Origin of the sequence: Streptococcus mitis ATCC 6249 (assembly GCF_000146585.1) — a bacterium.
GTDB lineage: Bacteria > Bacillota > Bacilli > Lactobacillales > Streptococcaceae > Streptococcus > Streptococcus mitis_AZ.
This window is the reverse complement of record NZ_GL397179.1, coordinates 120155-177825: the sequence shown is the minus strand read 5'-3', so window position 1 is coordinate 177825 and position 57671 is coordinate 120155. Positions and strand designations below refer to the sequence as shown.

55 protein-coding genes, 3 tRNA genes and 1 pseudogene (1 of these 59 cut by a window edge) are annotated in these 57671 nt (G+C 37.3%); 24 read left to right on the top strand and 35 right to left on the bottom strand.

Annotation, left to right across the window (positions count from 1 at the left end; all coding sequences use genetic code 11):
* The 13 genes from HMPREF8571_RS02915 to HMPREF8571_RS02855 all read right to left on the bottom strand — a co-directional run.
* Window positions 1-173, bottom strand: partial view of a nitronate monooxygenase gene (locus HMPREF8571_RS02915; RefSeq protein ID WP_255261433.1) — the 5' portion only. Its footprint begins 808 nt before the window's first position; 173 of the gene's 981 nt are visible here — the first part of the coding sequence; it begins with the start codon at window positions 171-173; its stop codon lies beyond the left edge, outside the window.
* Between the two features lie 64 nt (window positions 174-237).
* Window positions 238-1155 (bottom strand): MBL fold metallo-hydrolase, encoded by a 918-nt coding sequence (locus HMPREF8571_RS02910; protein ID WP_000829421.1) that lies wholly within the window; start codon window positions 1153-1155, stop codon window positions 238-240.
* Window positions 1156-1158: 3 nt separating this feature from the next.
* On the bottom strand, window positions 1159-2271 hold the full coding sequence (locus tag HMPREF8571_RS02905; protein WP_000221884.1) for an acyl-CoA dehydrogenase family protein: 1113 nt from the start codon (window positions 2269-2271) through the stop codon (window positions 1159-1161).
* A gap of 15 nt (window positions 2272-2286) precedes the next feature.
* Entirely contained in the window at window positions 2287-3195 is a 909-nt protein-coding gene (locus HMPREF8571_RS02900) for a LysR family transcriptional regulator (protein WP_000351429.1), read from the bottom strand.
* Between the two features lie 194 nt (window positions 3196-3389).
* Window positions 3390-4040, bottom strand: coding sequence for a 3-oxoacid CoA-transferase subunit B (locus HMPREF8571_RS02895; RefSeq protein WP_000644729.1), 651 nt, complete (start codon window positions 4038-4040; stop codon window positions 3390-3392).
* A gap of 1 nt (window position 4041) precedes the next feature.
* Window positions 4042-4764 carry a CoA transferase subunit A gene (locus HMPREF8571_RS02890; protein ID WP_000869892.1) on the bottom strand — a complete coding sequence of 241 codons (723 nt, stop codon included), beginning with the start codon at window positions 4762-4764 and terminating at the stop codon, window positions 4042-4044.
* A 15-nt stretch (window positions 4765-4779) separates the two neighbouring features.
* Window positions 4780-5559, bottom strand: coding sequence for an enoyl-CoA hydratase-related protein (locus tag HMPREF8571_RS02885; protein ID WP_000048041.1), 780 nt, complete (start codon window positions 5557-5559; stop codon window positions 4780-4782).
* 320 nt (window positions 5560-5879) lie between these two features.
* Window positions 5880-7058 carry an acetyl-CoA C-acetyltransferase gene (locus HMPREF8571_RS02880; protein ID WP_000656064.1) on the bottom strand — a complete coding sequence of 393 codons (1179 nt, stop codon included), beginning with the start codon at window positions 7056-7058 and terminating at the stop codon, window positions 5880-5882.
* Between the two features lie 18 nt (window positions 7059-7076).
* A complete protein-coding gene (locus HMPREF8571_RS02875) occupies window positions 7077-7925 on the bottom strand; it encodes a 3-hydroxybutyryl-CoA dehydrogenase (protein WP_025168421.1) in 849 nt (282 codons plus the stop codon).
* Between the two features lie 80 nt (window positions 7926-8005).
* A complete protein-coding gene (locus HMPREF8571_RS02870) occupies window positions 8006-9214 on the bottom strand; it encodes an acyl-CoA dehydrogenase family protein (protein WP_000201480.1) in 1209 nt (402 codons plus the stop codon).
* A 247-nt stretch (window positions 9215-9461) separates the two neighbouring features.
* Window positions 9462-10010, bottom strand: a complete 549-nt coding sequence (gene hpf, locus HMPREF8571_RS02865) for a ribosome hibernation-promoting factor, HPF/YfiA family (protein ID WP_000599113.1) — start codon at window positions 10008-10010, stop codon at window positions 9462-9464.
* Window positions 10011-10089: 79 nt separating this feature from the next.
* Window positions 10090-10752: a ComF family protein gene (locus HMPREF8571_RS02860; protein WP_000995713.1), complete on the bottom strand. Its 663-nt coding sequence runs from the start codon at window positions 10750-10752 to the stop codon at window positions 10090-10092.
* Window positions 10749-12047: a DEAD/DEAH box helicase gene (locus HMPREF8571_RS02855; protein WP_000867714.1), complete on the bottom strand. Its 1299-nt coding sequence runs from the start codon at window positions 12045-12047 to the stop codon at window positions 10749-10751. The genes HMPREF8571_RS02860 and HMPREF8571_RS02855 overlap by 4 nt, the downstream gene beginning before the upstream one ends.
* Before the next feature lie 56 nt (window positions 12048-12103).
* Between HMPREF8571_RS02855 and HMPREF8571_RS02850 the strand changes: the two genes are divergently transcribed.
* The 3 genes from HMPREF8571_RS02850 to cysK all read left to right on the top strand — a co-directional run bounded on the left by HMPREF8571_RS02850 (window position 12104) and on the right by cysK (window position 14221).
* Entirely contained in the window at window positions 12104-12739 is a 636-nt protein-coding gene (locus HMPREF8571_RS02850; RefSeq protein WP_000395733.1) for a YigZ family protein, read from the top strand.
* Window positions 12740-12754: 15 nt separating this feature from the next.
* On the top strand, window positions 12755-13198 hold the full coding sequence (locus HMPREF8571_RS02845) for a PH domain-containing protein (RefSeq protein ID WP_000863911.1): 444 nt from the start codon (window positions 12755-12757) through the stop codon (window positions 13196-13198).
* Window positions 13199-13294: 96 nt separating this feature from the next.
* Window positions 13295-14221: a cysteine synthase A gene (cysK, locus tag HMPREF8571_RS02840; RefSeq protein WP_001029449.1), complete on the top strand. Its 927-nt coding sequence runs from the start codon at window positions 13295-13297 to the stop codon at window positions 14219-14221.
* Between the two features lie 103 nt (window positions 14222-14324).
* Here cysK and tsf read toward each other — a convergent pair whose 3' ends face one another.
* The 12 genes from tsf to yfmF all read right to left on the bottom strand — a co-directional run bounded on the left by tsf (window position 14325) and on the right by yfmF (window position 25494).
* The gene (gene tsf, locus HMPREF8571_RS02835) at window positions 14325-15365 is read right to left on the bottom strand and encodes a translation elongation factor Ts (protein ID WP_000808057.1); all 1041 of its coding nucleotides are present in this window, start codon (window positions 15363-15365) and stop codon (window positions 14325-14327) included.
* A 78-nt stretch (window positions 15366-15443) separates the two neighbouring features.
* Window positions 15444-16223, bottom strand: coding sequence for a 30S ribosomal protein S2 (rpsB, locus tag HMPREF8571_RS02830; RefSeq protein WP_000268475.1), 780 nt, complete (start codon window positions 16221-16223; stop codon window positions 15444-15446).
* Between the two features lie 220 nt (window positions 16224-16443).
* Window positions 16444-17649 (bottom strand): peptidoglycan hydrolase PcsB, encoded by a 1206-nt coding sequence (pcsB, locus tag HMPREF8571_RS02825; protein WP_000726994.1) that lies wholly within the window; start codon window positions 17647-17649, stop codon window positions 16444-16446.
* 93 nt (window positions 17650-17742) lie between these two features.
* A complete protein-coding gene (gene mreD, locus HMPREF8571_RS02820) occupies window positions 17743-18237 on the bottom strand; it encodes a rod shape-determining protein MreD (RefSeq protein ID WP_001235988.1) in 495 nt (164 codons plus the stop codon).
* The gene (gene mreC, locus HMPREF8571_RS02815) at window positions 18237-19055 is read right to left on the bottom strand and encodes a rod shape-determining protein MreC (protein ID WP_001078973.1); all 819 of its coding nucleotides are present in this window, start codon (window positions 19053-19055) and stop codon (window positions 18237-18239) included. Before mreC ends, mreD begins: the two co-directional genes overlap by 1 nt.
* A 59-nt stretch (window positions 19056-19114) precedes the next feature.
* Window positions 19115-19909, bottom strand: coding sequence for an energy-coupling factor transporter transmembrane component T family protein (locus HMPREF8571_RS02810; protein ID WP_000377874.1), 795 nt, complete (start codon window positions 19907-19909; stop codon window positions 19115-19117).
* Window positions 19902-20741: an energy-coupling factor transporter ATPase gene (locus HMPREF8571_RS0101820; protein WP_000513199.1), complete on the bottom strand. Its 840-nt coding sequence runs from the start codon at window positions 20739-20741 to the stop codon at window positions 19902-19904. Before HMPREF8571_RS0101820 ends, HMPREF8571_RS02810 begins: the two co-directional genes overlap by 8 nt.
* Entirely contained in the window at window positions 20726-21553 is an 828-nt protein-coding gene (locus HMPREF8571_RS02805; protein ID WP_000835735.1) for an energy-coupling factor ABC transporter ATP-binding protein, read from the bottom strand. Before HMPREF8571_RS02805 ends, HMPREF8571_RS0101820 begins: the two co-directional genes overlap by 16 nt.
* Entirely contained in the window at window positions 21550-22095 is a 546-nt protein-coding gene (gene pgsA / locus HMPREF8571_RS02800; RefSeq protein ID WP_000712145.1) for a CDP-diacylglycerol--glycerol-3-phosphate 3-phosphatidyltransferase, read from the bottom strand. Before pgsA ends, HMPREF8571_RS02805 begins: the two co-directional genes overlap by 4 nt.
* A 10-nt stretch (window positions 22096-22105) precedes the next feature.
* A complete protein-coding gene (gene rodZ / locus HMPREF8571_RS02795; RefSeq protein ID WP_001227952.1) occupies window positions 22106-22927 on the bottom strand; it encodes a cytoskeleton protein RodZ in 822 nt (273 codons plus the stop codon).
* A gap of 36 nt (window positions 22928-22963) precedes the next feature.
* Complete coding sequence (gene yfmH, locus HMPREF8571_RS02790) at window positions 22964-24247, bottom strand: EF-P 5-aminopentanol modification-associated protein YfmH (RefSeq protein ID WP_000170127.1); 1284 nt, start codon at window positions 24245-24247, stop codon at window positions 22964-22966.
* Window positions 24244-25494, bottom strand: coding sequence for an EF-P 5-aminopentanol modification-associated protein YfmF (gene yfmF / locus HMPREF8571_RS02785; RefSeq protein WP_000424580.1), 1251 nt, complete (start codon window positions 25492-25494; stop codon window positions 24244-24246). Before yfmF ends, yfmH begins: the two co-directional genes overlap by 4 nt.
* A gap of 158 nt (window positions 25495-25652) precedes the next feature.
* On the opposite strand from yfmF, the gene yaaA reads away from it, so the two are divergent.
* Complete coding sequence (yaaA, locus tag HMPREF8571_RS02780) at window positions 25653-26021, top strand: S4 domain-containing protein YaaA (RefSeq protein ID WP_000455886.1); 369 nt, start codon at window positions 25653-25655, stop codon at window positions 26019-26021.
* 2 nt (window positions 26022-26023) lie between these two features.
* On the top strand, window positions 26024-27115 hold the full coding sequence (recF, locus tag HMPREF8571_RS02775; protein ID WP_000266698.1) for a DNA replication/repair protein RecF: 1092 nt from the start codon (window positions 26024-26026) through the stop codon (window positions 27113-27115).
* 59 nt (window positions 27116-27174) lie between these two features.
* Here the strand turns inward: recF and guaB are convergent, their stop codons facing one another.
* On the bottom strand, window positions 27175-28653 hold the full coding sequence (gene guaB / locus HMPREF8571_RS02770) for an IMP dehydrogenase (RefSeq protein WP_000073403.1): 1479 nt from the start codon (window positions 28651-28653) through the stop codon (window positions 27175-27177).
* A 153-nt stretch (window positions 28654-28806) separates the two neighbouring features.
* On the bottom strand, window positions 28807-29832 hold the full coding sequence (gene trpS / locus HMPREF8571_RS02765) for a tryptophan--tRNA ligase (RefSeq protein ID WP_000165461.1): 1026 nt from the start codon (window positions 29830-29832) through the stop codon (window positions 28807-28809).
* A gap of 195 nt (window positions 29833-30027) precedes the next feature.
* On the opposite strand from trpS, the gene HMPREF8571_RS02760 reads away from it, so the two are divergent.
* Window positions 30028-31650 (top strand): ATP-binding cassette domain-containing protein, encoded by a 1623-nt coding sequence (locus HMPREF8571_RS02760; protein WP_000958775.1) that lies wholly within the window; start codon window positions 30028-30030, stop codon window positions 31648-31650.
* 61 nt (window positions 31651-31711) lie between these two features.
* Entirely contained in the window at window positions 31712-34264 is a 2553-nt protein-coding gene (locus HMPREF8571_RS02755) for a YfhO family protein (RefSeq protein WP_000834687.1), read from the top strand.
* Window positions 34265-34285: 21 nt separating this feature from the next.
* On the opposite strand, the gene HMPREF8571_RS02750 is transcribed toward HMPREF8571_RS02755, so the two are convergent.
* Window positions 34286-36940, bottom strand: coding sequence for a YhgE/Pip domain-containing protein (locus tag HMPREF8571_RS02750; protein ID WP_000472083.1), 2655 nt, complete (start codon window positions 36938-36940; stop codon window positions 34286-34288).
* A gap of 126 nt (window positions 36941-37066) precedes the next feature.
* Between HMPREF8571_RS02750 and HMPREF8571_RS02745 the strand changes: the two genes are divergently transcribed.
* Window positions 37067-37609 carry a TetR/AcrR family transcriptional regulator gene (locus HMPREF8571_RS02745; protein ID WP_000665082.1) on the top strand — a complete coding sequence of 181 codons (543 nt, stop codon included), beginning with the start codon at window positions 37067-37069 and terminating at the stop codon, window positions 37607-37609.
* Between the two features lie 38 nt (window positions 37610-37647).
* On the opposite strand, the gene HMPREF8571_RS02740 is transcribed toward HMPREF8571_RS02745, so the two are convergent.
* The 7 genes from HMPREF8571_RS02740 to rlmH all read right to left on the bottom strand — a co-directional run bounded on the left by HMPREF8571_RS02740 (window position 37648) and on the right by rlmH (window position 40824).
* Window positions 37648-37721 (bottom strand) — tRNA-Asn (locus HMPREF8571_RS02740).
* A 5-nt stretch (window positions 37722-37726) separates the two neighbouring features.
* Window positions 37727-37798, bottom strand: a tRNA-Glu gene (locus HMPREF8571_RS02735).
* 51 nt (window positions 37799-37849) lie between these two features.
* Window positions 37850-38602 carry a competence system response regulator transcription factor ComE gene (gene comE / locus HMPREF8571_RS02730; RefSeq protein ID WP_000866077.1) on the bottom strand — a complete coding sequence of 251 codons (753 nt, stop codon included), beginning with the start codon at window positions 38600-38602 and terminating at the stop codon, window positions 37850-37852.
* The gene (gene comD / locus HMPREF8571_RS02725) at window positions 38599-39918 is read right to left on the bottom strand and encodes a competence system sensor histidine kinase ComD (protein WP_000362891.1); all 1320 of its coding nucleotides are present in this window, start codon (window positions 39916-39918) and stop codon (window positions 38599-38601) included. Before comD ends, comE begins: the two co-directional genes overlap by 4 nt.
* Before the next feature lie 17 nt (window positions 39919-39935).
* Entirely contained in the window at window positions 39936-40064 is a 129-nt protein-coding gene (gene comC, locus HMPREF8571_RS02720; RefSeq protein ID WP_001066643.1) for a competence-stimulating peptide ComC, read from the bottom strand.
* Between the two features lie 163 nt (window positions 40065-40227).
* A tRNA-Arg gene (locus tag HMPREF8571_RS02715) sits at window positions 40228-40301 on the bottom strand.
* A 43-nt stretch (window positions 40302-40344) separates the two neighbouring features.
* Window positions 40345-40824 carry a 23S rRNA (pseudouridine(1915)-N(3))-methyltransferase RlmH gene (rlmH, locus tag HMPREF8571_RS02710; protein WP_000694217.1) on the bottom strand — a complete coding sequence of 160 codons (480 nt, stop codon included), beginning with the start codon at window positions 40822-40824 and terminating at the stop codon, window positions 40345-40347.
* A gap of 186 nt (window positions 40825-41010) precedes the next feature.
* On the opposite strand from rlmH, the gene HMPREF8571_RS02705 reads away from it, so the two are divergent.
* From HMPREF8571_RS02705 to HMPREF8571_RS11025, 16 genes and pseudogenes are all read left to right on the top strand, one after another.
* Complete coding sequence (locus HMPREF8571_RS02705; protein WP_000681806.1) at window positions 41011-42201, top strand: S1C family serine protease; 1191 nt, start codon at window positions 41011-41013, stop codon at window positions 42199-42201.
* A 57-nt stretch (window positions 42202-42258) separates the two neighbouring features.
* Complete coding sequence (locus tag HMPREF8571_RS02700; RefSeq protein ID WP_004239627.1) at window positions 42259-43017, top strand: ParB/RepB/Spo0J family partition protein; 759 nt, start codon at window positions 42259-42261, stop codon at window positions 43015-43017.
* 216 nt (window positions 43018-43233) lie between these two features.
* On the top strand, window positions 43234-44595 hold the full coding sequence (gene dnaA, locus HMPREF8571_RS02695; protein WP_000660631.1) for a chromosomal replication initiator protein DnaA: 1362 nt from the start codon (window positions 43234-43236) through the stop codon (window positions 44593-44595).
* 158 nt (window positions 44596-44753) lie between these two features.
* A complete protein-coding gene (gene dnaN / locus HMPREF8571_RS02690; RefSeq protein WP_000581142.1) occupies window positions 44754-45890 on the top strand; it encodes a DNA polymerase III subunit beta in 1137 nt (378 codons plus the stop codon).
* A 64-nt stretch (window positions 45891-45954) separates the two neighbouring features.
* Complete coding sequence (locus HMPREF8571_RS0101815) at window positions 45955-46149, top strand: DUF951 domain-containing protein (RefSeq protein ID WP_000285177.1); 195 nt, start codon at window positions 45955-45957, stop codon at window positions 46147-46149.
* 84 nt (window positions 46150-46233) lie between these two features.
* Window positions 46234-47349 (top strand): redox-regulated ATPase YchF, encoded by a 1116-nt coding sequence (ychF, locus tag HMPREF8571_RS02685; protein WP_001218699.1) that lies wholly within the window; start codon window positions 46234-46236, stop codon window positions 47347-47349.
* 72 nt (window positions 47350-47421) lie between these two features.
* Window positions 47422-47991 carry an aminoacyl-tRNA hydrolase gene (gene pth / locus HMPREF8571_RS02680; protein WP_000163927.1) on the top strand — a complete coding sequence of 190 codons (570 nt, stop codon included), beginning with the start codon at window positions 47422-47424 and terminating at the stop codon, window positions 47989-47991.
* Complete coding sequence (gene mfd, locus HMPREF8571_RS02675) at window positions 47992-51495, top strand: transcription-repair coupling factor (protein ID WP_000258072.1); 3504 nt, start codon at window positions 47992-47994, stop codon at window positions 51493-51495.
* A 57-nt stretch (window positions 51496-51552) separates the two neighbouring features.
* Complete coding sequence (locus HMPREF8571_RS02670) at window positions 51553-51819, top strand: RNA-binding S4 domain-containing protein (protein WP_001234973.1); 267 nt, start codon at window positions 51553-51555, stop codon at window positions 51817-51819.
* Entirely contained in the window at window positions 51812-52180 is a 369-nt protein-coding gene (locus HMPREF8571_RS02665; protein WP_000041919.1) for a septum formation initiator family protein, read from the top strand. Before HMPREF8571_RS02670 ends, HMPREF8571_RS02665 begins: the two co-directional genes overlap by 8 nt.
* 4 nt (window positions 52181-52184) lie before the next feature.
* Entirely contained in the window at window positions 52185-52307 is a 123-nt protein-coding gene (locus HMPREF8571_RS11460) for an SP_0009 family protein (RefSeq protein WP_000429343.1), read from the top strand.
* Complete coding sequence (locus HMPREF8571_RS02655; RefSeq protein WP_001224820.1) at window positions 52300-53568, top strand: serine hydrolase; 1269 nt, start codon at window positions 52300-52302, stop codon at window positions 53566-53568. Before HMPREF8571_RS11460 ends, HMPREF8571_RS02655 begins: the two co-directional genes overlap by 8 nt.
* Complete coding sequence (gene tilS, locus HMPREF8571_RS02650; RefSeq protein WP_001205563.1) at window positions 53565-54842, top strand: tRNA lysidine(34) synthetase TilS; 1278 nt, start codon at window positions 53565-53567, stop codon at window positions 54840-54842. The genes HMPREF8571_RS02655 and tilS overlap by 4 nt, the downstream gene beginning before the upstream one ends.
* Before the next feature lie 4 nt (window positions 54843-54846).
* Window positions 54847-55389: a hypoxanthine phosphoribosyltransferase gene (hpt, locus tag HMPREF8571_RS02645; RefSeq protein WP_000889411.1), complete on the top strand. Its 543-nt coding sequence runs from the start codon at window positions 54847-54849 to the stop codon at window positions 55387-55389.
* A 15-nt stretch (window positions 55390-55404) separates the two neighbouring features.
* Entirely contained in the window at window positions 55405-57363 is a 1959-nt protein-coding gene (ftsH, locus tag HMPREF8571_RS02640; RefSeq protein WP_000744576.1) for an ATP-dependent zinc metalloprotease FtsH, read from the top strand.
* 51 nt (window positions 57364-57414) lie between these two features.
* Window positions 57415-57671 (top strand): annotated as a pseudogene (locus tag HMPREF8571_RS11025) (23S rRNA (uracil-5-)-methyltransferase RumA); the annotation flags it as partial.

Here is a 57671-nt window from a genome sequence, read left to right as displayed (position 1 = left end):
ATACCACCCGAAGCGATAATTCCCAGACCTCCAGCCTCAGAAACAGCTGCTGCTAGTTGATAGTGCGAGATTTGAGCCATAGCCCCTTGGAAAATTGGATATTGAATCTGTAAAAGTTTTGTAATTGACATATGAGTCCTCCTTTTATTTTCTGTTGATTCTTGTTGGCAAATGGATGCATGATTCACCAATATCCCCGTCAACAAGAAAATGTTATATTTGTCTCCTCATATTCTGCTATCCTAAAAAATCTGGCTTACGATCCTGCTGATCTGTAAAAGGAATAAGTGGGGGGCGAGAACGTAGAACATAATCTACAAATTCCTTCCCATCCTTGTCAAACTCTACCACCGCGAAAAATTGATCATGGTAAAAGAAAAACTTATAATGATTCTCAAAAGCCTGACGCAACCACTTCTCTTTGGCTAAAATTGATTTCATAGGATAATCATCAACTGCTGGAACCCAGAGAGGATTTCGATGAACATGTGATAACATCAAGTCCCCCATATGGATCATCGTATCTTTCCCCTGTTTGAGCAAGATAATACTGTGGCCATTGCTGTGACCACTTGTATGAATCATTTGGATTTCTGGAATGACATTGATATACTCTGAGAAAGTCGTCACCTGATCTTGAATCGGTTCCCAATTTTCTCTTAAATAAGTTCCCCGCGTTCGATTATTAGGGTTTCTCATCTCATACCATTCGACATCATTCACAATAATCTTGGCGTTTGGATACTTGGAAACCAGCTTCCCTTGATCATTCACATACGTCAAGCCACCAGAATGGTCATGGTGCATATGTGTCATCAGAACGACGTCAATGTCTTCAGGCGATAGTCCTAAAAGAGCTAAACTTTCTTCTACCCGACTTTCAGACAAGATTCCTAAGTTGCGCCTTTGTTTATCGGATAATTTTGCTGTATCAAAACTTGCATCTATCAGGTAATTTTTACCCTTGTACTGGATCAAAATAGGATCCGTCAACTCCGCCATCATATTAGCATCATTTGTTGGGTAGTAACGAGACCACACAACTTTCGGAACCGGACCAAAAAGAGTCCCTGCATCCGTCAATTTATCGGCTCCACGTAGCCATGTCAGTTTCATATCATGAAATTGATATTCCTGTAAGGTGAGTTCTGCCATGCTTTACTCCTTTATCCATTGGGCTGCTATTCTTTTACGAATCGAATCCCCAGATTTTCCATAGATTTCAATCGTTTTGGCATCCTTTAGATAACGGTCTATGGGGATGTCATCCAAGGTTTGAAGAGGTCCAATTAATCTAATAATTTCCTCAGAAATCTCAATTGCTACTTTTGTCGTATAAAGTTTTATCTGAGATACAAAGAGAGAATCCGCATTCATCCTGTCCTTGTAGGAAGCAAAGTAAGATTCAGCCGCACACAGCTTAGTATACAAGTCTACAAATTGATTCTGATAGACTGTCGCATCGATTAATCGTTTCCCAAATCCTCTTTTGACCTTTACAAAAGCCAGACCTTTTTCAAAAGCTCCCTCAGAGATACCAATAGAGATTGCGCTTAATCCTAGCTGTAATTTTTTGATAATATCATTTAACTGAGTTTCCCCATTTAAGGTCAATCCAAGCAGACTATCTTCTGGCAATATGACCCGATCAAAAGTTACCGAATTCACAGGTAAACCCTGTAAACCAGGTTTTGCTATATCATCTCCAAAAGCAACCCCCGGTCGAGTCGTATCAACAATGAAAAATCCATATCCATCTTCTCCGTTAGTTTCCTCAACCTTGGCTAAGATTAACAAAATATCTGTATAGCGGCAATTTGATACAATTGACTTCTTCCCAGTTAAAGACCAACCTGCCTCTGTTTTCCTTGCGGTTGTTGCAATAACCTCCAAGCTTTCCATCAATTTCCCTTCAGAAAATCCCAAGCCAGCTAAGATTTCTCCCCTCACTAATGGTTCTACATAACGCGATTTTTGTTCCTGACTCCCATATTGTAAAATAGGATAGATACCATAACATGCCTGAGTTAGTAGAACAGCAGAAAAAGCAGGAAAATCTTTTGAAATCAAGCGAATAAAGGTCAAAAACTCGGTTCTCAAAACAGAATCTTGACTATCTAAAAGCAAGGAAAAGATATCAAATTGCTCAATAAACTGATAAAGCAATTCTCTAGGGAACTGTTGTTCATCCTCACGAGACTTAAAATAGTTCCGAATCAACACTTTCACGTCTGCCTTCAATTCTCGCGCCAGCACGTCATTATAGGTCATCGCATTCACCTCATCTTAGTTTTCAGAAAACGGTTGGTAATAATCTTTCAACAATTCTTCATACACATAAGACTCTACTTCATTGTAGGAGTTTTTATAGGGTCTACAAAACCAAATATTAAATGGAATCGGATCCTTGAATCTAACCGCCTTAAAACGACTCTTATCCACAAAATATTCAACCGGCCTTGGCAAAAGGGCAATCAAATCTGTCTGATGAGTTGATTCAACTAGGAAGTCCCAAGTAGAGGAAAGATAAGCAAATTTAGCCTCAATTCGTTGTGAACGAAGTTTTTCTGTCACTAAATCATAAGTCGTAAATGTTTTGTTGAAGGTTGCCAATTCATAACTAGCAATATCAGACCATTCCAACAAGCTTTTCTGAGCCAGCGGATGATCCTTATCCATATAAGCAACGTATTCATCCAATTGAATGATATGTTGTTCATATTTTTTAGCATCCAGGCTCGTAGGCTCTATCAGAATAGAGAGATTCAAATCTCCATCAACCATTTTTTGACGAATTTCCTTCCCTCCACCTTCCGTAACCTGGATATGGATATGAGGATTATTTTTCAGAAAATGAGGCAAAGCACTAGCAAAGTAAACTCGTAAAATCAAGGACGGAATACCAAGATTAATGGTGCCTTTTTGCTTTTGAGCTTCTATATGGATCATGGAAAGCATTTCTTCATGTCGATTCACAATCTCGGTCGCATAACGATAAATTTTGCGTCCCGCCTCTGTTAAACTTTCTAATCTTCCATTCTTGCGATTGAATAATTGAACCCCTTCAGCTGCTTCAAAATTTGTCACGAATTGACTCAAGGCTGATTGACTAATGTGAATTTTCTTTGCAGCAATGGAAAGGTTGCATCCGCATTCTATGATATTGATGAAATAGTTCATTTGGATAATATCCACTTACCCATCACCTAGCTTTCCTTCACTATTTTAGTAGGTCAATTAGACAACTATTCTAGTGTTTGATAGTTGTCTACTGACTTTTTATCGAAATAACATTTCGAATACTTCATTTTAATGTTGTATATAAAGCGCTTACAATATTATCTAGTTTATATCATAACACACTAAGTAGAAAATAGCTCTTTTTTTGCTTAAATCGGCATTGTTTTTAGGTCTTCTGAGACAATGACTTCCCCAGCTGTTTTTTCAAGAACTTCTTCTAACGTCACACCAGGAGCCAGCTCTTTCAACAGGAATTTACCATCTTTGAATCCAAAAACAGCTAATTCTGTGATGACAAGATCCAATACTCCTTTAGCTGATAGAGGTAATGTGCACTCTTTCAAGAGTTTAGATTCACCACCTGTAGTATGTTGGATCGCTGCAATTACACGCTTAGCACCTACCAATAAGTCCATTGCACCACCCATACCAGGAGCAAATTTCCCTGGGATAATCCAGTTGGCAATGCTTCCATCTTGACTTACTTCAAGAGCTCCAAGAACAGTTGCATCCACGTGTCCACCACGAATAATGGCAAAGGATGTTTGTAGATCAAACAAGGCTGCTCCGGGCAACAATGTGATAGGAGCTCCACCTGAGTTCGCTAAATTGGCATTATAGTTGTCCTTGGTTGGTGTTTCTCCAAATCGAAGGGCGCCATTTTCTGCCTGCAAAATAACATTTACACCTTCAGGGATATAATCAGCAGAGGCGTTTGGAATCCCAAATCCAAGATTGACCACATCTCCATCTTTAAATTCAAGCGCTACACGTCTTGCGATAATTTCTTTTGCTTTCATCTTATTTCACCCCCGCCAGTTTGTTTGTCTCTGTCCACAAGTCTCCCATCATCTGATGATGTTCTTGTGGTGTCAATCCTTGAACGACATAGTCAACTAGGATACCAGGGATATAAATATCATTTGGATCAATTTCTCCGGCTTCAACCAACTCGTTTGTCTCAACAATGACTGTGTCAGCCGCTAGAGCGAGTTGAAGAGAGATGTTTTTAGTAGTCCCATCTAAATAAAGGTTGCCATACTTATCCGCCTTAGTAGCTTTAATCAAGGCAACATCGATTTTCAATGGATCATAAATCAAATATTCTTTTCCATTTCGAGTCACTTTTTCGTGCTCATCTTCAAGAATTGTTCCTACACCTGTTGGCGTTAAGACTGCTCCAAGACCCGCACCCGCAGCATGCAATCGTTCTACGACAGTTCCCATTGGAGTGAACTCCACTTTCATGGCTCCTGAGAAATAATCATGCTGAGCAGCAGCAGATGTCCCTACATGGGCTGCAATGTATTTTGTAACCTGATGGTTTTCACAAAGACGACCAACTCCAACTTCCTTACCGGGTTGAGAGGTTACAACAGACACCAAGGTTAAATCTTGCTGGTTTTGACGAACCAGTTCCTCAATTAACTCAAGTGGTTCTCCTACTCCGAGAAATCCAGAAATACCAACTTTATCTCCTGAATGAATCAAGGAAATAGCTTCAGACAATGTTACAACTTTCATAACCTATCTCCTCTCTTATTTACGTTGAAAGACAGCTTTGCGTTTTTCAACAAAAGCGCGCATTCCTTCTACCTTATCTTCTGTTGAGAAGAGTAGAGCTTCCGCTTCTGTTTCCAAACGAATAGCATTTTTCAGAGGGAGTTCTGAGCCAACTTGGATAATATGTTTAGCTTTTTCAACTGCTAGCGGTGCATTTTTCATAATCGCTGCTGCTAGCTCTTCTGCCGCAGGCAATAGTTCTTCTGCTGCTACCAACTTGTTAAGAATTCCAAGATCGTATGCTTCTTGTCCTTTAACCATTCTAGCAGTGAAGATTAATTCCTTTGTTTTACTAGTACCAATCAAACGAGACATTCTTTGAGTACCTGCAAAACCAGGAATGATTCCCAAGCCGACTTCAGGGAAGCCAACCATTGTCTTGTCATAGCCGATTCGGATATCAGTTGAAAGAGCTAATTCTAAACCGCCTCCCAAAGCATAACCATTCAATACCGAAATAGTTGGCTGAGTCAATTCAGATAAGCGGGTAAAGGTGTCGTTCGCATAGGTCATGTATTCATGAGCCTGAATTGGAGACATTTGGTCCATCTCTTTAATGTCTGCTCCCGCGACAAATGCTTTCTCTCCTTGACCGGTCACAATGACAACACGAATGTCCTCGCTTGCTTCAATTTGGTCTAAAGCGAGATTCAAATCCTTTAAGACTTCTGAACTTAAAGCGTTCAAAGCCGATGGACGGTTAATTGTTAGATAGCCAAGACCATTCTTAACCTCTAATAAAACAGTTTTACTCATTGTTCTGCTCCTACTTGATTTATTTTGAGTACAGAGTACAGCGTCAACAAATACCAACACAAAATGTAAGAGCTTACATTTTCATCATAAACCTTTTTTTCCCATCCGTCTACTTAATCTTTATTTATAGACCTATAAGTCCAGCTTATAGGATATGGTCATCCAATCCATCCTTAAAGTATTAGAAAAAATAAAAATACCTTATCAAGCCCTTTTAGAGAAAGACACTTGATAAGGTATGTAACGATGAGATCGGATCAAAATCTCATTTTGTAATCGTAATATTGAAAAAGAGGAAATGACGTTCAGTTTTCTAATAACTAACGTTCAACGATGAGGGCTGTTCCCATCCCTCCTCCGATACAGAGAGTAGCTAAACCAGTTTTAGCATCACGTTTCATCATCTCATGTACCAGAGTCACTAGGATACGGCAACCTGAAGCTCCAATTGGGTGACCAAGAGCAATCGCACCACCATTGACATTGACAATATCGGTATTGAAGCCAAGTGTTTTCCCGACCGCACAAGCCTGAGCAGCAAAGGCTTCATTTGACTCGATCAAGTCAAGATCATCAACTGTCAAATTACCTTTTTCAAGAGCTTTACGGGTCGCATAAATCGGTCCACATCCCATAATCTTAGGATCCAAACCTGCACTTGCATACGAACGAATGCGTGCAATGACTGGAAGTCCTAATTCTTCAGCTTTTTCAGCACTCATGACCAAGACAGCCGCCGCCCCGTCATTGATACCTGAGGCATTTCCCGCTGTAACAGAACCGTCTTTTTTGAAAACAGGACGTAGCTTAGACAAACTCTCCAAGCTAGCATCTTTTCTAGGAAATTCATCTGTATCAAAGACGATAGGATCGCCTTTACGTTGAGGAATGACCACCGGAACAATCTCTTCCTTAAAGCGTCCAGATTCTATAGCCGCCACTGCTCGTTTTTGTGATTCCAAAGCAAGCGCATCTTGATCAGCCCGGCTAACACCATATTCTTCTGCCACATTCTCGGCTGTAATCCCCATATGGTATTCGTTAAAGGCATCAGACAAACCGTCCTTAATCATGGTATCTACCACTTTCGAATCTCCCATACGGCCACCCCAACGGAAGCTTGGTAAAACATATGGAGCCTGGCTCATGTTTTCTGCACCACCAGCCACGACAATATCTGCATCTCCGCACTGAATCGCTTGAGCAGCTAACTGCACTGCCTTCAAACCGGAACCACAAACCTTATTAATGGTAAAGGCTGGTGTATATTCAGGAAGCCCAGCATGAATACTCATTTGGCGAGCCACGTTTTGGCCTAAACCTGCACCTAGGACATTCCCCATAATCACTTCATCTACCTGCTCTGGTTTAATATTCGCTTTTTCCAAAGCACTCTTAATTACCAAAGATCCCAAATCAACAGCAGAAACATTCTTCAAGCTCCCACCAAAGGAACCTAAAGGTGTTCGCACTGCCGAAACAATAACTACGTCTTTCATGACTACCTCCATCAGTGTCTAGTAAGTAAAGAAGCCTTCTTTTGTCTTCCGTCCCAATTTTCCTGCTTCGACCATTTTCTTAAGAAGAGGAGCAGGACGGTATTTTTGATCACCAAACCCTTGGTTTAGGACGCCCATAATAGCCAAACAAACATCCAATCCAATCAAGTCTGCAAGAGCCAAAGGTCCAATAGGATGATTTGCACCAAGTTTCATCGCTTCATCGATTTCCCCGGCACTAGCCACTCCTTCACCTAGAATGTAAATGGCTTCATTGATCATAGGAATCAAAATTCTGTTCACAACAAAACCATAAGAATCTTTAACATCAACTGGTGTTTTACCAATTTTCACTGTCAGTTCACGAACCGCCTGAACCACTTCTTCTGAAGTCTGCAAGGCCTTAATAACCTCTACAAGTTTCATGATTGGGGCAGGATTAAAGAAGTGCATTCCAATCACGCGCTCCTGATGTTTAGTAGCAGCAGCTATATCCGTGATTGACAAAGAGGATGTGTTTGATGCTAAGATAGTTTTAGGATCTGTCAATTCATCCAATTGTTTGAAAATATTTAACTTAATCTCACGATTCTCAGTTGCAGCTTCAATCACCAATTGGACTTGTTTCGCATCTTCATATGAAACAGATGGAAGCAAATTGGCCAATACCTGATCCTTCTCATCCGCAGACATCCGTCCTTTTTCAACTGAACGTTCCAATTGTTTTGTGATATTATTCAAGCCTCTTTGAACAAATTCTTCTTTAATATCGTTTAAGTAAACTGTAAAACCAGCCTGAGCAAATACTTGAGCAATTCCGCTTCCCATTTGACCAGAACCAATAATCATCACCTTAGATATCATTATTTTCTCCTTCTTATTTTACAAAAATCCAGTGCATGAAGCAAGGACGATTGAACAAAAATCCTTCAATCGCCCTTCTGACATTAAACAAAGGCACCTAGTCCAGTAATCTCACGACCAACAATCAAGGCATTCACTTCGTGTGAACCTTCATAGGTATAGATTGATTCAGCATCTGCAAAGAAACGAGCAACATCTGTCTCAAGTGTAATACCATTACCTCCGCAAGTTTCACGAGCAAGGGCAACTGTTTCGCGCATCACCAAGGAATTGTGCATCTTAGCAAGAGCAGAGTTAAGCATCAATTCATTCCCTTTCTCTTGCATTTCAGCAATACGAGTTGAATAAGCAATAACTGCTACAGCATTTGCTTGCATACGAGCCAATTTTTCTTGAACAATTTGGAATTTGGCAATTGGACGTTTGAACTGTTCACGATCTTTAGCATATTTAAGAGCTGCTACATAAGATCCACAAGTCACTCCCATAGCAATGTGAGCAACGTCCGCACGAGTGAAGGTCAAGATGCGAGCTACATCACCAAAACCATTGATATTTACCAAACGGTCTGAATCTGGAACCTCTACATTCTTCATAGTAATATGGCCATTGCGGACACAACGAAGAGCAATCTTATGTGGGATTGGTTCTGCATGATATCCAGGAGCTCCCTTACGAACGATAAAGCATTTCACCTTGCCATCCGCAACATCACGAGCAAATACAGGAACGACATCCGCAGTATCTGAACCACCAATCCAGCGTTTTTCACCATTTAGAATCCACTTGTCTCCAACACGTTCTGCAGTAGTTGCAAGTCCTCCAGCAATATCAGAACCTGAAAGAGGTTCAGTTAAAGCGAAGCAACCTTGCCAATCAAATGCAGCGAGTTTTGGAAGAAATTCTTTTTGTTGACGCTCATCACCACCCAAGAGAATTGTGTTGTAGCAAAGTCCGCCATGAACGGTATAGAATGTTGCCATAGAAGCATCGAAGCGAGCAAGTTCAAGATACAAGAAAGCAATATAAAGTTCAGATGGTTTCCAGCTACCTTCACGTCCCTCAAACAATTTTGGATTGTTCATAATTTGAGCGCCCTTAGCCACAGCATAGAATTCTTCAAAAGGAAAATCAGGTTTTTCCCAGTATTCATTAATAACCGGACGGAGATGTTTCTCAATCAAACGGCGAGTTTCTTGTAAAACCTCTGCTTCTCCTAAAGTTAGACCATCCGCATAGTGAAAAAGGTCCTCAGGATATAGTTCGCGTAAAATTTCTTCTTTTGTTGCCATAGTCATGACTCCTTTATTTGTTATAAGAGCGCTTACATTTTTGTATTCGCTATTTGTTGACAACCCCATTCTATCCCTTAGGGTATTATTTTGTCTACTTAATAAATATAAACACCCCTATAAGTTCAGATTATAGGGTCCGATTCTGACTGTTTAATCAAGGATTTCCTCGTTATTCTACTTACTTATAGGCACAAGAAAAAGTGGTTTACAAATCAGTAAACCACTCTTATTAGTTATTTCAATTTTATGATTCTTTTACTTCGAGCAAACCAACTTCACCATCTTCACGACGATACAAAACATTTGTTGTTTGATCTTCTACGTCTACATAGATAAAGAAATCATGTCCCAACAAATCCATTTGAAGAAGCGCTTCTTCTAAATCCATTGGTTTTAAATCAATTTGTTTTGAACGAACTACTTTTGGTTGCACAACATTTGCCTCTTCAACTAGGGCATCTGTAAAGAGTTGGCTTGTCGCAACTTTATTTTTATTCTTCCGTTCGATTTTTGTTTTATTTTTACGAATCTGACGTTCAATTTTATCAGTTACAAGATCGATAGAGCCATACATATCTTGAGAAATATCTTCTGCACGGAGAGTAATAGATCCAAGTGGAATCGTTACTTCAACTTTTGCTGTTTTTTCACGGTAAACTTTCAAATTTACACGTGCATCCAACTCTTGCTCAGGTTGAAAATACTTTTCGATCTTTTCGAGTTTAGAAACTACATAATCACGAATCGCTTCTGTTACTTCTAGGTTTTCACCACGGATACTATATTTAATCATATAAGTACCTTCTTTCTAAACATTTTTGTTTTTCTAACTATATTATAGCGCTTTCATTTTCATTTTGCAAATTTTTTCCTCATCTTACAAGGGAAAAAGTTTTAACATCCAAAGCTCCTGCTTCTTCAAAAAGACGCTTCACACGATTGACAGTCGCACCTGTTGTATAGATGTCATCAACAACCAAAATTTTCTTAGGAAGAGGGTCTTCAGTTTTTATAAAAAATGGAATTTCGGTAGCTAATCGTTCCGAGCGATTTTTAGAAGAACTAGCCGTCTCTTCTCTTTTCCCTAGTAAATCTTGAAAAGAAAACCCTGCTGCCTCAACCAAACCTTCAACCTGGTTAAATCCCCTCTCAAGCAATCTTTCAGGACTTAGGGGAATGACAACAAATTGATAGTCTCCATACTTTTTCAATTCATTAACTAAAACAGGAGCAAAAACCTTTCTAAGTAGAAAATCCCCATCAAACTTATATCGACTAAAGAAGTCTTTCATAGCTTGATTATAGGTGAAGATTGCATTATGATCAACTTGAATCCCTTCTTTACACCAAAATTTACAATCTTGACACATAGTTGACAGGCCTGTTTTCATACAGTTCGGGCAATAGTCCTCACTAATTTTCTCAAAAGTAGACTCACAATCTGAACAAAGATAGTTGTTCTCATTCTTAAACAGCAAAAGGTGACAAAATATCAAGTCACTCTTTATTGTCTGTCCACATAATAAACAGTTCATAAGCCTGCCTCCTTGTTCATCTGCTTTATTTCCTTGATTGCTTTTTTAATGGAAACATTTGATCCATCATGAAAGAAGAGCAGTTCACCAGTCGGTCTATCCATACTGCGCCCAACTCGCCCTCCAATCTGAATCAAGCTAGACTTGGTAAAGAGACGATGATTAGCTTCTACAACAAAAACATCCACACAAGGAAAGGTGACCCCACGCTCCAAAATTGTTGTACTAATAAGGATTGTCAACTCTCCATCTCGAAAAGCTTGTACCTGCTCTAATCGATTTTCTGTGATAGAGGACACAAAGCCGATGTTTTCATTTGGAAACTGTTCCTGCAAGAGTTCTTTTAGTTTCTCGCCTTTCTTAATCTCAGATGCAAAGATTAACAACGGATAACTTGTTCTTCTCTGCTTCTTAATGTAGGACTTTAACTTTGGAGACAACTGACTCTTTTCTATATAGCGATTAAAGTCTGATAACCAAACTAGCTTTGGAATAATCAATGGATTTCCATGAAATCGTCTTGGCAAGCTCAGTCGTTTTAATTCTCCAGTGCGAACCTTCTTATCTAACTCATCTGTAGAGGTCGCTGTAAGAAATATCTTTAGCCCCTCCTCCTTTACACATTGGTTTACAGCATAGTAAAGAACAGAGTTGTCAACATAAGGAAAGGCATCTACTTCATCCACTATCAGCAAGTCAAAAGCATGATAAAATTTTAACAGCTGATGAGTCGTTGCAACAACTAGTGGTGTTCGAAAATAGGGTTCTGACTCACCATGAAGTAGTGCTATCTCACAAGCAAAGTCATTCTGCAGCCGTTTATACAGCTCCAAACACACATCAATTCGAGGACTTGCTAAACACACTGCACCACCTTCATCAATCACTTTAGCCACAACTTGATAAATCATCTCTGTCTTTCCTGCTCCTGTTACAGCGTGAACCAAGGTTGGCTCTTGCTTGTCTACCGCTTGAAGAAGTCCCTCTGAAACTTTTTCTTGAAAAGGTGTTAACTGACCACGCCATTTGAGGACGTCTTGCTTAGGAAAATCCTCCTGAGGAAAATAGTATAAAGCTTGATCGCTCCTGACTCTCTTCATCAACAAACATTCCCTACAATAGTAAGCACCGATCGGCAAATACCATTCTTCTAGAATACTACTATTACAACGTTGACAAAACAGTTTCCCTTTCTCTTTTCTCATTGCTGGCAGTTTCTCAGCCATCTGACATTCTTCTTTTGTTAATTCTTTCTCAGTAAACAAGCGACCGAGATAGTTTGGATTTACTTTCATACTTCTTTATTCGTAAAAATCTAGCGCTTTAGGTAATTTTTTAGTACAATTAAATCATGGAATTTAGAACAATTAAAGAGGACGGGCAAGTCCAAGAAGAAATCAAAAAATCGCGCTTTATATGTCATGCCAAGCGTGTCTATAGTGAAGATGAGGCTCGTGATTTTATCACTGCCATCAAAAAAGAACACTACAAAGCCACCCATAACTGCTCTGCCTTTATTATTGGGGAACGCAGTGAAATCAAGCGTACGAATGATGATGGTGAGCCTAGTGGTACTGCTGGAGTCCCTATGCTTGGCGTCTTAGAAAATCATAATCTTACCAATGTCTGCGTAGTAGTTACTCGTTACTTTGGTGGAATTAAGTTAGGCGCTGGCGGTTTGATTCGCGCTTACGCAGGAAGTGTAGCCTTGGCTGTCAAAGAAATAGGCATTATTGAAATCAAAGAGCAAGCTGGCATAGCCATTCAGATGTCTTACGCTCAGTATCAAGAATATAGCAATTTTCTTAGAAAACATAAACTCACGGAAATCGAGACAAACTTTACAGATCAAATCGATACCATAATTTATGTTGATAAGGAAGAGAAAGAAAATATCAAGTCTGCTCTTGTAGAGTTTTTTAATGGAAAGGTTACTTTAACGGATCAAGGTTTACGAGAAGTTGAAGTTCCTGTAAACTTAGTGTAAACAAAGGAGAAATACATGGCGTTTGGAAAATTTATTCAAGGACTTGCTGGTAACTTCAGCGAGCAAAACAAAGAAGTTCTTATCAAAGAATATGGTCAATACCTACTAGAGAATGAAGAAATCCAAAGTGGATATAAGCTCATTCGTGACGCAATCATCTTTACAAATATTCGTATCATCTTTACAGATAAGCAAGGCGCTACTGGTCGCAAAATGTCTGTTAAATCACTCTTTTTGATGAACATTGTCAACGTTGAAATGGAAACTGCAGGAGCAGGTATAGACGATAGTGAGATTACGATCACTTATTTAGAGAATGTCTTTCTAAAAGCACATAATGAGCATTTTAGTTACCACAAATTTGAATTCCCTAAAAAAACGGACATCCTCCCTCTTTACACCTATTTATTAGAATTGGCTTATCACAATCGATTAAAAATTAATGGCTTAGACCTTTGATATAAAAAAATCCTATCACTTTGATAGAATTTCTATATTTTACAAATAGCCTTAAGCGCGTTATACTAGTATCATCTTATACAAAGAGGTATATCTATGGCTATTTATAACAATATCACTGAACTAATCGGACAAACACCGATTGTTAAACTTAACAACATTGTTCCAGAGGGTGCTGCAGACGTCTATGTTAAACTAGAAGCTTTTAACCCTGGATCGTCAGTAAAAGACCGCATTGCCCTTAGCATGATTGAAAAAGCGGAACAAGATGGTATTCTAAAACCGGGTGCTACCATTGTTGAAGCAACGAGTGGAAACACTGGTATCGGTCTTTCATGGGTCGGTGCCGCTAAAGGATATAAAGTTGTTATCGTCATGCCTGAAACAATGAGTGTGGAACGACGTAAGATTATCCAAGCCTATGGTGCTGAACTCGTCCTCACTCCTGGTAGCGAAGGAATGAAAGGAGCTATTGCTAAAGCTCAGGAAATCGCCGCTGAACGTGACGGCTTCCTTCCACTCCAATTTAATAATCCAGCTAACCCAGAAGTACACGAAAGAACAACAGGAGCTGAAATACTGGCTGCTTTCGGTTCTGATGGACTAGATGCTTTTGTGGGTGGTGTTGGTACTGGTGGAACGATCTCAGGTGTTTCTCACGCTCTTAAAGCAGCAAATTCAAACATTCAAGTTTATGCAGTTGAGGCAGACGAGTCAGCTATCTTGTCTGGTGAAAAACCAGGACCTCACAAAATTCAAGGTATCTCAGCTGGATTTATTCCTGAAACACTTGATACAAAGGCCTATGATGGTATCGTCCGCGTAACGTCAGATGATGCTTTAGCACTTGGCCGTGAAATTGGTGGAAAAGAAGGCTTCCTTGTTGGGATTTCTTCAGCTGCAGCGATTTACGGGGCAATTGAGGTTGCCAAGAAATTAGGTACAGGTAAGAAAGTACTTGCTTTAGCACCAGATAACGGCGAACGTTATTTGTCTACAGCACTCTATGAATTTGAAGTGTAGCCTCCTAAATGCACTTAGCCCTTATTAAAGGGCTTTTTGTTTACTCATACAGACTCTACTCTCTAGACAAAAAGAAAAAGGAAGCAATTTGCTTCCTTTTCTATTAGTTATTCAAGGCTGCTGCCATTGTAGCTGCAACTTCTGCTTCAAAGTCGTTTGCAGCTTTCTCAATACCTTCACCAACTTCAAAGCGAGCGAACTCAACTACTGAAGCATTTACTGATTCAAGGTAAGCTTCAACTGTCTTGCTGTCATCCATGATGTATAGTTGTGCAAGAAGTGTGTATGCTTGGTCAACTTTAGTGTTGTCAAGCATGAAGCGGTCCATTTTACCTGGGATGATTTTGTCCCAGATTTTTTCTGGTTTGCCTTCTGCAGCCAACTCAGCTTTGATATCAGCTTCAGCTTGAGCAATCACTTCATCAGTCAATTGTGCTTTTGATCCATACTTCAAGTGTGGAAGAGCTGGTTTACCAACCATTGCACGGCTTTCGTTATCTTGGTCGATTACGTGGTTCAATTGTGCCAACTCATCTTTAACGAATTGCTCATCCAATTCTTTGTAAGAAAGAACTGTTGGTTTCATCGCAGCAATATGCATTGAGATTTGTTTAGCAAGCGCTTCGTCTCCACCTTCGATTACAGAGATAACACCGATACGTCCACCATTGTGTTGGTATGCTCCAAAGTGTTGCGCATCTGTTTTTTCAAGCAAAGCAAAACGACGGAATGAGATTTTTTCACCGATTGTAGCTGTTGCAGATACATATGCAGCTTCAAGAGTTTCACCTGAAGGCATTGTCAAAGCAAGAGCTTCTTCGTTGTTCGCTGGTTTTCCTTCAGCAATTACTTTAGCTGTTGCGTTTACCAAGTCAACGAATTGAGCGTTTTTCGCAACGAAGTCAGTTTCAGCATTTACTTCAACTACTGCTGCAACGTTACCATTAACAAATACACCAGTCAAACCTTCTGCAGCAACACGGTCAGCTTTCTTAGCTGCCTTCGCCATACCTTTTTCGCGAAGCAATTCAATCGCTTTTTCGATGTCACCGTCTGTTTCTACAAGCGCTTTTTTAGCGTCCATAACACCGGCACCAGATTTTTCACGCAACTCTTTTACAAGTTTAGCTGTAATTTCTGCCATTTTGATTCTCCTATATTTTTTAAAAATAGGAGAGCTGGGCTAGGCCCCGCCCTCCTAGGTAATTACTATTTATATGAATTAAGCGTTGTCGCCTTCTACAACTTCAACGATTTCTTCGATTGAGTCAGCTTGAGCTTCTGAAGCTGCAAATTCAGCTTCAACTGCTGCTGCATCTTCACCTTGACGTCCTTCGATGATAGCGTCAGCCAATTTAGCTGTGATCAATTTAACAGCGCGGATAGCGTCATCGTTAGCTGGGATGATTACATCGATATCATCTGGATCAGTGTTTGTGTCAACCATGGCTACAACTGGGATACCCAATTTTTTAGCTTCTTTAACAGCGATTTGTTCTTTATGTGGGTCAACTACGTACATTACATCTGGGATACGAGGCATGTCTTCAATACCACCCAAGAATTTTTCAAGACGTGCACGTTGTTTGTTAAGAAGTGCAACTTCTTTCTTAGGAAGAACGTCGAAGATTCCTTCTTCTTCCATACGTTTGATTTCTTTCAAACGAGCAATACGTTTTTGGATAGTTCCCCAGTTAGTAAGAGTTCCACCCAACCAACGGTGGTTGATGTAGTATTGACCTGAACGTTCTGCTTCTTCTTTAACAGCGTCAGCAGCTTGTTTTTTAGTACCAACAAACAATACAACTGCATCGTTAGCTGCCGCATCACGCATAAAGTCGTATGCTTGGTCAGCGTATTTTACAGTTTGTTGCAAGTCGATAACGTGGATTCCGTTACGCTCAGTGAAGATGTACTTAGCCATCTTAGGGTTCCAGCGACGAGTTTGGTGACCAAAGTGTACACCAGCCTCAAGAAGTTGTTTCATTGAAATTACTGCCATGAGTATTTCTCCTTTTTGTTTTTTCCTCTCCTCGATTTCAACTTGCAAAACGACCCGAGGGCAACAGTTTCACAATTCATCAAGAATGAGTATTATCGTTTACACGACAAGTTTCATTCTACCACATTTTATCAATATTTTCAAGTGTTTTTCTAGTTTTTGGTCTAACTTAAAACTAAAAAAGAAAAGAGACTCAAATCGAGCCTCTTTATTTGGTTCATTAGTTTGGATAGATGTATGTTACGTAACCTTCAGAAGTTGTAGTTGGGTTGAACCATCCACGTTTGTTTCCGATTGTACGATTTCCACCGTAGTTTGATTCTGATACTTGGATACGAGATGATGATGAAACTGCCGTAACAACCGCTACGTGTCCATAACCACCATCATTCCAACATGCAATCGCACCAACTTGTGGAGTTGATCCTGTACGGAATCCTGCTGCTGCAGCACTTGTTGCCCACTGAGCTCCGTTACCCCAGTAATCTCCGGCCCAAGGTGCCAATGTTTTAGCTCCCCAAGTACATTCACCAGTTGGGTAACTTGATGCATTTGAGCTATATGTTGGACGTTGTCTAGCAGGAGTTGGAGCAGGTGCTGGAGTGTAGCTTGAATCCTCATCATCAGATGTTGATGTCGCTTGTACTTGAGCAGAGAAGCTTGTATTTCCTGAAGCAACTACTGATTGTTGTTGGCTTGCTTGACGAGCTTTGTAAGCTGCTTCTGCTTCTGCTGCTGCTTTCGCTTCTGCTTCTGCAGTTGCTTTTTGTTCTAGCAAAGTAGCCTTTTCGCCTTCTGCAGTAGCTTTCTCAGCAGCAAGGTTCAACTCAGCAACTTTCAACTCAGCTTGCTTTGTTGTCAATGTTTGTGCATCGTCAGCAAGAGTTTGTTGGTTGGCAATTACGGTATTGATAGCTTCGTTATTCGCAACTTGTTTTTCAGCAATTGATTTTTTATCAGCCTTTTGTTGTTCCAACATTTTGTTGTTAGCTGATACAATCTCGCTCATAGCTGCAACACGTGAAATAGCTTCCGTAATTGATTTTGAGTTTACAATTGTGTTGATGTAGCTAGTTGCAGCACCATTTGTTTGTGCGCTACGTGCTTGTTTTTCCAATGAGTCATTACGAGCAACAATGTTCTTAGAAAGCTCTGTAATTTCTCCTTCAAGTTTCTTAGACTCAGCTTGAAGAGTTTCATTTTCAGCTTGCAAGCTTGCTTGTTGTGTTTGAATAGCTGTAACTTGCGTTTGGATTTCATCTACTTCTTTTTGAGCTTCTTTTTGTTTAGCTGACAAGTCACTAATTTTACTATCTTGAGCAGCAATTTTTTCATCAGTTGTTTCAGCATGAACAGTTGTTAATACCGCCGTTTGTGAAACCAATACTGTACTTAACAAAAGTGACGCTAAGATTTTTTTCTTCATATTGTGTAGATACTCCTTCTATTTAAGACATTACTAGTATACCAAAAAAAGACATAATAAATATTACGCCTTTGTTACATTTATATTTCTTTCTCATAGATAATATTTTTCAAAAATGTATTGGAAAATCGCCATCCATAAGAAGTTCAGAATCATTGATGGGACAAGGCTATAGACAATGAAAACTGGCATAGAATCTACCGTCAATCCTACAGTTAAAGCCAGAAGATAACTCCCCATATCAAACAGAAAACTGATTACAATAATGGTCAACATCCTTGTCCAACGATTCGTCAGAATCACGCTGTTAAACTTGTGGAGCGAAGCACCAATCACGATAAACAAAAGCGTGGCAATTCCAATCAAGTGGAAAAAATAAATATCGTAAACCAAACCCACTATACAACAATAGGCTAGATAGAGATACTCTGACACCTCGATTGTCTCAAATAAGAGAAACAAGAAAAGAAAATGACTGGCCAAATGAAAGTGGGGGAAGAAGGATCCCACCAATTGACCAATATGAGCATCAACTAGAACGACAACAGGGAGTAAAAAGAAAATACCAACTTGTTTAAACAGTCTCATTACGAATTCCCCACTAACTCTACCACATGAAGATCTTTGGTGTCAGCACTCAACTTTACTGTTACCTCTCGCGTTAGATAATCACTACTGTGCGATGTGGCAACAACCTCGCCAACAGGAATATCCTTAACATTGAAGTTTCCGAGCCCCCCTGTCGTCACCTTGTCTCCCGCGCTAATGTCGCTATTACTATTTAATTGACTAATTTTAAGCAGCTCGGTTTCCTTGTCATAACCAACGATGATTCCATAAATTTCAGTAGAACCATGCAGGATTTTAACGGAAATTTTATCGGAATTTCCAGTGTTTGTCAATAAGTTGACCGTTGTTGAATGCTCCTCTACTTTTGAAACACTACCAATCAAGCCACCATTTGCAATGGCCAACATGTTTTCAGAAACTCCTTTTGAACTTCCCGCATCAATTGTTAACTCTTGTTTCCAAGACACAGGAGCTCGCATAATCACATCTGCTGCTAGGGTTTTTGTGGCCTGTAATTTTGACTTCATCTCTAGAAGCTGACGTAGTTGTTCATTTTCTGTTTTTAAACGTTGTGATTGATTAGACTCCACCTCTAGTTGATAGAGTTGTTTTTTTAGACTCTCATTTTCATTGTAAGTCTGCGTCAAATGACCCAAATCCGATTTGAAAGTATCAAACCACTGAAAGGGTTTTTGAACAATTCTATCTACCAAGGAAATCCCATCTCCTAGTTTCGTCACAATAGCGCTTGAATAGGTTGTCACTAATAGTACAGAAACTGCCAGAACTGTGACAAAAACGATGATTAGATATTTTGATTTTTTAAAACGGTTCATATTCCTACCTTTTTACTAAAGATCTACTACTGTGATTTTTTATCAATCTTACAAATCCACTAAGATTTTAAGAAAAATAAGAGACATCCCAGCACCAGAATCACAAGAATCGCCAGTGTATCCTTTTGACTCCATCTCAACTGTCTATACTGACTTCTACCCTTTCCTCCCTGATAACCACGCGCTTCCATGGCTATTGCCAATGAATCTGCACGCTTTAAGCTAGTCGCAAAAAGAGGAATTAAAATCGGAATCATAGCCTTTACTTTTTGAACGATACTACCTTCGCCAAAGTCAACTCCACGAGCCTTCTGAGCATTCATAATTCTCGTCGTGTCATCCATCAAGGTTGGAACAAAACGCAAACTCATTGATAACATGAGGCCAATTTCATGAACGGGAACTTTCACGCGTTTCAGAGGCGCTAAGAGAGATTCAACTGCAGCTGCCAGACTCAAAGGCATGGTCGTTAACGTTAGCAAAGTTGAAAAGAAAATAATCAAGACAAAACGACAGAAAATAATCCCAGCTTGTTGCAAAGCATAATCCGTTATTCTTATAAAAGAAAACTCAAATAAGACATTTCCACTTGAAATGAAAAATAGTTGAAAAAGAGTCGTAAAAGCAATCAAGAAAAACATGGATTTTAATCCCTGGACAAAAAATGAGAGGGAAATGCCCGACAAAGCGATAAATATACCTGTTGCTACAAAAAGAATGAGATTGGCGAGGGGATTATTGGCCCAAAATACAATCAAAATCAACAGGATCATAGCGAGCAATTTACTACGGGGATCCAAGCGATGAATAATGGAATCCCCCGGTATATAACGCCCTAAAATCATACTATCCATTTAGCGACTCCTTAAACTCCTCTATCTTGATTGGCAGTTTTTTAAAAGCTACACCTCTATCTGCCAAACGTTTACAAAAGGCTGTTATTTTAGGCACACCTAACTGCACCTTTTCCATAGAGGCTACATCTTGGAAAACATCACTCGGTTTGCCACTTTTGACTAAACGCCCCTTTTCCATAACATAGACCTGATCAGCATACGTAGCTACGTCATCCATCAAATGCGTTACCAGGACGATTGTCATTCCAGCAAGGTGAAGTTTTTTAAACAGAGTCATCAATTCTTTTCTGCCCAAAGGATCTAATCCAGCTGTTGGCTCATCCAAAACCAAGACAGTAGGCTCCATGGCTAGTATCCCTGCAATGGCCACACGTCTCATCTGACCACCCGAAAGTTCAAATGGACTCCTCTCAAAGAGTGACTCATCAATCCCTACCAAGGCTAACTTTTCACGTGCAATTTTCTTGGCTTCTTCCTCAGAAACTCCAAAATTTTGTGGTCCAAACGCAACATCTTTCAAAACAGTTTCTTCGAAAATCTGATTTTCAGCAAATTGAAAAACTAGACCGACTTGCTTTCGAATCTGTCGAATTTCTTTATTTGTTGATGTAGGGGTAATGACGGTATCGAAAACTCGAACAGAACCCTTACTTGGAAGCAATAGGCCATTTAAAAGCTGTAAGATCGTCGATTTCCCACTACCTGTATGTCCTATCAAAGCTGTATAGGAGCCGTCCTCAATCTCCAAGGAAACATCAGTCAAGGCTGATGAAGATAGGGGAGTCCCCTCTTGATAGGTAAAGCTCACATTTTCTAGAGTAATTCCCATAACTTGTCCTCTAGCTCTCTTTCTGTCAAATAACCATCTGGCAACTGATAGCCTGTCTCTCTCAAAGATTCTCTCAATTGATTCGTAAAGGGATCATCTAAGCCTATCTGGTCAAGGTCGTCCCGAGAAAAAAGTTCTCTTGGGCTACTGGTTGACTCCACTTGGCCTTTTTTCATGACCAGGACACGGTCACTCATCGCAACTTCTTCCAAGTCATGCGTAATGGAGACAACTGTCATCTGATAGTCTTTTCGAATCTCTTGAACTGTATGAATCAGTTCTCTGCGCCCCTCGGGATCCAACATACTTGTAGCCTCGTCCAGAATCAAAATAGCAGGTCTCAAGGCAACAACTCCTGCAATGGCCACCCGTTGTTTTTGTCCACCAGATAAGCGGGCTGGTTCTCTCTTCTTAAAGTCTAGCATACCTACTAACTCCAAAGATTCAGCCACTCTCTTCTTCATTTCTTCACGAGGAAGTCCCTGATTTTCTAGGCCAAAGGCAACATCATCTTCAACAGTTGCCCCTACAAATTGATTGTCTGGATTTTGAAAAACCATACCAATTTGACGACGCAAGTCCCAAACATTCTCAGGAGACAGCAATTGGCCATCTATCCAGATTTCTCCAGATTCCGCTTCAAGCAAGCCATCAATCAAACGAATAGTTGTTGACTTCCCACTCCCATTATGACCTACGATTGAGAGCCACTCCCCACGTTTCACGTGAAACGTAACGCTGTTAACATCATAATACTCTTGATCTTCTTTGTATCGAAAAGACAGATCTTTTACTTCAATAATCGATTTCATTTCGAACCAAATGTTCCTTTGAATAGATGAGCGCTACCCTTGAAATAATCATAACCAGAGTAGATAGTGAAAAACAAAGCGATATAAAGCAACAGTTGCCCAATTAAATTCCAATGTAAGAGCAAAAAGATAATGGCAAACATTTGACTAAAGGTCTTGATTTTCCCAGGCATCGCTGCCGCCAGAACTGTTCCTCCTGTCTCAACGAGCAACAGACGAAGGCCTGTCACAGCGAGTTCACGACAGATGATAATAGCAACAACCCAAGCTGGAGCCATACCCAACTCAATCAACATGATAAAAGCTGACATAACCAACAACTTATCCGCCATTGGATCTGCAAACTTTCCAAAGTTGCTAACCACATTCCATTTACGAGCAAGGTAACCATCAAGATAATCTGTCACACTAGCAACTGCAAAGATAATCGCTGCCAGCAGGTGACTGCCTTGTGAATCGTCCAAAGTCAAAATAAGAATAAAGAGAGGTATAAAGAGAATTCTACCAATTGTTAATACATTAGGGATTTGTTCTTTTTTCATTGGTTCTTCCTTAATCTGTAGTAAATGTAAGTGTTACAGTTCCAGTCTGAGTTGTCAGCTTCGAGGTATCGATTGTTTGATTGTCCACAGTTAAAGTAACTCCCTTCACTACACCCAAAGTAATCGTCACAGGTTCTTTCGTCGAAACTGTTGTTTTTGCGTTTTTATTGTCTGATGACAAGGTCACACCACCTTCAAGGTCACTTCCTGAAACACTTACCCAGCTAGTTGCATCCGAAACAGTCAGTTGAACCACAGCTGTTTCCTTACTCGTTTTATAGCGGGCTTCGATGCGGTTCCCTTCACCTGAAACGGTAATAGTTGATTCCGCAGTAGAAGATGAGCTTGATACCTGACTACTAGAAGATGAACTAGATGAGGTTGTTGAACTAGATGAGTTCACAACACTATAGTTAGCTGAAGAAGGACTTGGCTGAGTTTGGATGTAGTTCCAAACATAGTAAGTCACAAAAATTAAAATTGATAAAGCAAATAGCACAAAATAAAACAAAGGGAGATAAGACGTTTTTTTCTTATTTGATCGTCTACGACCAGACAAGTCTTCTTCATCAACATCGACCTCTTCATAGGTGATCATACTACCTGAATCATAGGCATCCAAGACAATTCTTTCATCTAACTCTACTGCCCAAGCATATTTTCTTAAAAAAGAACGAGCGTAAAAAGTGCTAGGAAGTTGATCGAAATCATCCGCCTCCATTGCTTCTAGAAAATTCAACTGAATTTCAGTTTTTTCCTGCAATTCTTCTATACTCAATCCCTGGTTAATTCTAGCTAAACGCAGAACCTCACCAATTGTTTTTTTTCTCATACTTACCATTCCTTCTTTCTAGTGTTCTTGCCTTATTTAAGCCGGAAAAATTGTAAAATCAACTAGATCACCATTATCAATCAAACGATGCCCAGCTTCAAGAACATCTTCCAAAGTAATTTCCTGTAAAATTTTCGGAAAATCAAAAATTGTTTCTCCGCGATCCATAGGATCGTATTGAGTTGCAATAAATTCCAAGGAGTTCATACTACTGAAAAATTCTCCAAACATCTCACTCTTAACAAGATCGAGATGCTCCTCAGTAATATCTGCATCACTACTAAACTGACGAATAGCTTTCCGAAATTGGTGCGACAAAGAAACAGGTTCCTTGGTATCCATCGTCAATATCACAAAATGAAAGCGACTATTTACCTCAACCTCTAGTGACAATGACGCATCTAATTTCCCTGTCTCGTATAATCTTTGAAAACAATCCGAGGTCCAGCCAAACATCATTGTAAATAGCAATTTCAATAAAATGTTGTAACGATAAGACTCCTCTTCCGTTATTTGATCAGTTCCTCTAATAGCAACAGCAAGCTTGGGTGAAGAAACTTCCATACGAAGACTATCTGTTTGCTTCACAGGTTGCAAAGGAAGTTGCTCTTTTGAAACTGTAAACTGCTCTAAAATCATATTTTCCTTTTTCGAAAAGTATTCCTCAATGAGCTCCACATCAATATTTCCAACTAAAAACAGAGACATGTTGACAGGATTGTAAAAGTCTGTAAAGTTTTCTTTTAAATTTGAAGCTTGAATCTCAGAAATTGATTTTTCACTCCCTACGATATCTGTTGCTAAAGGAGTACCAGGATAAAGATTGGCCAATGTTGCAAAAAACAAACGCGAATCTGGATCATCTTGATACATTTCTCGTTCTTGCTGGATAATATCTTGTTCCCTCAAAACAGACTCTTCTGTAAAATGAGCATCTCCAACTAACTCATCAAGCAAATCTAAATTATCTAATAAATGATCAATTGTTGAAAAAAGATAGCTGGTCTTAGTAAAGCTTGTAAAGGCATTGCTGTCTGCGCCTAATCGAGTAAAAGCAGCCATTATATCCTCAGAATTTTCTCTTTCAAACAATTTATGTTCAAGAAAATGTGCAATTCCTGTTGGATGATGACGTAAACCTTTTTCCAAGCTTGTATAAGTTGCATCTACAGAGCCAAATTGAACCGTTACAACCCCGTAAAGCTCATTGAAATCTTGCTTAGGGAGTAAAGAAACTGTCAATCCATTTGACAATTGTGCTTTGTACACTCTTTCCTTTACAGCAGAATAGTATTTCTCTTCAAAAGTAACCTTTGTCATTCTACTCCTTCCATAAAGTAAATCGCTTGTAACTTCAAACTGTTGGCAGCTTTACATACAGCCTCTTTATCGACACTCTCTAATTTTTCCAACAACCGGTCAATGTCAAAAGTCTCTTTTCCAAATAGTGCAGTTAAATAGATTCTTTCAACTAGGGTATGCTGACTATCTTGAGAAATCAATAAAGATCTTCGAATCATCTCCTTGGTTTGTTCAAACTCAAAATCTGTAAAGTTGCCCTTTTTCAAATCCATCAACTGATGATTCATCATTTTTCTAGCTTGATTCCGATTTCCTCTATCGATACCTGCATACATTCTTAACAAGCCACTAAACAGATCCAATTGACTAGAGACCGTATAGGCTATCCCAGCATTCTCACGAACGTTTGTAAAGAGTTTCGAATGTGCAAATTCCCCCAACAAACCATTCATAACAAGCATAGGCAGATGCTGATCATCACCATATTTTACAGGAGAATGATAGCCCATTTCCAAAATAGATTGTCCAACATTTCTCTGAACCATTCCTTCTTGTAAAACATTCGAATAAGACTGATTGTACTGGATGGCAACATCGCTCTTTCTAGCTGTAAAGGGCAATGACTTCAGCGATTCTGCAATTTCTACTTCATTAAAATCACCTAAGAAAAAGAAATCAATCCGATCATTTTTCAGAGCATCTTGAAAGCAAGTGTAGCTACTTTCTGGAGACTCATTTAAAATGCTATTTCGTAAATCACTGTATCTCAATTGAAGACGCTCATCATGGAAGAACAAGCTATCCAACTCCTTATGAGCAAAATAAAATGAATCATCCATATCAGTAGCTAAACTAGCCAATAATTGCTTTTTTTCAATTTCAAATAAGGTTGGCTCAAAGGCTCCATCTAGAACTAAGGGGGCAAATAAAATCTGTTCTACCAATTCCAAAATTCGAGAAGTCAAGACATTTTTTTTACTCAAAAACTCATCTCGTACATAGGTAAAGGTTAAGTCAAGAATATGTGCCTGTCCTCTACGATAAGCACTCGTAGAAATATCTGCTCCGTACAAACTTGCTAAATATCTACGAAAAGCTTGAGAAGTTGGGTAAGCTTTATTGGCAGCCTCCAACATACTCGCACTTAGCATGCGTCCTGCTACTGTCTCAAGAGATAAGGAAGCAGTAAAACGAACAGTGATTTTATTTGTTTTAAACTTTTTGGATTGAACAAAATGTGCTGAAATTCCAGGCACTAACTCCATACCTTACCTCCTTACATATAGAGTTCTATTATATCACGAAAAGGAAAATATTTCTTATTCTCTTTACCGCTTTTAAAATAAAAATCGTTTTCATTTCCAGTGATTTCGCTCACTTAATTCTAAGAAATATGGTATAATACCTTAGATTGAGGTGAATTATGGAATACAAATTATTTGAAGAATTTATTACGCTCCAAGCCCTCCTAAAAGAGCTTGGAATTATACAAAGCGGTGGTGCTATTAAATCCTTTTTGATGGAACATCAAGTTTACTTTAATGGTGAATTAGAAACTAGACGTGGGAAAAAAATTCGTGTTGGAGATGCGATTGACATCCCTGATTTAAAGATTGACATCACCTTGACACAACCAAGTTTAAAAGAGCAAGAAGAATACCAAGCAGATAAGATTGAAAAAGAGCGGATTGCTAAACTTGTCAAAGAGATGAACAAGGGTGTAAAGAAAGAAAAACAAAAAACTGCTTTATCACCTAAAACCAAACAAGCTCCACGTTTTCCAGGAAGATAATCATGTGGCTCCAACATTTAACAATAAAAACCTTTCGAAACTACAAAGAGACGAAAATTGATTTCAATCCAAAATTAAACGTCTTTTTAGGTCAAAATGCACAAGGAAAGACCAACATTCTAGAAGCAATCTATTTCTTGGCCTTAACACGTAGCCATCGGACTCGGACAGATAAAAATCTCATTCATTTTGATGAAGAACAACTCCATCTTTCTGGCATGCTACAGAAAAAAACAGGCTCTATCCCTCTAGAAATTGATTTAACACCAAAAGGGCGTGTGACTAAAGTCAATCACTTAAAGCAAGCTCGCCTCTCAGACTACATCGGACATATGAATGTGGTTCTCTTCGCACCTGAGGATCTCCAGTTAATTAAAGGAGCACCCTCTGTCCGTCGAAAGTTTATAGATATCGAACTGGGACAAATTAAACCAATCTACTTGTCAGACTTGTCAAACTATAACCATATACTCAAGCAAAGAAACACTTACCTAAAATCCAGTCAAAAGATTGACGAAACATTTCTATCGGTCTTAGATGATCAGTTAGTAGAGTATGGTTGTCGCGTCATAAAACATCGGATAAAATTCATCAAAGACCTAGAGAAATTCGGTCAAAAAAAACACTTAGAAATTTCAAACCAATCAGAAGAGTTGTCAATTTCTTATCAATCAACTGTCAACTTCACTAATGAAGAAGTCTTAATGGATTCTTTTAAAATGGCTTTAGAAAAAAGTAGATCAAGAGATTTATTTAAAAAGAATACTGGTGTTGGCCCTCATCGAGATGACATTGCTTTCTATATCAACGGTATGGATGCTAGTTTTGGAAGTCAAGGGCAACATCGTAGTCTTGTGCTTTCTATCAAACTAGCAGAGATTGAACTAATGGAAAGCATTACTAACGAGTCTCCAATACTCTTGCTTGACGATGTTATGAGCGAACTTGACAACACACGACAACTAAAATTACTAGAAACTATTTCACAATCTATCCAGACCTTTATCACAACAACAAGTTTAGATCACTTACAAAACTTGCCAGAAAATCTTAGCATTTTCAACATCCAAAACGGTAGAATATCTGTAAATTAAAATTGACACCTTTGTAAACAAAAAAGAACTCCTGAAATTCAGGAGTTCTTTTTTGTTTCTTACATAGAGTAGTTTGGTGCCTCATTAGTGATTTGTACATCATGAGGATGGCTTTCTTTCAAACCAGCTCCAGACATTTCAATAAATTGAGCATTGTCATGCAATTCTTTAAGGTTGGCTGCACCACAGTAACCCATACCAGAGCGAATACCACCAATCATTTGGAAGACAATATCAGCTGCTGCACCTTTATAGGCAACACGACCTTCAATTCCTTCTGGAACGAGTTTGTTTGCTTCATTGATAGAACCTTGGAAGTAACGATCACTTGAACCTTTCTTCATTGCAGCGATTGATCCCATACCACGGTAAGTCTTAAACTTACGTCCTTGGAAAATTTCAGTTTCACCTGGTGCTTCATCTGTTCCAGCAAACATTGAACCAAGCATAACTGCATTTCCACCTGCAGCAAGGGCTTTTACAATATCTCCAGAATACTTGATTCCACCATCAGCAATAATCGTTTTTCCATATTCGCGCGCAACTGCTGCCGCATCATAAATTGCTGTCACTTGTGGGACACCTACACCTGCAATCACACGAGTAGTACAGATAGAACCTGGTCCAATCCCGACTTTGACAACATCCACACCCGCATCATAAAGAGCACGCGCACCTTCTGCAGTTGCAATATTACCAGCAATCAAAGTGCGATCTGGGAAGTGAGCACGAATTTCAGCAATTTTACGTAGAACCCCAGCAGAGTGACCATGTGCAGTATCAATAACAATTGCGTCAGCCCCTGCTTCAAAGAGAGCCTCTGCACGTTCAAATGTATCTGAAGTGACACCCACCGCACCAGCAACTAGTAGACGACCAAAGTCATCTTTGGCAGCATTTGGGAACTCAATAACTTTTTCAATATCCTTAATAGTAATCAAGCCAGAAAGACGGCCTTCTTCGTCAACCAAAGGAAGTTTTTCAATACGGTGTTCTTGAAGAATATGTTCAGCTGTTGCAAGATCTGTACCCACAGGAGCAGTGACAAGATTTTCACTAGTCATATGGTTTGAGATTGGTTGATTGTAATCCGAAATAAAGCGAAGATCTCGGTTTGTTAGAATACCAACCAATTTACGATTTTCAAGTGTTTCTACAACTGGAACACCACTGATACGGTAACGTCCCATCAGTTCGTCTGCCTCAGCAATGGTATGTTCTGGAGTCAAGAAGAATGGATCAATAATAACACCATTTTCAGAACGTTTTACCTTGCGAACTTCGTCTGCTTGTTGCGCAATTGACATGTTTTTATGGATTACTCCAAGACCACCCGCACGAGCAATGGCAATGGCCATTTGGCTTTCTGTGACTGTGTCCATTGCGGCTGTAATAATTGGGATATTTAAAGTCAGATTATCTGCCAATTTTGTTGTTAAATCTGCATCATTCGGCAACACATGACTCTCAGCTGGAATAAGCAATACATCATCAAAGGTAAAACCTTTTTTCAAAAATTTAGTGTCCCAATTAGACATTCGAAGTTTCCTCTTTTCTTTCTTTTTGAGCTTGACTCTTTTTGTATTGTATCTATCATACCATTCTATGAAAATTTGTCAAATGATACAAGGACAAATAAAAAAACTATCTTTTCCTGTGCGAAAAAAGATAATTTCTTATAGTATATAAGCTTATTTAAAATAATGAAGTCCCATTGCTTCCTTAACCTCAGATAGAGTTTGTCCAGCAACCTCGCGAGCTTTTTCGCTTCCTTTTTGAAGCATATTATACACTTCTCCCATATCCTGAGCAAATTCGATACGGCGCTCACGAATAGGACCAAGTTCGCGTTCAAGTATTTCGAGTAGATAGCGTTTCGTCTTCACATCACCAAGACCACCACGTTGATAGTGTTCTTTCATCTCTGCAATTTCTTTAGCATCTTCAGGACGACCAAAAACATCTAGATAATGGAAAACCATGTTTCCTTCAATCTTACCTGGATCCTCAACACGAATATGATCCGGGTCTGTATACATACTCATGACTTTTTTACGCAAAGTATCAGCATCATCAGCTAGATAAATACCATTATTGAGGGATTTAGACATTTTGGCATTTCCATCTAGACCAGGTAGACGACCTGCTCTTTCATTTTCTGGGTAAATACCTTCTGGTTCCACCAAAACATCACAGTTATAAGCATGATTAAAGGAACGAACAATCTCACGAGTTTGTTCAATCATTGGTTTTTGGTCTGTTCCTACAGGAACATAATTAGCCTTAAAGGCTGTGATATCTGCTGCCTGAGCGATTGGATAAACCAAAAAACCTGTCGGAATACTTTCCCCAAATCCTTTTTGAGCAATCTCTGTTTTTACTGTCGGATTACGCTCCAAACGAGCTAGTGACACCAAATTCATATAGTACATAGACAGCTCAGCCAACTCTGGAATCTGACTTTGAATGAAGATAGTTGATTTACTTGGATCCAATCCAACTGCTAGGTAATCCAAGGCAACATTCCCAATAGACTCTACAATCGTTTGAGGATCTTTGGCGTGATCTGTCAATGCTTGTTGGTCCGCCAAAAAAACAAACATCTCATACTTATCTTCTTCCTGTAGTAACACTCTATTTTTTAGACTACCAACATAATGTCCAATATGCAGTTTACCTGTTGGACGGTCTCCTGTTAAAATAATGGGTTTCGTCATTTTTTTCTCCTTCGAAATGGTCTCTTCAATTATAGCATTTTTTTGTTAAAATAACAGAAAATTATTTAAATCAAAGAGCCGATTCGCTGTAAATATAACTGTAAACTTAGTTGACATAAAATTGACAAAGAAAAATTTGAATATTTCTCTCTTTTCTAGTAAAATAAATGTAATACATATTATAGGAGAAAAACATTGCTTACAGTATCTGATGTTTCACTACGTTTTAGTGATCGCAAACTTTTTGATGATGTCAACATCAAATTTACAGAAGGAAATACATACGGATTAATTGGTGCTAATGGTGCTGGGAAGTCTACATTCTTAAAAATTTTAGCTGGAGATATCGAACCTACAACTGGTCACATTTCTCTTGGTCCAGATGAACGTCTCTCTGTTCTTCGTCAAAATCACTTTGACTATGAAGATGAACGTGCAATTGATGTCGTTATCATGGGAAATGAAAAGCTTTATAGCATTATGAAAGAGAAAGATGCTATTTACATGAAGGAAGATTTTTCTGATGAAGATGGTGTTCGTGCAGCTGAACTCGAAGGTGAGTTTGCTGAGCTTGGAGGTTGGGAAGCAGAAAGTGAAGCATCTCAACTGCTTCAAAATCTTAACATTCCTGAAGAATTGCACTACCAAAACATGAGCGAATTGGCCAATGGTGAAAAAGTAAAAGTTCTCCTTGCCAAAGCACTTTTTGGCAAACCAGATGTTCTTCTCTTGGACGAGCCAACCAACGGTTTGGATATCCAATCAATTACATGGCTAGAAGACTTCTTAATTGACTTTGATAACACTGTCATCGTTGTATCCCATGACCGTCACTTCCTCAACAAAGTATGTACTCACATGGCAGACCTTGACTTTGGAAAAATCAAACTCTATGTCGGAAACTATGACTTCTGGAAGGAATCTTCTGAGCTTGCTGCTAAATTGTTAGCAGACCGTAATGCCAAAGCGGAAGAAAAAATTAAGCAATTGCAAGAATTCGTTGCTCGATTCTCTGCCAATGCTTCTAAGTCAAGACAAGCAACGTCTCGTAAAAAAATGCTTGACAAGATTGAACTAGAAGAAATTGTTCCATCCAGTCGTAAATACCCATTTATCAACTTTAAAGCAGAGCGTGAGATTGGTAATGATCTCTTGACAGTAGAAAACCTAACTGTAAAGATTGATGGTGAGACTATTTTAGATAATATCAGCTTTATCTTGCGTCCAGGTGATAAGACGGCTCTTATTGGACAAAATGACATCCAAACTACTGCACTAATTCGTGCAATCATGGGTGACATTGACTATGAAGGAACGGTTAAGTGGGGAGTTACTACCAGTCGCTCTTACTTACCAAAAGATAACTCTGCTGATTTTGCAGGGAGCGAGTCAATTCTTGACTGGTTGCGTCAATTTGCAAGTAAAGAAGAAGATGATAATACCTTCTTACGTGGTTTCCTTGGTCGTATGCTCTTCTCTGGTGATGAGGTTAACAAACCTGTAAATGTCTTGTCAGGGGGAGAAAAAGTTCGTGTCATGCTTTCAAAACTTATGCTTCTGAAATCAAATGTCCTTGTACTTGATGATCCAACAAATCACTTGGACTTGGAATCTATTTCAAGCTTAAACGATGGATTGAAAAACTTTAAAGAATCAATCATCTTTGCCAGTCATGACCACGAGTTCATTCAAACTTTGGCAAACCATATCATTGTTTTGTCTAAGAATGGCGTCATCGATCGTATCGATGAAACCTATGATGAATTCCTAGAAAATGCAGAAGTACAAGCAAAAGTCAAAGACCTTTGGAAAGACTAAATAAGACTTCAAAACTCAGTTGGGTTAACCAACTGAGTTTTCTATCATTCTACGAGGTAACATGAAATCATTTTTAAAAACATATCGAACCTATTTTATTTCTTTCATCATTCCTGTAGTGATTATGTCTGGAGTATATCTATCTCAAGGGATTTACTGGAATAGCGATACATCTCCACTATTAGGAGATGGTTTCCACCAGTACGTTATTTTTGATGTGGCTTTACGGAATATTCTACATGGAAATGGTAGTTTGTTTTACACCTTTACAAGTGGCCTCGGACTGAATTTCTATGCTCTATCTAGTTATTACTTGGGTAGTTTTCTCTCACCTCTGGTTTACTTTTTTAATCTGTCGAATATGCCAGATGCTGTTTATCTAACAACTCTCTTAAAATTTGGATTGATTGGCCTGTCAACCTTCTTTAGTCTAAATAGATTATTTAAAGATGTTCGGAAATCTTTAAAACTGTCCTTATCTACTTCCTATGCTCTAATGAGCTTTACCGTTAGTCAGTTAGAGATAAAAACCTGGCTAGATGTTTTTATCTTGATTCCTTTAATTATAACTGGCTTACACCTACTTATAACACAAAAGAAGCGTCTACTATACTTTACAAGTCTGTCAATCTTGTTTATTCAAAACTATTATTTTGGATATATGACAGCATTGTTTCTTATTTTCTGGTATCTCTGCCAAATTTCATGGGACTTTAAAAATAGAAAATCATCTTTTCTTGATTTTGTTGTTACCTCATTTTTAGCAGGAATGGCTAGTTTGATTATGACTCTTCCTACATTGTTTGATTTACAAACTCATGGGGAGAAGTTAACTGCCATCACAAAATTAAAGACGGATAGTAGTTGGTATTTGGATATTTTCGCAAAACAATTCATTGGATCTTTTGATACAACTAAGTATGGATCTATACCAATGATTTTTGTTGGATTGCTTCCTTTTATTTTAACCATTCTATTTTTCACAATAAAATCCATCAAGTTTCACGTGAAACTTACTTATGCAATTTTCTTTATTTTTTTAATAACAAGCTTTTACATAGAGGCACTTGATTTATTTTGGCAGGGGATGCATACTCCAAATATGTTTTTACATCGCTATGCTTGGATTTTTTCTACTCTGTTAATTTATACTGCAGCAGAAGTCTTAAATCGTCTGAAAGAATTGAAGCTCTGGAATCTATTTGTCTCCCTTTTTCTTGTATTAACAGGATTTTTAGCTACTGTATACTTTAAATCACACTATTCTTTTTTAACAGATCTGAATATCCTACTCACCCTTGAATTTCTCCTAGTTTATGCTCTTTTACTCCTTGCAGTCATCAGAAAATTTATCTCTGTAAAACTATTTGCAATTCTTTTATCTTTATTTATAACAGTTGAGATAAGTCTAAATGCTTCAGCTCAAATGGAAGGAATAGCTAAAGAATGGGCCTTTGCTTCTCGTAGCGCCTATAATAGAGATATCACCGCTATGGAATCCATTCTAAACCAAATTGACAATCCATTTACACGTACTGAGAAACTACAAATTCAGACAGGAAATGACAGTATGAAATTTAACTACAATGGAATCTCTCAATTTTCATCTGTACGAAATCGTTCAGCTAGCACTAGTTTGGATAAACTTGGATTCAAATCCTCTGGAACCAACCTCAATCTTCGTTATGCAAATAATAGTATTTTAGCAGACAGTTTATTTGGAATCCAGTACAATATTTCTGAAACTTCACTTGATAAGTATGGATTTCAAGAGATTTATCAAAAGGATCATTTAACCTTATATAAAAATCAACTCTCTTTACCCATTGCTTTTGCCACTCAATCTATTTACAAAGATGTAAACTTTAACAATCATACTCTAGATAATCAGGCTTTATTTATAAACCAGCTTGCTAATCTCAACTTAGATTACTTCTCCCAAATAGCATATGATAAAACAGATAATTCTGATGGTTTAACAAGTATCACGAGTTCTACGAATGAGGATGCAAGGATTGATTATCAAATTGAGGTTCCTCAAAATAGTCAAGTCTATCTCTCTTTTTCAAATCTTCATTTTACTAATGATAAACAAAAGAAGATTGACATACTTGTCAATGGAGAAAAGAAGACTTTTACAACTGACAATGCTTTTAACTTCTTTAATTTGGGTTATACTGAGGAACAAAAAACTTTCAATATCAGTGTTAGCTTCCCTGGAAATTCTCAAGTGTCATTTGAAAATCCAACCTTCTATCGTTTAGATACCCAAGCTTTGACTGAGGCAATCCAGAAAATTAAAGAACAGCCTGTAGAGGTATCAACTTCTAAAAACAAGGTCTTTGCTACATATGAAGTAAAACAAGATACCTCTATTTTCTTCACTATTCCTTATGACAAAGGTTGGTCTGCATACCAAGATGGGAAAAAACTTGAAATCAAGCAGGCTCAAACTGGTTTTATGAAAGTTGATGTTCCAAAGGGAAAAGGCACCATTACACTTTCCTTTATCCCCAATGGTTTTGTTATTGGAGCAGCCTGCTCATTAACTGCCCTTCTTCTTTTTGGGATCTATAATCACAGACAAAATTTATCTAATACAGAAAAAGATTGACCAAAGAATTGGTCAATCTTTTTAATCTTCTTCCATTTTCTTAGGTTGATAAGCTAGCATACCTAAAGCAGTAAAGAAAGCTAGTGTTATAATAAGGAAAATCACTTGGTGATGAATATTTCCTGTCATAGAGATTGTTTGTCGTAAGCCTGATACAGAATAACTCATTGGTAACCAAGGATTGACACCTTTGAAGAAATCATTTGTCAAAGCAAGGGGATAGGTCCCTGCACTTGATGCTAACTGTAATAATAGTAAAATAAGAGAGAAGAAGGCTCCTATACGGCTATTCCAAGTTGTTAAAGCTGTCACCATAGACATGAAAGCTAAACTTGTGATTATAATTAGAATCAAGGTCCTCATCTCATGGTTCGCAGTCAATCCAATAAGATGGACACCTCCATAAACTAAAACACCTGCTAAGACAGCTATAATGCCATTTATTTCAGATCGAGACTTCAACCAAGCCCAACGACTCTCTGGATGACGTCCAGAAGGCAACTTAGCAAAAATCATATTAGTAGATATAGCAGCAACAAAAAGAGCAACTGATATCATATAAGGAGCCATAGCAATCCCATTTACAGGAACTTGGTCGTTATCTGTTTTTGAAAGAACTAGAGGTTCAGATAATGTTTCTGCATTTTCAGATTCTGTTGATGCTGATTTGAGCTGATTATTAGCATTTCCTAATCCTTGTCCTAATGAACCAACTCCTGTCTGTAAATCTTCAAGACCAGAGGTTAAGCTTGTTCCACCTTCTGCTAGTTTTCCAGTACCATCTGAAATCTTCATAGCACCACTTCCTAGTTGAGATGCTGCAGAAAGTAACTGTGTTGATTTATCTGTTAATTGACCAGAGCCAAATTGTAATTTAGCAAGACCTGCTATTAGCTCTGGACTCTTATTATTTAATTGAGTAGAACCAGATGACAAACTTTCTATACCTGATACTAATTCTGGAGCTTTTCCAGCTAACGCATCTACTCCAGCTGTCAAGGTTGATGTATTTTCTGTCAACTTACTTGATCCAGAAACTAATTGATCTAGACTAGTTGTTAAGTTTGAATTCTTTTCACTTAGTTTATTGGCACCTATAGAAATTGTGTCCAGCCCCTTAGTATAGTTTACAACTCCTTTTTCAATTGACTGACTTCCAGGAACTAACTGATTATCTACAGCAGTTTGCAATTTTGTAAATCCATTTGACAAGGTTGTCAAGGAGCTAGATGCTACAGGTAGGAGTTGATTTGCTTTCTTCTGTACATCAGATAGATTGGTTACTTGTTGTTCTGAATTCTCTATACTTTCTTTCAATCCTCCTACTGTCGTTAAAATTGTTTTTGCTGACTCAATAGTAGAATTAGAATTTTTAGAAATAGCTTCTGTCAGTTCTTTCTTTTGTTCCTCTGTAAGAGATTGATAAGTAGCTGTTGATTGAAGGTTCGCAAGAGTTTTTTCTTGTTCTGTCTGACTTTTAGTCACAATATCCTGAGCAAGAGTTGTTAGATTTGGCAAAGCTTCTGACAATGTACTTTTCAGTTGGGTATTATCTGATATCGTAAGAGCTTGTAATGTTTTATTCAGTTCTCCTAAGCTTGTTGTCAATTGCGCTATTTCTTTATTTTGTTGAGATGAGGACTCTAATTGGCTTGAAATTTCTTTAATACCAGTATTTAATTGCTCCATTCCATCTCTTAGTGTATCTGATTTATTGGATAATTGACTTGTTCCATTAGAAAGTTCTTTCACACTATTTGTATAAGCATTTACACCAACTGAAAATTGATTGAGACCTGTATCCAGTTGTGAAACGCCACCTGTATAGGATTTTATACCAGTATTTAGCTGATTTACACCTGTCACCAGCTCAGGAGTTTTTGAAGCTAATTGACCAAGTCCAGTGTCAACCTGTGAAACAGCATTTGTATAACTTTGTAAACCACTATCAAAAGTTCCTAAACCAATATGTAATTGCTCTATAGCAGACACATAGCTAGATAAACCTTTTGTAAATTGATCTGCTCCATTTGAAAAAGTTACACTTGAGTTAGCTAGAGTATTAAGATTTGTCGTCAATGTTTGACTTCCCGTCACCAACTGATTTGCTCCATCAACCAGTTGTTCACTTCCATCAGCTGCCTTGTTTACTCCAGACTTCAAGTCATTCATTTTTTGAAATAAAGCCTTGGTATACGTTTCAGTTACATTAGTAGAAACGGTTTGTTTTAACTGTGTCATTGCAGAATCACTCATCTTGCTTGCAATAAAGCTATGCCCACTTGAAGTCTGATAATCAATCTGCATCTGTTCAGGATGATTAGTTAGGATAGAAGTAGCCTTTTCAGATAAGTCACTTGGTAAAGTCACTACCATGTAGTAGTCACCATCTCCTAGGCCTTTTTCCCCTTCCTCTTCATTAACAAAATGAAAATCTAAAGCCTTATTTTCTTTCAAATTAGACACCATGTCTTCACCTATTGTCATTGTCTGTCCATTATAAGAAGCTTCCTTATCTTTATTGACAACTGCTACAGGTAACTCTGACAATTGACCATATGGATCCCACATGGATGATAAAAATATAATGTTGTATAAAGCTGGAATGAGAGAAATCCCTATCATTACAATGATAAAGGTCGGTTTTTTTAATATTGCTTTCCATTCTTTAAACATATTTCCTCCTTTTTAAACATATTGTCTAAAATTTTGATATAATAGATTATACATAAAAAAATCCAAATTACAAGGTAAAAAATCATTTTTTAGACATATTGTCTAATTTGTCTACAAGGAGGAGTTATGAAAGAAAGTAACAAACGCTTAAAAACAAAACGTATTATCGAAAATGCCATGGTTCAATTATTGACGGACTACCCCTTTGATCAAATTTCTACGGTCAAGTTAGCTGAAAAAGCCGGAATTAGTCGTTCCAGCTTTTACACTCACTACAAGGATAAGTATGATATGATTGAGCACTACCAAAGTAAACTCTTTCATACCTTTGAATATATTTTTCAAAAACATGTTCATCATAAAAGAGATGCTATTTTAGAAGTATTTGAATATCTAGAATCAGAACCACTTCTGGCTTCTCTTCTTTCTGAAAATGGAACCAAAGAAATCCAAAATTTCTTGAGAAATAAACTGCATATTATGCTTAGCACTGATCTTCAGAAACGTTTTATGCAACTACAACTAAATCCAATTGAACTAGAATACAGTAGCATTTATCTAACAAATGCCCTATTCGGAGTTTGCCAGACATGGATTGCACACGGAAAAAAAGAAAGCCCGCAAGAAATGACAGACTTCCTTATGAAAATGTTAGGTGATACAAACTAAGAATAAAAAGAACACCACCTGGTGTTCTTTTTATCTGACTCCGCCAGTAGGACTCGAACCTACGACATCATGATTAACAGTCATGCGCTACTACCAACTGAGCTATGGCGGATAACATAGTCCGTACGGGATTCGAACCCGTGTTACCGCCGTGAAAAGGCGGTGTCTTAACCCCTTGACCAACGGACCATCTATCTGTAGCAGATATAACCATTATATCAATTTCTTACTAATTGTCAATCACTTTTTAGATTTTTTCTCTAGAATATCTTTTAGTTTGCGAATTTTCAAACGAGTGATGGGACAGCGATGATCTTCATAAAAGACAACTTCTAAATTCTTTCGATCAATTTCTCTCACATTTCCCACATTGACAAGGAAAGATTTATGGGAGCAATAAAATCGTTGGGTATGTTTGTCCTTTTCCTGAATATCTGTCATAGTTCCATAGAATTCTTTAGCAAAATTCTTACCAATAATCCGAAGTTTATGAGAAACTCCTGTGGTTTCGATATATAAAATGTCATGGTAAGGAATTTTCAAATCATTTCCTTTATAGTTGTAATCAAAATAGTCTACAACATCTTCGTTTTCAAGCAGCATGCTCTTAGTGTAAAAAATACTCTGCTCGATGCGTTTTTTGAACAATTCATCATTGATATCTTTATCAACAAAATCTAGGGCTGATACCTGGTATTTGTACGTTAAGGTAGCAAATTCAGATCGACTAGTAATAAAGACAATAATAGCATAAGGATTGTGATGACGGATAAATTGAGCCACTTCAAAGCCTTTTTTCTCGATTCCATGAATATCAATATCTAGGAAATAAAGCTGGTTTACTTCATCATTTTCGATATATTCCTTAAACTCACGAACTTTTCCTGTTGTCTTGTACGAAATAGGAATATTTGATTCCTCAGAGATTTCATTCAATATTCTCTCAAGTCTCACTTGATGCTCAATAACATCTTCTAAAATTAGTACTTTCATTCAAATTCCCTCTTAAATCTAATAATTTGTCTAAATGTGTTGTCTTCCATCTCTGTTTCTAGAATAATGTTGTCATACTTGTCTAAAATCTCATTGACATTATTAAGTCCTAGACCTCTATTTCTTCCCTTAGTAGAGAAACCTAAGGCAAATAAGTTTTCTGAAGGCGTCATAGTGATTTTACATGAATTCTGGATGACTATAACTGTTTCAAAATCCATTTTAATAACTGCAACTTCCATTTGTTTCAAGTAACTATCCGCAGCACCTTCAACAGCATTATTTAAGAGAATGCTCATGATGCGAACAAGATCAAGTAAATCTATTGACAATCTAGTAATAACATCCTTTACTTCCAATGTAAACTCTACATCATTATTTCGTGCATAGACAATGGATTGAGCAATCAAACTACGTAAAGCTGAATCTTCTATATTATTCAAATCAAAGTAAGTATATTTCTCTGAACGCAGTTTTTGATTCGCTTTTACTAATACTTCATTGTAAACTCTGTCAATTTCTTGTAAATCTTCACTGTCAATTGCCATTTGCATGCTGACAAGCATGCCTGCATAATCATGACGAAAACCTCGAATTTCATTATACAAACCTACAATTTCATCTGTGTAAGTCTGTAAATACTTTTGTTCAAATTTCTTTTGTTTTAGAGCAATCTCTTTTTCAACTTGAACTTTATGAGAGTTCATTGCAAAGAAAATCAATAATAAGCAAATAAAAACAATGGTTGATAAAATACTTCCGAAGCTATTTAAGTGATGAGTCGTACTTACTATATCTGAAATAAACAATAAGATATGTAAACTAAAGAAAGCAACTATTGTTTTTTTAAAAAAAGGATAGAGATAATCTTTATCAAAATATTTAATATCTAGATGAAAATAACGAATTATTATTAGAATAGAAAAATAAGTCAACAATAATACTACTAAAAAGAATATAATTTTATAATATAATACAAGTTCATCACCCATTATAGAAGATAAGGTTACGGATATAAAAGTATGGGTACTATGATATAATAAAGATAGTAGTAAACTGATAAAAATTCCTTTATATTTTTCATAATTCTTTAACTTTCTTAAATAACCATACACAACCAAAGGAAATAAAAATTTAGACAAAGCAAAACTATTAGAAAATACTAGTGTAATAATTTCTTCAAGTATAAAAACTGAGATACATGTGTAACAGAAAAAAATAATTTGTTCTTTTCTAGTTATTTTACAAATCCATTCATAACTTTTGCTAATAATGAGGAAATAAAAAATAGCTATCCCTAATCCAAATAAATCCATTACTCTTTACCTTTATTTCATTTCTTTTTTCTTGGAAAAATAAGATTACGAATTGTTTCTGAAATTCTCAAGTCCCCACCTAGAATCTCCTGCAATTCTGTTTCTGTTACCTCTTTAAATTGTTCCAATTTAACTGTGTTATTCATAATAAAGTCTCCTGTATTGTTTTTCTTGTAAATTAACTTACAACCCTATTATACAAAATGAAGACCATGTAAGAAAAATTTCTTCCCAACTGTACATTTTTGCACCTGAAACGCACTTTTTTAAGAAAAAAGCCGGGAAAAATCCCAGCTTTACATCTAAAATTGATCCCAGCAGGATTCGAACCTGCGACCGTTCGCTTAGAAGGCGAATGCTCTATCCAGCTGAGCTATGAGACCTAACATGAACATTCTATCAAAAAACAAGAGCTAAGTCAATCTTCTATTTGTGATAAGGAGATCCCTGCTGAATAGTAAAAGCTCGATAAATTTGTTCAACTAAAACCAATCTCATTAACTGATGTGGTAATGTTAGACGTCCGAAACTGACAGAAAGATTAGCCCTATTTTTTACACTAGGTGCCAGACCTAAACTTCCTCCAATGATAAAAGTAAGAGTTGAGTAGCCTTTTATAGAAGCCTCTTCTAATTGCTTACTAAATTCCTCTGAAGAGAATGTTTTTCCTTCTATAGCCAATACAAGGACAAAATCCCTTTCTCCAACTTTAGAAAGAATTCTAGCGCCTTCTGTTTCTAAGATTTTTTGATTTTCTATTTCACTAGCTTTATCAGGTGTTTTCTCATCAGCAAGCTCAATCATCTCCAATTTTGCGAAACGTGAAATTCGTTTGCTATATTCAGCAATACCATCTTTAAGATATTTTTCTTTCAGTTTTCCTACTGTTACAATTTTTATTTTCATTCTTCTATTCTATCATATCCACACTTTATTTCACATCTTATACACATAAAAAACATCCAAAATCACAAGGAAATTCACAGAATAAAGTAAGTTATCCACAACTTGTGTAAAACTTTCAAACTTTTAAGTTTGAATTAAGTTAATAGGTTTATAATCTGAGTAAATAAATAACAAACGGAGGCGTTTATGAAACACTTACAAAAATTTTACAAAAAAGGAGTAAAAGTTCTTGTAATCATTTTAATAGGTTTTTTAAGTGGTGCACTAGGAAGTTTCGTAACATTACAACTTTATCAAAAACAAGGAAACCAAGCTACAAATAATAATTCCAACACTGTTACCCAAACATCCTATAAGAATGAAACTTCAACTACCCAAGCAGTCAATAAGGTTAAAGATGCCGTTGTATCTGTTATTACTTATTCATCAAATAGACAAAGTAGTCTATTTGGAACTGATGAAACAGATACTGATCCTGATTCTCAACAAATTGCAAGTGAAGGTTCAGGGGTTATCTATAAAAAGAATGGAAATGATGCCTATCTTGTAACAAATACTCACGTTATCAATGGAGCTTCAAAAGTTGATATCCGCTTAGCAGATGGTACTAAGGTTCCTGGTGAAATTGTCGGATCTGACACCTTCTCTGATATTGCTGTCGTAAAAATCTCTTCAGAGAAAGTAACAACAGTAGCTGAATTCGGTGACTCTAGCCAACTTAATGTAGGGGAAACAGCGATTGCAATTGGTAGTCCACTAGGTTCTGAATATGCCAATACCGTTACACAGGGGATCATTTCAAGTCTTGATCGAACTGTATCTCTGAAATCTGAAGATGGACAAGCTATTTCTACAAAAGCTATTCAAACAGACACTGCTATTAACCCAGGTAACTCTGGTGGTCCACTTGTAAACATTCAAGGTCAAGTTATCGGAATTACATCAAGTAAAATCGCAAGTAACGGGAAAACATCTGTAGAAGGTCTTGGTTTTGCAATTCCTTCAAACGATGCACAAAATATTATTAAACAACTGGAAACGGATGGTAAAGTAACTCGTCCTGCTCTTGGAATTCAAATGGTCAATTTAGCTAATGTTGGGGCGAATGATCTGAGAAAACTCAACATTCCAAGTAGTCTTACTTCAGGTGTAGTTGTTCGATCTGTTCAAAGTAATATGCCAGCAAATGGACATCTTCAAAAATACGACGTCATTACTAAAGTTGACGACAAAGAGATTGCTTCATCAACAGATCTACAACATGCTCTTTATACTCATGCTATAGGAGATACTATAAAAGTAACCTACTATCGTAATGGTAAGGAGGAAACAACCTCTATTAAACTTGATAAGAATTCAGGTGATCTAGAGTCTTAATTGACATCAGTGTAAAGAAAACTTTACAGATAGTAAAAGATATGTTAGTGTAGAATCATGGAAAAATTTGAAATGATTTCTATCTCAGAAATACAAAAAAATCCTTACCAACCTCGAAAAGAATTTGATGCAGATAAATTAAAGGAATTAGCTCAATCAATCAAAGAAAATGGGCTCATCCAACCAATCATCGTTCGTCAATCTCCTGTAATTGGTTATGAAATCCTTGCAGGAGAGAGACGATATCGGGCTTCTCTCTTAGCTGGTCTTACTTCTATTCCAGCCCTTGTGAAACACCTCTCAGATCAAGAAATGATGATCCAGTCTATCATTGAGAATCTGCAGAGAGAAAACTTGAATCCCGTTGAAGAGGCACGCGCCTACGAATCTTTGGTAGAAAAAGGATTTACTCATACTGAGATAGCGGATAAAATGGGAAAATCTCGTCCTTATATCACTAATTTTATTCGTTTGCTTTCCCTACCAGAGCATATCTTATCTGAAGTGGAAAATGGAAAAATCTCTCAAGCTCATGCACGTTCACTAGTTGGTTTGGATAAAGAGCAGCAAGAATATTTCTTCCAATTAATCAAAAACGAAGACATCTCTGTGAGAAAACTAGAAACACTGCTGACAGAAAAAAAACAAAAGAAACAGAAAAAAAGTGACTCTTTCATCAAAGATGAGGAAGATAAATTGAAAAAACTACTTGGAGTGAATGTAGAAATTAAACTTTCTAAAAAAGATACTGGAAAGATTGTTATTTCTTTTTCAAGTCAAGAAGAATATGACAGAATTATCAACAGCCTGAAATAAGGCTGTTGTTTTATTTTCTCAACCCACAAATTTATCCACTAATTTTTTTAGCCAAAGACTTACTAAATCAAGGATTTTTCTATTTATCCCCAACCTGTGGATAAATACTGCTAACATTGTGGATTCTTTTCCCCAATCTGTGGAAAAATCATACTATCTATGGTAAAATAAGTCTAGCACTAAACTACTAAAATCATAGTAAAGGAGGAAAAATAGTTGAAAGAAAAGCAATTTTGGAATCGTATTTTAGAATTTGCTCAAGAAAGATTGACGCGATCTATGTATGATTTCTATGCTACACCTGCTGAACTCATCAAAGTAGAAGAAAATACAGCTACTATATTTCTACCGAGAACAGAGATGGAAATGGTATGGGAAAAGCAATTAAAAGATATTATTGTTGCTGCTGGTTTTGAAATTTATGATTCTGAAATCAAACCCCACTATATTTTCACTAAACCTCAGAGTACAGAGTCTTCTCAAGTAAGTGATACGACTGATAGTTCTACTTACAATTACACACCTGCGCTACCAACGATTCCCTACTCCGAAACAGGGTTAAAAGAAAAATATACCTTTGATAACTTTATTCAAGGTGATGGAAATGTTTGGGCGGTTTCTGCTGCACTAGCTGTATCTGAAGATTTGGCTCTGACTTATAATCCTCTTTTCATCTATGGAGGACCTGGGCTTGGAAAGACTCATTTGCTCAATGCGATTGGAAATGAGATTTTGAAGAATATTCCTGATGCGCGTGTCAAGTACATTCCTGCTGAAAGCTTTATCAATGACTTTCTTGAACACTTGCGACTTGGGGAAATGGAAAAGTTCAAAAAGACTTACCGTAGTCTTGATCTCTTGTTGATCGATGATATCCAATCTCTCAGTGGCAAAAAAGTCGCGACCCAGGAAGAATTTTTCAATACCTTCAATGCTCTTCATGATAAACAGAAGCAGATTGTCCTAACCAGTGATCGTAGCCCTAAACACCTAGAAGGCCTTGAAGAGAGACTTGTCACGCGCTTTAGCTGGGGATTAACACAAAATATCACCCCTCCTGACTTTGAAACACGTATCGCCATTCTTCAAAGTAAAACAGAGCATTTAGATTACCATTTCCAAAGCGATACCCTAGAATACCTAGCTGGCCAATTTGACTCAAATGTTCGAGAATTGGAAGGAGCAATCAACGATATCACTTTAATTGCCAGAGTCAAGAAGATTAAGGATATAACTATTGATATCGCTGCAGAGGCTATCAGAGCACGTAAACAAGATGCCCGCCAGATGCTTGTTATTCCAATTGAAAAAATCCAAACTGAAGTTGGTAATTTTTATGGAGTGAGTGTCAAAGAAATGAAGGGGACGAGACGAGTTCAAAACATCGTTTTGGCGCGTCAAGTTGCTATGTATCTAGCTAGAGAACTGACAGATAATAGTCTTCCTAAAATCGGAAAAGAATTCGGCGGAAAGGATCATACTACCGTGATTCATGCTCATGCTAAAATAAAATCATTGATTGACGAAGACGATAATTTACGTTTAGAAGTAGAATCAATCAAAAAGAAAATTAAGTAGAGTGTGGATAACTCTCACTTTCCTATCTTTTTTATCCACATTTTTTAAACAAGCTAAGAAACTTGAGTTTACTAAATAGAAATCAGTTTTCCACAGAATTCACACACTCTATTATTACTATTAACTTTCTAATACTAAGAATAAATAAAGGAGAATCCATGATTCATTTTTCAATTAATAAAAATTTATTTCTACAAGCCTTAAATACCACAAAACGAGCAATTAGCTCTAAAAATGCTATTCCAATTTTATCAACAATCAAAATTGATGTTACCAATGAAGGAATTACTTTAATTGGATCAAATGGGCAAATCTCCATTGAAAATTTCATTTCTCAAAAAAATGAAGATGCTGGTCTTTTGATTACTTCCTTAGGTTCGATTCTTCTTGAAGCCTCTTTCTTTATCAATGTTGTATCCAGTCTTCCAGATGTAACCCTTGATTTCAAAGAAATTGAACAAAAACAAATTGTCTTAACAAGTGGCAAATCAGAAATCACTCTAAAAGGAAAAGATAGCGAACAGTACCCACGAATTCAAGAAATTTCAGCAAGCACACCTTTGGTTCTTGAAACCAAACTACTTAAGAAAATTATCAATGAAACAGCTTTTGCTGCAAGTACGCAAGAAAGTCGTCCAATTTTGACTGGTGTCCATTTTGTTTTGAGCAATCACAAGGAACTAAAGACAGTTGCAACAGACTCTCATCGCCTTAGCCAGAAAAAATTGACTCTTGAAAAAAATGGTGATGATTTTGATGTGGTGATTCCTAGTCGCTCTCTACGCGAATTTTCAGCTGTATTTACGGATGATATTGAAACTGTGGAGATTTTCTTTGCAAATAATCAAATCCTCTTTAGAAGCGAAAATATTAGCTTCTACACTCGTCTCCTAGAAGGAAACTATCCTGATACAGATCGTTTGATTCCAACTGACTTTAATACGACAGTAACTTTTGATGTTGTCAACTTGCGTCATTCAATGGAACGTGCTCGTCTCTTATCAAGTGCGACTCAAAATGGTACTGTGAAGCTTGAAATTAAAGGTGGTGTTGTTAGCGCCCATGTTCATTCTCCTGAAGTTGGTAAAGTAAACGAAGAAATCGATACTGAGCAGGTTACTGGGAATGATTTGACTATTAGTTTCAACCCGACTTACTTGATTGATTCCCTCAAAGCTTTAAATAGCGAAAAAGTAACTATCAGCTTTATCTCAGCTGTTCGTCCATTCACTCTTGTTCCAGCAGATACTGATGAAGACTTCATGCAGCTCATTACTCCAGTTCGTACAAATTAAGTGAAAGAGGTTGAGCCTAGCTCGCCTCTTTTATGATATAATCGAAAAAGAAAAGGAGAGTAGTATGTATCAAGTTGGAAATTTTATTGAAATGAAAAAGCCACATGCTTGCACCATCAAGTCAACAGGAAAAAAAGCCAATCGTTGGGAAATTACACGTGTTGGGGCAGATATCAAAATCAAATGTAGCAATTGCGACCACCTTGTTATGATGAGCCGCCATGATTTTGAACGAAAAATGAATAAGATTATTGACTAAGAACCCTTAGCTAGAGAGTTAGCAAGTTTTCCCTTTTTGTGTTATAATGTTAGGGATTGAAATGAGAACGGAGAATGAGAAAATATGGCTTTAACAGCAGGTATCGTTGGTTTGCCAAACGTTGGTAAATCAACCCTTTTTAATGCAATTACAAAAGCAGGAGCAGAGGCAGCAAACTACCCATTTGCGACTATTGATCCAAACGTTGGAATGGTAGAAGTTCCAGATGAACGCCTACAAAAACTAACGGAAATGATTACTCCTAAAAAGACAGTTCCAACAACTTTTGAATTTACAGATATTGCAGGGATTGTAAAAGGCGCATCGAAAGGAGAAGGTCTAGGGAATAAATTTTTGGCCAACATCCGTGAAGTAGATGCGATTGTTCATGTTGTGCGTGCATTTGATGATGAAAATGTTATGCGCGAGCAAGGACGTGAAGACGCCTTTGTGGATCCACTTGCAGATATTGATACCATTAACTTGGAGTTGATTCTTGCTGACCTAGAGTCAGTAAATAAACGCTATGCGCGTGTAGAAAAGATGGCGCGTACGCAAAAAGATAAAGAATCAGTAGCAGAGTTTAATGTCCTTCAAAAAATTAAACCAGTCCTTGAAGATGGAAAATCAGCTAGAACTATTGAATTTACAGATGAAGAACAAAAAGTAGTCAAAGGTCTCTTCCTTTTGACGACTAAACCAGTTCTTTATGTTGCTAATGTGGATGAAGATGTCGTTTCAGATCCGGATTCTATCGATTATGTCAAACAAATTCGTGAGTTTGCAGCGACAGAGAATGCTGAAGTAGTAGTTATTTCCGCGCGTGCTGAAGAAGAAATTTCTGAGTTAGATGATGAAGATAAGCAAGAGTTTCTTGAAGCACTTGGATTGACAGAATCAGGTGTTGATAAATTGACTCGAGCTGCTTACCACTTGCTTGGACTTGGAACTTACTTTACAGCTGGTGAAAAAGAAGTCCGTGCTTGGACCTTTAAGCGTGGTATGAAAGCTCCTCAAGCTGCTGGTATCATCCACTCTGACTTCGAAAAAGGATTTATCCGTGCAGTAACCATGTCTTATGATGATTTGGTGAAATATGGATCTGAAAAGGCTGTAAAAGAAGCTGGGCGCTTGCGTGAAGAAGGAAAAGAATATGTCGTTCAAGATGGCGATATTATGGAATTCCGCTTTAATGTCTAATAACATTTAACAAATAGTGTCAATTAGGTTGGAAAAAAATTCCAACCCTTTTGGCTTTTGAAAGGAAAATAAATGACTAAATTACTTGTTGGATTAGGAAATCCAGGGGATAAATATTTTGAAACCAAGCACAATGTTGGCTTTATGTTGATTGACCAATTAGCTAAAAAACAAAATGTCACTTTTACACACGATAAGATATTTCAAGCTGACCTAGCATCTTTTTTTCTTAATGGCGAAAAAATTTATCTTGTTAAACCAACGACGTTTATGAATGAAAGCGGGAAAGCTATTCATGCTTTATTGACTTACTATGGTTTGGATATTGAAGATTTACTGGTTATTTACGACGACCTTGACATGGAAATTGGAAAAATTCGTTTAAGAGCAAAGGGCTCAGCAGGTGGTCATAATGGGATAAAGTCTATTATTCAACATATAGGGACTCAGGTCTTTAACCGTATTAAAATAGGTATTGGAAGACCTAAAAAAGGTATGTCAGTTGTTCACCATGTTTTAAGTAAGTTTGATCAGGATGACTATGTAGGTATTTTACAGTCAATTGACAAGGTTGACGATGCTGTAAATTACTATTTACAAGAGAAAAACTTTGAGAAAACAATGCAGAGGTATAATGGATAAATGGTGACTTTATTAGATTTATTCTCAGAAAATGATCAGATAAAAAAATGGCATCAAAATCTGATAGATAAGAAAAGACAACTAATACTAGGTCTGTCAACTTCTACCAAGGCTCTTGCAATTGCAAGTAGTCTAAAAAAAGAAAATAAGATTGTGTTATTGACATCAACTTATGGAGAAGCAGAAAGAATTATCAGTGATCTTCTTTCTATCTTAGGAGAGGAATTTGTCTATCCATTTTTGGTAGATGACTCTCCTATGGTAGAGTTTTTGATATCTTCACATGAAAAAATCATTTCGCGAGTTGAAGCCTTGCGTTTTTTGAGTGATCCGTCTAAGAAAGGGATTTTAGTTTGTAATATCGCAGCAAGTCGCTTGATTTTACCTTCTCCAACTGGATTTAAAGAAAGTATTATAAGGATTGCAGTCGGTGAAGAATATGACCAACATGACCTTCTTCACAAATTAAAGGAAATAGGCTATCGCAAAGTTACGCAAGTACAAACTCAAGGTGAGTTTAGTATTCGAGGAGATATTTTAGATATTTTTGAGATGTCTCAGTTAGAACCTTTCCGAATCGAGTTTTTTGGTGATGAAGTAGATGGAATTCGGACTTTCGAAGTAGAAACACAATTATCAAAAGAAAATCAAACAGAACTTACCATCTTTCCAGCAAGTGATATGCTTTTGAGGGAAAAGGACTATCTACGAGGGCAGTCAGCTTTAGAAAAGCAAATTTCAAAGACCTTATCACCAATTTTAAAATCATACTTGGAAGAGATTTTGTCAAGTTTTCATCAAAAACAAGTACATTCAGATAGTCGAAAGTTTTTATCTTTATGTTACGATAAAACATGGACTATATTTGATTATATTGAAAAAGATACACCAGTGTTTTTTGATGATTACCAAAAATTGATGAATCATTATGAAGACTTTGAAAGAGAGTTAGCGCAATACTTTACAGAAGATTTACAGAATGGTAAATCATTTTCTGATATGCAGTATTTTGCAGATACAGAGCAAACCTATAAAAAACAAAGTCCAGTTACCTTTTTCTCCAATCTCCAAAAAGGATTAGGAAATCTCAAGTTTGATCACATTTATCAATTTAATCAATTTCCCATGCAGGAATTTTTCAATCAATTTTCTTTTCTAAAAGAAGAAATTGAGCGATACAAAAAAATGAACTACACCATTATTCTGCAGTCTAGCAATTCAATGGGAAGTAAAACATTGGAGGATGTTTTAGAGGAATACCAGATTAAATTGGATTCCAGAGATAAGTCAAGTATCTGTAAAGAATCTGTAAACTTGATTGAGGGTAATCTAAGACATGGTTTTCATTTTGTAGATGAAAAAATTCTCTTGATTACTGAACATGAGATTTTTCAAAAGAAATTAAAACGTCGTTTTAGAAGACAACATGCGTCAAATGCAGAGCGATTAAAAGATTATAATGAACTTGAAAAAGGGGACTACGTTGTTCACCATATCCATGGAATTGGTCAATATCTAGGTATTGAAACAATTGAAATCAAAGGGATTCACCGTGATTATGTCAGTGTTCAATATCAAAATGGGGATCAAATCTCCATCCCAGTAGAGCAGATTCAGTTACTGTCAAAATATGTTTCAAGTGATGGTAAAGCGCCAAAACTTAATAAATTAAATGATGGTCATTTCAAAAAGGCCAAGCAAAAAGTTAAGAACCAGGTAGAGGATATAGCTGACGATTTAATCAAGCTTTATTCTGAGCGTAGTCAGTTGAAGGGGTTTGCTTTCTCAGCTGATGATGATGAGCAACATGCTTTTGATGATGCTTTCCCTTATATTGAAACGGATGATCAACTTCGTAGTATTGAGGAAATTAAGAGAGATATGCAGGATTCTCATCCCATGGATCGACTTTTAGTTGGGGATGTTGGCTTTGGGAAGACTGAGGTTGCAATGCGTGCTGCTTTTAAGGCGGTCAATGATCATAAACAAGTTGTCGTTCTAGTTCCGACGACGGTTTTAGCGCAACAACACTATACAAATTTTAAAGAGAGATTCCAAAATTTTGCTGTTAATATTGATGTGTTGAGTCGTTTTAGAAGTAAAAAAGAGCAGGCAGAGACACTTGAAAAATTAAAGAATGGTCAAGTCGATATTTTGATTGGAACGCATCGTGTTTTGTCAAAAGATGTTGTGTTTTCAGATTTGGGATTGATGATTATTGATGAAGAGCAACGATTTGGTGTCAAGCATAAGGAAACGTTGAAAGAACTGAAGAAACAAGTGGATGTCTTAACCTTGACAGCAACTCCAATACCTCGTACTCTTCATATGTCTATGTTGGGAATCCGAGATTTGTCTGTTATTGAAACACCTCCGACCAATCGTTATCCAGTGCAAACCTATGTTTTGGAAAAGAATGATAGTGTGATTCGTGATGCAGTCTTGCGTGAAATGGAGCGTGGAGGTCAAGTTTACTATCTTTACAACAAAGTTGACACTATTGATCGGAAGGTTTCAGAATTACAGGAGTTGATTCCAGAAGCTTCGATTGGGTTTGTTCATGGACAAATGAGTGAAATTCAGTTAGAAAACACTCTATTGGACTTTATTGAAGGTCAATATGATATTTTGGTGACAACTACTATTATTGAAACAGGTGTTGATATTCCAAACGCCAATACCCTGTTTATTGAAAATGCAGATCATATGGGCTTGTCAACCTTGTATCAATTAAGAGGAAGAGTTGGTCGTAGTAATCGCATTGCTTATGCCTATCTCATGTATCGTCCAGAAAAATCAATTAGTGAAGTCTCTGAGAAGAGATTAGAAGCGATTAAGGGATTTACAGAATTAGGCTCAGGATTTAAGATTGCGATGCGAGATCTTTCGATTCGTGGTGCAGGAAATCTATTAGGAAAATCCCAATCAGGTTTCATTGATTCTGTTGGTTTTGAATTGTATTCACAGTTATTAGAGGAAGCTATTGCTAAACGCAATGGCACTGAGAACACAAGAAATAAAGGAAATGCTGAGTTGATTTTACAAATTGATGCTTATCTTCCTGATACTTATATTTCTGACCAACGACATAAGATTGAAATTTACAAGAAAATTCGTCAAATTGACAACCGTGTCAACTATGAAGAACTACAAGAAGAGTTGATGGACCGCTTTGGAGAATACCCAGATGTAGTAGCCTACCTTTTAGAGATTGGTTTGGTTAAGTCATATTTGGACAAGGTCTTTGTAGAACGTGTGGAAAGAAAAGATAATAAGATTACAGTTCAATTTGAAAAAATCACTCAGCGACTGTTCTTAGCTCAAGATTACTTTAAATCCTTATCTGCAACCAATTTAAAAGCAGCTATAGCGGAGAATAGAGGATTAATGGAAGTTGTATTTGATGTCCGAAACAAGAAGGATTATGAAATTTTAGAAGGTCTGCTGATTTTTGGAGAAAGTTTGCTAGAGATAAAAGAATCAAAGGAAGCTAATTCTATTTGACGTTTTTCTTCTATAAAAGGGATAAAAATGGTACAATAATAATTTGAGGTAATAAAAATGAGATTAGACAAGTATTTAAAAGTATCACGAATTATTAAGCGTCGTACAGTCGCAAAGGAAGTAGCAGATAAAGGTAGAATCAAGGTAAATGGAATTTTGGCCAAAAGTTCAACGGATTTGAAAGTTGATGACCAAGTTGAAATTCGCTTTGGAAATAAATTGTTGCTTGTAAAAGTACTGGAGATGAAAGATAGTACAAAAAAAGAAGATGCAGCAGGCATGTATGAAATTATCAGTGAAACACGGGTAGAAGAAAATGTCTAAAAATATTGTACAGATGAATAATCCTTTTATTCAAAATGAACACCAACGTCGTCGTTACCTGATGAAGGAAAGACAAAAGAGGAATCGCTTTATGGGTTGGGTTCTTATTTTGATGATTTTATTGTTTATTTTACCGACCTATAATCTGGTCCAAAGCTATAATCAGTTACTGCAACGTCGTCAGCAATTGACAGAGTTGAAAGAGCAGTATCAAACTCTCAGTGATGAAAAGGACAAGGAATCCGCTTTTGCTGCAAAGTTGAAAGATGAAGACTATGTAGCAAAATATGCACGCGCCAAGTACTATTACTCAAAGAAACGAGAAGCGATTTACACAATTCCTGATTTGCTTCCGAGGTAATGTCATGGAAAATTTATTAGAAGTTGTTGAGCAGTTTCTAAGTTTATCAGATGAAAAACTAGAAGAATTAGCAGCTAAAAATCATTTATTACGATTACAAGAAGAAAGGGAAGAGAAGAATGCGTAAGTTCTTAGTAGTTTTATTGCTACCTGCTTTTATCATAACCTCAAGAGTAGTTAGCACAGAAAAACAGCTTCCTTACTCTTCGCAAGAAATTTATTATCTAACTGAGTCTGACTATGGGTTCTACTATAAAGAAACACTGGAATCCCCAATGGTATATGGTGAAACAACTCTCTATGCTAATGAGGATCTTGTCAAGGAGTCTGGTAAATTAACTCCTGAAACCGCCTTTAAAATCGTAGAATGGCGTTTGAATAGACAAGGTGTTCCTGTTTTTAAATTAGATAATCACCAGTTTATCCTTGCAGATAAGCGTTTGGTCTATGATCAAAGTCAAGTTCAAACTCAAAATAGACAAGTATGGTTGGAACCAGGGTTTGTTATCTATAACAGCCCTTATGGCACTAAAGAAATTTCTTCTACCCTCTCCCCCTATCAACACGTACTAGTGGATAGAACCCTCTTTGCTGAGGGACAAGAATTACTTCATATTGATCAAGTTGGGTGGGTATCAAAAGAGTTCGTTTCAGAAGAAGATAATCGCATCCAGAAGGTTCAAGAAATCTTATCAAACAACTATCAGAATGAAAATTACTCTATTTATGTTAAACAGCTGAGTACAGGTAAAGAGGCTGGGGTGAATGAAGACAACAAACTCTATGCAGCCAGTATCTTGAAACTGGCCTACCTTTATTATGCTCAAGATAAGATAAATCAAGGGGAATATACGCTAGACAGTAGCTTCAAGTATATCCCAGAAGTAAATAGTTTCCCTGGGTCCTATAAACCAGAAGGTAGTGGTAGCTTACCTAAAAAAGAAGATAACAAAGAATACAGTCTTCAACAGTTGATTACCAAGGTAACAAAAGAGTCTGACAATGTTGCTCATAATATTTTAGGTTATTATGTGACCAATCAATCTGACGGGGCTTTCAAAGAAAAAATGTCCACCATTATGAGTGAAGATTGGGATGTGAATGACAAATTGACTTCTTCAAAAATGGCTGGAAAACTTATGGAAGCTATTTATAATCAGAATGGTTTTGTCCTAGAGTCTCTAGGTAAGACAGATTTTGACAACCAACGAATCGCAAAAGGTGTTTCGGTTAAGGTAGCTCATAAAATTGGAGATGCCGACGAGTTTAAACATGACACTGCCATTGTCTATACTGATTCTCCTTTCGTTCTTTCCATTTTCACTAAAAATTCTGATTATGACACCATTGCTAAGATAGCCAAGGATGTCTATGAGGTTCTAAAATGAGGGATCAGGATTTTTTAAATCATTTTCTCCAAAAAGAGTATTTCAAAAAACATTCTAAAGTCTTATTGGCTCTGTCTGGCGGACTGGATTCAATGTTTTTATTCCAGTTATTGTCTACTTACCAAAAAGAGTTGGGAATTGAGTTGATTTTAGCACATGTCAATCACAAGCAGAGAAGTGAGTCTGACTGGGAGGAAAATGAACTAAGGAAGTTAGCTGATGCAGCTGAACTTCCTATTTATATCACAAGTTTTTCAGGAGACTTTTCAGAAGTGCGTGCTCGAGAGTTTCGTTATGATTTTTTTAGGAAAATTATGAAAGAGGCTGGAGCGACTGCCTTGGTTACTGCTCACCATGCAGATGATCAAGTTGAAACGATTTTGATGCGCTTGATTCGAGGAAGTCGACTACGTCATTTAACAGGAATAAAAGAAAGTCAAGTAGTTGATGGAATTGAACTCATCCGTCCCTTATTGCCTTTTCATAAAACAGACTTCCCACCAATTTTTCATTTCGAAGATCAAACAAATCGTGAGAACAGCTATTTTCGCAATCGTATTCGAAATAGGTATTTACCAGAACTTGAAAAAGAAAACCCTCGTCTTAAATCCGCTCTTTTAGATTTAGGAAGGGAAATTTCAGATTACCAAGTAACAATAACGGATCTTTCGAAACAAATTGATGTGGAAGATTTGAATGAGCTATTTTCATACTCACAACAAACTCAAGGAATCTTGCTCCAGAATTATCTTAATCAATTTCCAGACTTAAATCTGACAAAGGCTCAGTTTGCCGAAGTTCGACAGATTTTAGCAACGAAAAGCCAGTATCGTCACTCTCTTAAAAATGGTTACGAACTGATAAAAGAGTATCAGAATTTTCGAGTTTGTAAAATCAGTCCTCAGGCCGATGAAAAGGAAGATGAACTTGTGTTACACTATCAAAATCAAGTTCGATATATGGGTTATTTATTTTCCTTTGGTATCCCTATTGAAGGGGATTTTGTTCAAAAAGTAACGGTTTCACGGGAAACATCTGTACATATTAGATGTCGAAAACCTGGCGATGTTATTATCCTAAATGGTCATCGAAAGAAACTGAGACGCTTATTTATAGATTTGAAAATCCCTATTGAAAAACGAAAAACAATCCCTATTATTGAGCAATTTGGAGAAATTGTCTCAATTTTAGGAATTGCGACCAGTGATTTGAGTAAAAACACGAAAAATGATATAATGAACACTGTAATTTATATAGAAAAAATAGATAGGTAAAAAGATGTTAGAACACGATATTAAAAAAATCCTCGTTTCACATGATGAAATTACAGAAGCGGCTAAAAAGCTAGGTGAACAATTAACCAAAGACTATGAGGGGAAAAATCCAATTCTTGTTGGAATTTTGAAAGGATCGATTCCTTTTATGGCTGAATTGGTTAAGCATATTGATACACATATTGAGATGGACTTCATGATGGTATCTAGCTACCATGGTGGAACAGCAAGTAGTGGTGTGATTAATATCAAGCAAGACGTGACTCAAGATATCAAAGGAAGACATGTTTTATTTGTAGAGGATATCATCGATACAGGTCAAACCTTGAAAAATTTGCGAGATATGTTTATTGAAAGAGAAGCAGCTTCTGTTAAAATCGCGACTTTGTTGGATAAACCAGAGGGACGTGTTGTTGAAATTGAAGCGGATTATACTTGCTTTACTATTCCAAATGAGTTTGTAGTAGGTTATGGTCTGGATTATAAAGAAAATTATCGTAACCTTCCTTATGTCGGAGTATTGAAAGAAGAAGTTTATTCAAATTAGAAAGATCTATCTTTAATGAAAAAACAAAATAACGGTTTAGTTAGAAATCCATTTCTATACTTGTTAATTATCTTCTTCCTTGTAACAGGATTCCAGTATTTTTATTCTGGAAATACTGCGGGACGAAGCGAAAAAATTAACTATACAGAATTGGTAAAAGAAATTACAGCAGACAATGTAAAAGAATTAACCTATCAGCCGAATGGTAGCATCATTGAGGTGTCTGGTGTTTATAAAAATCCTAAGACTAGTAAAGAAGAAACAGGAATTCAATTTTTCACTCCTGCTGCCACAACAGTAGAAAGATTCTCAAGTACCATTCTTCCGTCGGATTCAACAGTTGCAGAATTGCAAAAACTTGCTTCTGAACATAAGGCAGAGGTAACGGTTAAACATGAGAGTTCAAGTGGTATGTGGATCAATATCCTTGTCTCTGTTGTGCCATTTGCTATTCTCTTCTTCTTCCTATTCTCTATGATGGGAAATATGGGAGGAAACAATAGTAGAAATCCAATGAGTTTTGGACGTAGCAAGGCCAAGGCAGCTAACAAAGAAGATATCAAGGTACGATTTTCAGATGTAGCAGGTGCCGAGGAAGAAAAACAAGAATTAGTAGAAGTTGTTGAATTCCTAAAAGATCCAAAAAGATTTACAAAACTTGGTGCGCGTATTCCTGCGGGTGTTCTTTTAGAGGGACCTCCGGGAACAGGTAAGACTTTGCTTGCTAAGGCGGTTGCTGGAGAAGCAGGCGTTCCATTCTTTAGCATCTCAGGATCAGACTTTGTAGAAATGTTTGTCGGAGTTGGTGCAAGTCGTGTTCGTTCTCTTTTTGAGGATGCTAAAAAAGCAGCACCAGCCATTATCTTTATCGATGAAATTGATGCTGTTGGTCGCCAACGCGGTGTTGGCCTTGGTGGAGGAAATGATGAACGTGAGCAAACCTTGAACCAGCTCTTAATTGAAATGGATGGTTTTGAGGGTAATGAAGGAATTATTGTTATCGCTGCGACAAACCGTTCAGATGTTCTTGATCCAGCTCTTCTCCGCCCAGGACGTTTTGATAGAAAAGTCTTGGTTGGTCGCCCTGATGTTAAAGGTCGTGAAGCAATCTTGAAAGTTCACGCTAAAAATAAACCTCTAGCAGAAGATGTTGATTTGAAATTAGTTGCCCAACAAACTCCAGGTTTTGTTGGTGCTGACTTGGAAAACGTTCTAAACGAGGCAGCCTTGGTTGCTGCTCGTCGCAACAAGTCAGTTATTGATGCTTCAGATATTGATGAGGCAGAGGACAGAGTGATTGCTGGACCGTCTAAGAAAGATAAAACAGTGTCACAAAGAGAACGTGAATTGGTTGCCTACCACGAGGCTGGGCATACCATTGTTGGTTTGGTCTTGTCGAATGCCCGTGTTGTTCATAAAGTGACTATCGTACCACGTGGACGTGCAGGCGGATACATGATTGCACTTCCTAAAGAAGATCAAATGCTTCTATCTAAAGAAGACATGAAAGAACAATTAGCAGGTTTGATGGGTGGTCGTGTAGCTGAAGAGATTATCTTCAATGTCCAAACTACAGGAGCTTCAAATGACTTTGAACAAGCTACACAGATGGCGCGTGCAATGGTCACTGAATACGGTATGAGTGAAAAACTTGGCCCAGTTCAATACGAAGGTAATCATGCTATGTTTGGTGCACAAAGTCCTCAAAAATCAATTTCAGAACAAACAGCCTATGAGATTGATGAGGAAGTTCGTTCATTATTAAATGAGGCACGAAACAAAGCAGCTGAAATCATTCAGTCAAATCGTGAAACTCATAAGTTGATTGCAGAAGCATTGTTGAAATACGAAACATTAGATAGTACACAGATTAAATCTCTTTACGAAACAGGAAAAATGCCTGAGACAGTAGAAGAGGAATCCCATGCACTATCTTATGATGAAGTAAAATCAAAAATGAGTGAAGAAAAATAAATTTAGAGAGGTTCAACCTCTCTTTTTATGTTCTAATGTGAAGGCTACTGAGCAGATGCCCTGATAGTCGACCCTCCTCGTACAGGCTTAGATGATAAGCTATTGGATACCATTCTGACCTATGTTCCAGAAAAAATGGTTTATGTTTCTTGCAATGTTTCGACCTTGGCACGAGATTTAGTTAAACTAGTAAAAGTCTATGATCTCCAGTATATCCAGTCAGTCGATATGTTTCCTCACACTGCACGAACAGAAGCAGTGGTTAAGTTAGTGAAGAAAATAAAAAATCAAATTCACGAAAAAAGTTA

What these genes read in the sequence shown, in the direction of transcription:
- HMPREF8571_RS02910 (WP_000829421.1), bottom strand. Translation starts at nt 1,155, where the DNA reads ATGGCAGAACTCACCTTACAGGAATATCAATTTCATGATATGAAACTG.
- HMPREF8571_RS02905 (WP_000221884.1), bottom strand. Translation starts at nt 2,271, where the DNA reads ATGACCTATAATGACGTGCTGGCGCGAGAATTGAAGGCAGACGTGAAA.
- HMPREF8571_RS02895 (WP_000644729.1), bottom strand. Translation starts at nt 4,040, where the DNA reads ATGAAAGCAAAAGAAATTATCGCAAGACGTGTAGCGCTTGAATTTAAA.
- HMPREF8571_RS02890 (WP_000869892.1), bottom strand. Translation starts at nt 4,764, where the DNA reads ATGAAAGTTGTAACATTGTCTGAAGCTATTTCCTTGATTCATTCAGGA.
- HMPREF8571_RS02885 (WP_000048041.1), bottom strand. Translation starts at nt 5,559, where the DNA reads ATGAGTAAAACTGTTTTATTAGAGGTTAAGAATGGTCTTGGCTATCTA.
- HMPREF8571_RS02880 (WP_000656064.1), bottom strand. Translation starts at nt 7,058, where the DNA reads ATGAAAGACGTAGTTATTGTTTCGGCAGTGCGAACACCTTTAGGTTCC.
- HMPREF8571_RS02870 (WP_000201480.1), bottom strand. Translation starts at nt 9,214, where the DNA reads ATGGCAACAAAAGAAGAAATTTTACGCGAACTATATCCTGAGGACCTT.
- hpf (WP_000599113.1), bottom strand. Translation starts at nt 10,010, where the DNA reads ATGATTAAATATAGTATCCGTGGTGAAAACCTAGAAGTAACAGAAGCG.
- HMPREF8571_RS02860 (WP_000995713.1), bottom strand. Translation starts at nt 10,752, where the DNA reads ATGAACTGTTTATTATGTGGACAGACAATAAAGAGTGACTTGATATTT.
- HMPREF8571_RS02855 (WP_000867714.1), bottom strand. Translation starts at nt 12,047, where the DNA reads ATGAAAGTAAATCCAAACTATCTCGGTCGCTTGTTTACTGAGAAAGAA.
- HMPREF8571_RS02850 (WP_000395733.1), top strand. Translation starts at nt 12,104, where the DNA reads ATGGAATTTAGAACAATTAAAGAGGACGGGCAAGTCCAAGAAGAAATC.
- HMPREF8571_RS02845 (WP_000863911.1), top strand. Translation starts at nt 12,755, where the DNA reads ATGGCGTTTGGAAAATTTATTCAAGGACTTGCTGGTAACTTCAGCGAG.
- cysK (WP_001029449.1), top strand. Translation starts at nt 13,295, where the DNA reads ATGGCTATTTATAACAATATCACTGAACTAATCGGACAAACACCGATT.
- tsf (WP_000808057.1), bottom strand. Translation starts at nt 15,365, where the DNA reads ATGGCAGAAATTACAGCTAAACTTGTAAAAGAGTTGCGTGAAAAATCT.
- rpsB (WP_000268475.1), bottom strand. Translation starts at nt 16,223, where the DNA reads ATGGCAGTAATTTCAATGAAACAACTTCTTGAGGCTGGTGTACACTTT.
- pcsB (WP_000726994.1), bottom strand. Translation starts at nt 17,649, where the DNA reads ATGAAGAAAAAAATCTTAGCGTCACTTTTGTTAAGTACAGTATTGGTT.
- mreD (WP_001235988.1), bottom strand. Translation starts at nt 18,237, where the DNA reads ATGAGACTGTTTAAACAAGTTGGTATTTTCTTTTTACTCCCTGTTGTC.
- mreC (WP_001078973.1), bottom strand. Translation starts at nt 19,055, where the DNA reads ATGAACCGTTTTAAAAAATCAAAATATCTAATCATCGTTTTTGTCACA.
- HMPREF8571_RS02810 (WP_000377874.1), bottom strand. Translation starts at nt 19,909, where the DNA reads ATGGATAGTATGATTTTAGGGCGTTATATACCGGGGGATTCCATTATT.
- HMPREF8571_RS0101820 (WP_000513199.1), bottom strand. Translation starts at nt 20,741, where the DNA reads ATGGGAATTACTCTAGAAAATGTGAGCTTTACCTATCAAGAGGGGACT.
- HMPREF8571_RS02805 (WP_000835735.1), bottom strand. Translation starts at nt 21,553, where the DNA reads ATGAAATCGATTATTGAAGTAAAAGATCTGTCTTTTCGATACAAAGAA.
- pgsA (WP_000712145.1), bottom strand. Translation starts at nt 22,095, where the DNA reads ATGAAAAAAGAACAAATCCCTAATGTATTAACAATTGGTAGAATTCTC.
- rodZ (WP_001227952.1), bottom strand. Translation starts at nt 22,927, where the DNA reads ATGAGAAAAAAAACAATTGGTGAGGTTCTGCGTTTAGCTAGAATTAAC.
- yfmH (WP_000170127.1), bottom strand. Translation starts at nt 24,247, where the DNA reads ATGACAAAGGTTACTTTTGAAGAGAAATACTATTCTGCTGTAAAGGAA.
- yfmF (WP_000424580.1), bottom strand. Translation starts at nt 25,494, where the DNA reads ATGGAGTTAGTGCCTGGAATTTCAGCACATTTTGTTCAATCCAAAAAG.
- yaaA (WP_000455886.1), top strand. Translation starts at nt 25,653, where the DNA reads ATGGAATACAAATTATTTGAAGAATTTATTACGCTCCAAGCCCTCCTA.
- recF (WP_000266698.1), top strand. Translation starts at nt 26,024, where the DNA reads ATGTGGCTCCAACATTTAACAATAAAAACCTTTCGAAACTACAAAGAG.
- guaB (WP_000073403.1), bottom strand. Translation starts at nt 28,653, where the DNA reads ATGTCTAATTGGGACACTAAATTTTTGAAAAAAGGTTTTACCTTTGAT.
- trpS (WP_000165461.1), bottom strand. Translation starts at nt 29,832, where the DNA reads ATGACGAAACCCATTATTTTAACAGGAGACCGTCCAACAGGTAAACTG.
- HMPREF8571_RS02755 (WP_000834687.1), top strand. Translation starts at nt 31,712, where the DNA reads ATGAAATCATTTTTAAAAACATATCGAACCTATTTTATTTCTTTCATC.
- HMPREF8571_RS02750 (WP_000472083.1), bottom strand. Translation starts at nt 36,940, where the DNA reads ATGTTTAAAGAATGGAAAGCAATATTAAAAAAACCGACCTTTATCATT.
- HMPREF8571_RS02745 (WP_000665082.1), top strand. Translation starts at nt 37,067, where the DNA reads ATGAAAGAAAGTAACAAACGCTTAAAAACAAAACGTATTATCGAAAAT.
- comE (WP_000866077.1), bottom strand. Translation starts at nt 38,602, where the DNA reads ATGAAAGTACTAATTTTAGAAGATGTTATTGAGCATCAAGTGAGACTT.
- comD (WP_000362891.1), bottom strand. Translation starts at nt 39,918, where the DNA reads ATGGATTTATTTGGATTAGGGATAGCTATTTTTTATTTCCTCATTATT.
- comC (WP_001066643.1), bottom strand. Translation starts at nt 40,064, where the DNA reads ATGAATAACACAGTTAAATTGGAACAATTTAAAGAGGTAACAGAAACA.
- rlmH (WP_000694217.1), bottom strand. Translation starts at nt 40,824, where the DNA reads ATGAAAATAAAAATTGTAACAGTAGGAAAACTGAAAGAAAAATATCTT.
- HMPREF8571_RS02705 (WP_000681806.1), top strand. Translation starts at nt 41,011, where the DNA reads ATGAAACACTTACAAAAATTTTACAAAAAAGGAGTAAAAGTTCTTGTA.
- HMPREF8571_RS02700 (WP_004239627.1), top strand. Translation starts at nt 42,259, where the DNA reads ATGGAAAAATTTGAAATGATTTCTATCTCAGAAATACAAAAAAATCCT.
- dnaN (WP_000581142.1), top strand. Translation starts at nt 44,754, where the DNA reads ATGATTCATTTTTCAATTAATAAAAATTTATTTCTACAAGCCTTAAAT.
- HMPREF8571_RS0101815 (WP_000285177.1), top strand. Translation starts at nt 45,955, where the DNA reads ATGTATCAAGTTGGAAATTTTATTGAAATGAAAAAGCCACATGCTTGC.
- ychF (WP_001218699.1), top strand. Translation starts at nt 46,234, where the DNA reads ATGGCTTTAACAGCAGGTATCGTTGGTTTGCCAAACGTTGGTAAATCA.
- pth (WP_000163927.1), top strand. Translation starts at nt 47,422, where the DNA reads ATGACTAAATTACTTGTTGGATTAGGAAATCCAGGGGATAAATATTTT.
- mfd (WP_000258072.1), top strand. Translation starts at nt 47,992, where the DNA reads ATGGTGACTTTATTAGATTTATTCTCAGAAAATGATCAGATAAAAAAA.
- HMPREF8571_RS02670 (WP_001234973.1), top strand. Translation starts at nt 51,553, where the DNA reads ATGAGATTAGACAAGTATTTAAAAGTATCACGAATTATTAAGCGTCGT.
- HMPREF8571_RS02665 (WP_000041919.1), top strand. Translation starts at nt 51,812, where the DNA reads ATGTCTAAAAATATTGTACAGATGAATAATCCTTTTATTCAAAATGAA.
- HMPREF8571_RS11460 (WP_000429343.1), top strand. Translation starts at nt 52,185, where the DNA reads ATGGAAAATTTATTAGAAGTTGTTGAGCAGTTTCTAAGTTTATCAGAT.
- HMPREF8571_RS02655 (WP_001224820.1), top strand. Translation starts at nt 52,300, where the DNA reads ATGCGTAAGTTCTTAGTAGTTTTATTGCTACCTGCTTTTATCATAACC.
- tilS (WP_001205563.1), top strand. Translation starts at nt 53,565, where the DNA reads ATGAGGGATCAGGATTTTTTAAATCATTTTCTCCAAAAAGAGTATTTC.
- hpt (WP_000889411.1), top strand. Translation starts at nt 54,847, where the DNA reads ATGTTAGAACACGATATTAAAAAAATCCTCGTTTCACATGATGAAATT.
- ftsH (WP_000744576.1), top strand. Translation starts at nt 55,405, where the DNA reads ATGAAAAAACAAAATAACGGTTTAGTTAGAAATCCATTTCTATACTTG.